General features: G+C 72.1%; 49 protein-coding genes (2 of these 49 cut by a window edge). 21 read left to right on the forward strand and 28 right to left on the reverse strand.

All coding sequences use genetic code 11. The features are described 5' to 3' along the window. Positions 1-354, forward strand: the final stretch of a protein-coding gene (locus KSO97_RS10075; protein WP_232678445.1) for an adenylate/guanylate cyclase domain-containing protein. The gene continues 1,206 nt to the left of window position 1, outside the view; only the last 354 of its 1,560 coding nucleotides appear in the window; its start codon lies beyond the left edge, outside the window; the stop codon is at positions 352-354. A gap of 142 nt (positions 355-496) precedes the next feature. Here the strand turns inward: KSO97_RS10075 and KSO97_RS10080 are convergent, their stop codons facing one another. Further along, the gene (locus KSO97_RS10080) at positions 497-1,450 is read right to left on the reverse strand and encodes a hypothetical protein (RefSeq protein WP_232678447.1); all 954 of its coding nucleotides are present in this window, start codon (positions 1,448-1,450) and stop codon (positions 497-499) included. A gap of 196 nt (positions 1,451-1,646) precedes the next feature. Between KSO97_RS10080 and KSO97_RS10085 the strand changes: the two genes are divergently transcribed. Next, positions 1,647-2,576, forward strand: a complete 930-nt coding sequence (locus tag KSO97_RS10085) for a LysR family transcriptional regulator (RefSeq protein ID WP_232678449.1) — start codon at positions 1,647-1,649, stop codon at positions 2,574-2,576. Between the two features lie 56 nt (positions 2,577-2,632). On the opposite strand, the gene tpx is transcribed toward KSO97_RS10085, so the two are convergent. From tpx to KSO97_RS10110, 5 genes are all read right to left on the reverse strand, one after another. Further along, positions 2,633-3,124, reverse strand: a complete 492-nt coding sequence (gene tpx / locus KSO97_RS10090) for a thiol peroxidase (RefSeq protein WP_232678451.1) — start codon at positions 3,122-3,124, stop codon at positions 2,633-2,635. Positions 3,125-3,169: 45 nt separating this feature from the next. Further along, positions 3,170-4,456, reverse strand: a complete 1,287-nt coding sequence (locus KSO97_RS10095) for a lytic transglycosylase domain-containing protein (protein ID WP_232678453.1) — start codon at positions 4,454-4,456, stop codon at positions 3,170-3,172. Positions 4,457-4,492: 36 nt separating this feature from the next. Then, complete coding sequence (locus KSO97_RS10100) at positions 4,493-5,659, reverse strand: hypothetical protein (protein WP_232678455.1); 1,167 nt, start codon at positions 5,657-5,659, stop codon at positions 4,493-4,495. A 56-nt stretch (positions 5,660-5,715) separates the two neighbouring features. Continuing rightward, positions 5,716-6,951 carry an acyl-CoA desaturase gene (locus KSO97_RS10105; protein ID WP_232678457.1) on the reverse strand — a complete coding sequence of 412 codons (1,236 nt, stop codon included), beginning with the start codon at positions 6,949-6,951 and terminating at the stop codon, positions 5,716-5,718. Between the two features lie 62 nt (positions 6,952-7,013). After that, positions 7,014-8,162 (reverse strand): ferredoxin reductase, encoded by a 1,149-nt coding sequence (locus tag KSO97_RS10110; RefSeq protein ID WP_232678459.1) that lies wholly within the window; start codon positions 8,160-8,162, stop codon positions 7,014-7,016. Positions 8,163-8,263: 101 nt separating this feature from the next. Here KSO97_RS10110 and KSO97_RS10115 point away from each other — a divergent pair, with 101 nt between their 5' ends. Together KSO97_RS10115 and KSO97_RS10120 are read left to right on the forward strand one after the other, a co-directional pair. Further along, complete coding sequence (locus tag KSO97_RS10115; RefSeq protein ID WP_232678461.1) at positions 8,264-9,472, forward strand: helix-turn-helix domain-containing protein; 1,209 nt, start codon at positions 8,264-8,266, stop codon at positions 9,470-9,472. A 61-nt stretch (positions 9,473-9,533) separates the two neighbouring features. Beyond that, positions 9,534-10,496 (forward strand): SGNH/GDSL hydrolase family protein, encoded by a 963-nt coding sequence (locus KSO97_RS10120; protein ID WP_232678462.1) that lies wholly within the window; start codon positions 9,534-9,536, stop codon positions 10,494-10,496. An 83-nt stretch (positions 10,497-10,579) separates the two neighbouring features. On the opposite strand, the gene KSO97_RS10125 is transcribed toward KSO97_RS10120, so the two are convergent. Further along, the gene (locus KSO97_RS10125; protein WP_232678464.1) at positions 10,580-12,109 is read right to left on the reverse strand and encodes an amidohydrolase; all 1,530 of its coding nucleotides are present in this window, start codon (positions 12,107-12,109) and stop codon (positions 10,580-10,582) included. 36 nt (positions 12,110-12,145) lie between these two features. Between KSO97_RS10125 and KSO97_RS10130 the strand changes: the two genes are divergently transcribed. Beyond that, positions 12,146-12,871: a hypothetical protein gene (locus KSO97_RS10130; RefSeq protein ID WP_232678466.1), complete on the forward strand. Its 726-nt coding sequence runs from the start codon at positions 12,146-12,148 to the stop codon at positions 12,869-12,871. Positions 12,872-13,061: 190 nt separating this feature from the next. Here the strand turns inward: KSO97_RS10130 and KSO97_RS10135 are convergent, their stop codons facing one another. Further along, positions 13,062-14,588 (reverse strand): serine/threonine-protein kinase, encoded by a 1,527-nt coding sequence (locus KSO97_RS10135; protein WP_232678585.1) that lies wholly within the window; start codon positions 14,586-14,588, stop codon positions 13,062-13,064. 87 nt (positions 14,589-14,675) lie between these two features. On the opposite strand from KSO97_RS10135, the gene KSO97_RS10140 reads away from it, so the two are divergent. The 5 genes from KSO97_RS10140 to KSO97_RS10160 all read left to right on the forward strand — a co-directional run bounded on the left by KSO97_RS10140 (position 14,676) and on the right by KSO97_RS10160 (position 20,648). Next, positions 14,676-15,230: an RNA polymerase sigma factor gene (locus KSO97_RS10140; RefSeq protein ID WP_232678468.1), complete on the forward strand. Its 555-nt coding sequence runs from the start codon at positions 14,676-14,678 to the stop codon at positions 15,228-15,230. Continuing rightward, positions 15,227-16,708, forward strand: coding sequence for a M1 family metallopeptidase (locus KSO97_RS10145; protein ID WP_232678470.1), 1,482 nt, complete (start codon positions 15,227-15,229; stop codon positions 16,706-16,708). Before KSO97_RS10140 ends, KSO97_RS10145 begins: the two co-directional genes overlap by 4 nt. Before the next feature lie 355 nt (positions 16,709-17,063). Then, a complete protein-coding gene (locus KSO97_RS10150; RefSeq protein WP_232678472.1) occupies positions 17,064-18,086 on the forward strand; it encodes an NAD-dependent epimerase/dehydratase family protein in 1,023 nt (340 codons plus the stop codon). A gap of 55 nt (positions 18,087-18,141) precedes the next feature. After that, positions 18,142-19,632 carry an acetyl-CoA carboxylase carboxyltransferase subunit alpha/beta gene (locus KSO97_RS10155; protein ID WP_232678474.1) on the forward strand — a complete coding sequence of 497 codons (1,491 nt, stop codon included), beginning with the start codon at positions 18,142-18,144 and terminating at the stop codon, positions 19,630-19,632. Positions 19,633-19,835: 203 nt separating this feature from the next. After that, the gene (locus KSO97_RS10160; RefSeq protein ID WP_232678475.1) at positions 19,836-20,648 is read left to right on the forward strand and encodes an SDR family oxidoreductase; all 813 of its coding nucleotides are present in this window, start codon (positions 19,836-19,838) and stop codon (positions 20,646-20,648) included. Between the two features lie 204 nt (positions 20,649-20,852). Here KSO97_RS10160 and KSO97_RS10165 read toward each other — a convergent pair whose 3' ends face one another. From KSO97_RS10165 to pdhA, 3 genes are all read right to left on the reverse strand, one after another. Further along, positions 20,853-22,259: a dihydrolipoamide acetyltransferase family protein gene (locus tag KSO97_RS10165; RefSeq protein ID WP_232678477.1), complete on the reverse strand. Its 1,407-nt coding sequence runs from the start codon at positions 22,257-22,259 to the stop codon at positions 20,853-20,855. Next, entirely contained in the window at positions 22,259-23,194 is a 936-nt protein-coding gene (locus KSO97_RS10170) for a transketolase C-terminal domain-containing protein (RefSeq protein ID WP_232678587.1), read from the reverse strand. The genes KSO97_RS10165 and KSO97_RS10170 overlap by 1 nt, the downstream gene beginning before the upstream one ends. Positions 23,195-23,316: 122 nt before the next feature. Continuing rightward, the gene (gene pdhA, locus KSO97_RS10175) at positions 23,317-24,483 is read right to left on the reverse strand and encodes a pyruvate dehydrogenase (acetyl-transferring) E1 component subunit alpha (protein WP_374198492.1); all 1,167 of its coding nucleotides are present in this window, start codon (positions 24,481-24,483) and stop codon (positions 23,317-23,319) included. A gap of 260 nt (positions 24,484-24,743) precedes the next feature. Between pdhA and KSO97_RS10180 the strand changes: the two genes are divergently transcribed. The 3 genes from KSO97_RS10180 to KSO97_RS10190 all read left to right on the forward strand — a co-directional run bounded on the left by KSO97_RS10180 (position 24,744) and on the right by KSO97_RS10190 (position 28,569). After that, complete coding sequence (locus KSO97_RS10180; RefSeq protein ID WP_232678479.1) at positions 24,744-25,196, forward strand: SRPBCC family protein; 453 nt, start codon at positions 24,744-24,746, stop codon at positions 25,194-25,196. Between the two features lie 83 nt (positions 25,197-25,279). Beyond that, entirely contained in the window at positions 25,280-26,773 is a 1,494-nt protein-coding gene (locus KSO97_RS10185) for an MFS transporter (protein ID WP_232678481.1), read from the forward strand. A gap of 122 nt (positions 26,774-26,895) precedes the next feature. Next, a complete protein-coding gene (locus KSO97_RS10190; RefSeq protein ID WP_232678483.1) occupies positions 26,896-28,569 on the forward strand; it encodes an MFS transporter in 1,674 nt (557 codons plus the stop codon). Positions 28,570-28,657: 88 nt separating this feature from the next. On the opposite strand, the gene KSO97_RS10195 is transcribed toward KSO97_RS10190, so the two are convergent. The 12 genes from KSO97_RS10195 to KSO97_RS10250 all read right to left on the reverse strand — a co-directional run bounded on the left by KSO97_RS10195 (position 28,658) and on the right by KSO97_RS10250 (position 43,568). Next, positions 28,658-29,617 (reverse strand): glutathione S-transferase family protein, encoded by a 960-nt coding sequence (locus KSO97_RS10195; protein ID WP_232678485.1) that lies wholly within the window; start codon positions 29,615-29,617, stop codon positions 28,658-28,660. A gap of 40 nt (positions 29,618-29,657) precedes the next feature. After that, positions 29,658-30,476: a DUF2510 domain-containing protein gene (locus KSO97_RS10200; RefSeq protein WP_232678487.1), complete on the reverse strand. Its 819-nt coding sequence runs from the start codon at positions 30,474-30,476 to the stop codon at positions 29,658-29,660. Between the two features lie 34 nt (positions 30,477-30,510). Continuing rightward, the gene (locus tag KSO97_RS10205) at positions 30,511-31,074 is read right to left on the reverse strand and encodes a hypothetical protein (RefSeq protein WP_232678489.1); all 564 of its coding nucleotides are present in this window, start codon (positions 31,072-31,074) and stop codon (positions 30,511-30,513) included. 36 nt (positions 31,075-31,110) lie between these two features. Further along, positions 31,111-32,121 (reverse strand): putative zinc-binding metallopeptidase, encoded by a 1,011-nt coding sequence (locus tag KSO97_RS10210; RefSeq protein ID WP_232678491.1) that lies wholly within the window; start codon positions 32,119-32,121, stop codon positions 31,111-31,113. A 163-nt stretch (positions 32,122-32,284) separates the two neighbouring features. Next, a complete protein-coding gene (locus KSO97_RS10215) occupies positions 32,285-33,184 on the reverse strand; it encodes a DUF2510 domain-containing protein (protein WP_232678493.1) in 900 nt (299 codons plus the stop codon). Beyond that, positions 33,181-33,732, reverse strand: coding sequence for a hypothetical protein (locus KSO97_RS10220; RefSeq protein ID WP_232678495.1), 552 nt, complete (start codon positions 33,730-33,732; stop codon positions 33,181-33,183). Before KSO97_RS10220 ends, KSO97_RS10215 begins: the two co-directional genes overlap by 4 nt. Continuing rightward, positions 33,729-34,607: a transglutaminase family protein gene (locus tag KSO97_RS10225; RefSeq protein WP_232678497.1), complete on the reverse strand. Its 879-nt coding sequence runs from the start codon at positions 34,605-34,607 to the stop codon at positions 33,729-33,731. The genes KSO97_RS10220 and KSO97_RS10225 overlap by 4 nt, the downstream gene beginning before the upstream one ends. Then, a complete protein-coding gene (locus KSO97_RS10230) occupies positions 34,604-37,192 on the reverse strand; it encodes a circularly permuted type 2 ATP-grasp protein (RefSeq protein ID WP_232678499.1) in 2,589 nt (862 codons plus the stop codon). The genes KSO97_RS10225 and KSO97_RS10230 overlap by 4 nt, the downstream gene beginning before the upstream one ends. 1 nt (position 37,193) lies before the next feature. Beyond that, a complete protein-coding gene (locus tag KSO97_RS10235; protein WP_232678501.1) occupies positions 37,194-40,655 on the reverse strand; it encodes a DUF2126 domain-containing protein in 3,462 nt (1,153 codons plus the stop codon). Between the two features lie 217 nt (positions 40,656-40,872). Further along, positions 40,873-41,946: a histidinol-phosphate transaminase gene (gene hisC / locus KSO97_RS10240; RefSeq protein WP_232678503.1), complete on the reverse strand. Its 1,074-nt coding sequence runs from the start codon at positions 41,944-41,946 to the stop codon at positions 40,873-40,875. 4 nt (positions 41,947-41,950) lie between these two features. After that, entirely contained in the window at positions 41,951-42,544 is a 594-nt protein-coding gene (locus KSO97_RS10245; RefSeq protein ID WP_232678505.1) for a VanZ family protein, read from the reverse strand. Positions 42,545-42,659: 115 nt separating this feature from the next. Next, positions 42,660-43,568, reverse strand: coding sequence for a dimethylarginine dimethylaminohydrolase family protein (locus tag KSO97_RS10250; RefSeq protein WP_232678507.1), 909 nt, complete (start codon positions 43,566-43,568; stop codon positions 42,660-42,662). A 78-nt stretch (positions 43,569-43,646) separates the two neighbouring features. On the opposite strand from KSO97_RS10250, the gene KSO97_RS10255 reads away from it, so the two are divergent. The 7 genes from KSO97_RS10255 (at position 43,647) to KSO97_RS10285 (ending at position 49,332) form a co-directional block, all read left to right on the forward strand. Then, positions 43,647-44,336 (forward strand): GntR family transcriptional regulator, encoded by a 690-nt coding sequence (locus tag KSO97_RS10255; protein WP_232678509.1) that lies wholly within the window; start codon positions 43,647-43,649, stop codon positions 44,334-44,336. A gap of 64 nt (positions 44,337-44,400) precedes the next feature. Next, a complete protein-coding gene (locus KSO97_RS10260; protein ID WP_232678511.1) occupies positions 44,401-44,790 on the forward strand; it encodes a phage holin family protein in 390 nt (129 codons plus the stop codon). A gap of 23 nt (positions 44,791-44,813) precedes the next feature. Continuing rightward, a complete protein-coding gene (locus tag KSO97_RS10265) occupies positions 44,814-45,314 on the forward strand; it encodes a low molecular weight protein-tyrosine-phosphatase (RefSeq protein WP_232678513.1) in 501 nt (166 codons plus the stop codon). Positions 45,315-45,323: 9 nt separating this feature from the next. Beyond that, entirely contained in the window at positions 45,324-46,196 is an 873-nt protein-coding gene (locus tag KSO97_RS10270) for a fructosamine kinase family protein (protein ID WP_232678514.1), read from the forward strand. Positions 46,197-46,476: 280 nt separating this feature from the next. Continuing rightward, positions 46,477-47,175: a response regulator transcription factor gene (locus KSO97_RS10275; protein WP_232678516.1), complete on the forward strand. Its 699-nt coding sequence runs from the start codon at positions 46,477-46,479 to the stop codon at positions 47,173-47,175. Continuing rightward, positions 47,172-48,743: a HAMP domain-containing sensor histidine kinase gene (locus KSO97_RS10280; protein ID WP_232678518.1), complete on the forward strand. Its 1,572-nt coding sequence runs from the start codon at positions 47,172-47,174 to the stop codon at positions 48,741-48,743. Before KSO97_RS10275 ends, KSO97_RS10280 begins: the two co-directional genes overlap by 4 nt. Beyond that, the gene (locus KSO97_RS10285; protein ID WP_232678520.1) at positions 48,736-49,332 is read left to right on the forward strand and encodes a hypothetical protein; all 597 of its coding nucleotides are present in this window, start codon (positions 48,736-48,738) and stop codon (positions 49,330-49,332) included. The genes KSO97_RS10280 and KSO97_RS10285 overlap by 8 nt, the downstream gene beginning before the upstream one ends. Positions 49,333-49,430: 98 nt before the next feature. Here KSO97_RS10285 and KSO97_RS10290 read toward each other — a convergent pair whose 3' ends face one another. Genes KSO97_RS10290 through KSO97_RS10305 form a run of 4 tightly spaced genes read right to left on the reverse strand, consistent with a single transcriptional unit; the run spans position 49,431 to position 55,758 of the window. Then, entirely contained in the window at positions 49,431-50,780 is a 1,350-nt protein-coding gene (locus tag KSO97_RS10290) for an anthranilate synthase component I family protein (RefSeq protein WP_232678522.1), read from the reverse strand. Next, a complete protein-coding gene (locus tag KSO97_RS10295) occupies positions 50,780-51,346 on the reverse strand; it encodes an aminodeoxychorismate/anthranilate synthase component II (RefSeq protein WP_232678524.1) in 567 nt (188 codons plus the stop codon). The genes KSO97_RS10290 and KSO97_RS10295 overlap by 1 nt, the downstream gene beginning before the upstream one ends. Positions 51,347-51,380: 34 nt before the next feature. After that, positions 51,381-53,306, reverse strand: coding sequence for an anthranilate synthase family protein (locus tag KSO97_RS10300; protein ID WP_232678526.1), 1,926 nt, complete (start codon positions 53,304-53,306; stop codon positions 51,381-51,383). A gap of 43 nt (positions 53,307-53,349) precedes the next feature. Beyond that, positions 53,350-55,758 (reverse strand): sensor histidine kinase, encoded by a 2,409-nt coding sequence (locus KSO97_RS10305; RefSeq protein WP_232678528.1) that lies wholly within the window; start codon positions 55,756-55,758, stop codon positions 53,350-53,352. 125 nt (positions 55,759-55,883) lie between these two features. Between KSO97_RS10305 and KSO97_RS10310 the strand changes: the two genes are divergently transcribed. Continuing rightward, positions 55,884-56,564: a response regulator transcription factor gene (locus KSO97_RS10310; RefSeq protein ID WP_232678530.1), complete on the forward strand. Its 681-nt coding sequence runs from the start codon at positions 55,884-55,886 to the stop codon at positions 56,562-56,564. Between the two features lie 32 nt (positions 56,565-56,596). Here KSO97_RS10310 and KSO97_RS10315 read toward each other — a convergent pair whose 3' ends face one another. Beyond that, positions 56,597-57,671, reverse strand: the 3' end of a protein-coding gene (locus KSO97_RS10315; RefSeq protein WP_232678531.1) for a LuxR C-terminal-related transcriptional regulator. Its footprint extends 1,460 nt past the window's final position; the window shows 1,075 of its 2,535 coding nt (coding positions 1,461-2,535); its start codon lies off the right edge, out of view; its stop codon occupies positions 56,597-56,599.

The following is a 57,671-nucleotide window of genomic DNA, read 5'->3' on the forward strand; positions in this document are numbered from 1 at the left end:
ATCGAACAGCCCGACCACGCCTCGGCCGCGCTCGCCGCTGCGCGTGAGATGGCACGACGTCTCGCCGAGGAGGTGCCCGAGGTCGGCGTCGGGATCGGCGTGGCGACCGGCGAGGTGGTCGCCGGGAACGTCGGCCACCAGAGCCGATTCGAGTACACCGTGATCGGCGACGCGGTGAACTCCGCCGCACGTCTGACCGACCTCGCCAAGGACGTGCCCGGCGGGATCCTCGCCGCGGCGGCCGCCGTCGAGGCGTCGACCGACGGTGAGCGCGCCCGCTGGCAGCCCGACGCCGACGTCGTCCTCCGCGGGCGCGCGCAGGCGACGTCGACCTACCGGCTCGCCGACGGGTGAAATGAGACCTTCCGTCTCACCGGGTTTCGAGACGCTCGCTGCGCTCGCTCCTCAACCACCGGGGGACGGCTGGCGCTCGCTCCTCAACCACCGGGGGACGGCTGGCGCTCGCTTCTCACCCACCGGGTGGGATCCCTGCGGTTCAGCGGAGCAGCGAGCCGTCCAGGACGCCGGCCACGGTGCGGGGCGCGACGACGAGCCAGGCGGCCACCACGCCCGCGGTCAGCACCCCGGCGAGCGTGTCGGCTCCCATCGACGCCGCGCCGGTCGCAACGGTGCCGACCGGGAACGTCAGTGCCCACCAGCCGAGGTTGAACCGCGGTCGAGCGCGGAGGACGAGCCCCGCCGCGACGGCGAGCCACAGCAGGGCGAGCGCGAGCACCGGCGGCCCGTAGGCCTGGGCGAGAGCGCGCGAGCCCCCGACGTCGGCCAGGTGGTCGAGCGCGGTGATCGACTGGCCGAGAGGACCGAGCACGATCAGCCACGACACCATCACCGCCGGCTCGCCCCATCCGTGCCGACGCACCCGGGCCGCGAGCAGCGCCAGCACACGTGCGGTGAGCGCGAGGCTCGTGACGAGGAACATGTAGCAGCAGGCGAGCAGCGCGGTCCGCATGCCACCATCGGGGAGGGCCTGCACGAGCGGCGCGCCCGTGGTCGCGCTGACGGTCGGCGGTACGACGGCGAGCAGCCACCATGGTCCGACCTGCGTCAGCGGCGTGCGGCGCGTCGACCAGGTGGTGCCGAGTGCGGTGGCCAGACCGAGCGCGGTGCCGAGCGTCCAGAGCACGGCATGCAGCAGCAGCGGCGTGCCGTGCGGGCCCTGGGTGGCCAACCCGGCGGCTCCGAGGCTCATCGCGGCCATCGACGCCGCGCCGTAGCCGTGGGCGAGCACGGGGTGCCCGCCGTACCACCGTCCGTCGATACGGATGCCGACCAGCACCAGCCCGCCCGCGACCGCAGCCACCACCCAGACCGACAGGGCGACCGTGGGCGCGGCGTCGGCCACCAGCAGGGCGACCATCGAGGTGCCCATCACGACGCTGAACCAGATCGGCGGGACGACGAGGGGCGTCGCGACCAGTCCGGGGGCCACCGGGCGAGATAGCAAACGGGATTTGGTCGGTGAATCGGTCGATTCCAGGCGATCCACCAGCGAATTCACGTTCGGTATCCCCGCCGCGGCCGTTCGTGGGTGGGTGGTGATGACGGGCATGTGACCACGGTGCTCGCACCGCGACCTCGGGAGTAGAGCTCTCGTCCCTGTGTACCCACAGGGATAGCCTGTGACCGTGCCTCCGACCCGCTTCTCGGACCGACCCGCCGAGCTGCCCGATCTCGGCTCGCTGCGCCTGCTCACCGACGTCGCCCGGCTGGGCAGCATCGGTGCGGCAGGACGCCGTGCCGGCATCTCGCAGCAGGCTGCGTCGGAGCGCCTGCGCACCCTCGAGGCACTGACCGGCCTCCCGCTCCTGGCGCGTGCGGCGCGCGGGTCGACCCTGACCGAGGCCGGCCGGCTGCTGGTGGAGTGGTCGGCTCCGCTGCTCGATCACGCCGACGACCTGGTGGCGGCGGTCCGGACGCTGCGCGAGGACCGCTCCCGCGAACTGCACGTCCAGGCGAGCATGACGATCGCCGAGCACCTCCTGCCCCGGTGGCTGGTGCGCCTCCGGCAGGAACGCGGGATCGCGGCGACCTTCCGCGCCGCCAACACCGCCGGCGTGCTGGACGCCGTCCGCGCCGGGGAGGCCGACCTCGGGTTCATCGAGGGCCCCGGCGACGTGTCGGGGCTGGCCACCCGGGTGATCGGCCACGACGAGCTCGTCCTCGTCGCGGCGCCGGACGATGCCTGGGCACGACGCCGAACGCCGCTCACGCCGTCGGAGATCGGCGGGCGCGCACTGACGAGCCGCGAACCCGGGTCGGGTACGCGTTCGGTGTGGGAGCGGGCGCTGCGCGCCGCCGGCGTCGCGCCGTCCGCACCCGACTCGGAGGCGACGACGACGGCTGCGGTGCTCGCCACCGTGGCCGCAGGTGCGCCACCGGCGTTCGTCAGCGCCCGGGTCGCGACGCGCGACGTCGAGGTCGGACTGCTGGTGCGGGTGGCCGTGGCGGGGTTGGACCTGCGCCGTGCCTTCACCGCCGTCTGGGTGGGCAGCAGCCGGCCTCCGGCCGGCGCCGTCCGCGACCTGCTCGGAATCGTGCAGGAGACGACGACCTGAGACGACCCTTTCGAGCGGCGTAGCGCGTCCGGCTCCGAACGCGCTACGCCTCCGGGTCAGGAGAGAGCGGCGACCGCGGCGTCGTAGTCGGGCTCGGTGGCGATCTCGGGTACGAGCTGGCTGTGCAGCACGGTGCCGTCGGCGTCGATCACGACGACCGAGCGGGCGAAGAGACCCTCGAACTTGCCGTCGAGCATCCGAACGCCGTAGTCGTCACCGAAGCTGGAGCGGAAGCCCGAGGCAGCAACGGCGTTCTCGATGCCCTCGGCGCCGCAGAAGCGGGCCTGGGCGAACGGCAGGTCGGCCGAGACGTTGACGACCTGGGTGTTGTCGAGGCCGGCGGCGAGCTCGTTGAACTTGCGCACGCTGGCACCGCACACGCCGGTGTCGATGCTCGGGAAGATGTTGAGGACGGTGCGGACGCCGTCGGTGCGGGAGACCGCACTGAAGTCGGAGCCGATCAGGTCGAAGCCCGGAGCCGGCGCGCCTGCTGCCGGGAGCTCGCCGACCGTGGACACCGGGTTACCGCCGAGGGTGATGGAAGCCATGACCCATTCTTAGCAGCGCGTGGTGAGCGTGCGGTGCGGCGCCCGTCAGGTGGCCGGGCCGGCCGAGGCCGTCGCGGTCGCCGCGGGCGCGGGAGCCGGGCTGGGCGACGTCGAACCCGGGGCGCCCGTGGCGGGCTGGGTCGGGGTCGGCGCGGACGGGGCGGGGGGCTCGGTCGGCTCCGCCGTCTCCACCAGCGTGTACTCCACGAGGCACTGGTCGTACTCGTCGTCGGCGACGTCGGGGTCGTCGACCAGCTCGAGCGAGACGCAGTAGTCCGCTGCCTCCTCGGGAGTGAGTGAGGTGGGCTCGGGCTCGATCGGCGTCTCGCCACCGGGCTCCGGATCGGGCTCCGGATCGGGCTTCGGCCGATGCGGCCTCGCGTCCGGACGGCCCTCGCGCGACGGCCCGAGGGCTGCCCGGTTCCCGCCGTCCTGACGGCGCGGCTCGGCGGGCTGCGACGCCGCGGGGCGCGCTCCGCCCGTGGTGATCGCGCCGGCCTGGATCACCGGCACCGGCAGGCCGACCCGGACGAAGGGGTCCCCCGCCAGATAGGCGTCGGCGACGGCGAGTACCAGGTCGACGTAGCTGGCACTGTGGTTGTAGCGGTAGACCGCGCTGCGCCGACCCGTGACGGTGGCGAGGTCGTCGTCGGCCGAGCAGAGGTAGACCCCGGCCGCGACCGCCGCGTCGTCGATGTCGTGCGGGTTCCGGACGCCGTCGCCGTCGCCGTCCACGCCCATCGTGTTCCAGGTGGTGGGGATGAACTGGAGCGGACCCACGGCGCGGTCGAAGCGGTCGTCCCCGTCGAGCTGGCCGCCGTCGGTGTCGCCGATGACGCGGGTGCCTCCCGTCCCGTCGAGCACCGGACCGCGGATCGAGGGTCGGGCCACGCCGTCCTCGCCCAGGGTCGCGCCGCCGAATCGCCCGTGGTCGCTCTCGACTCGCGCGATGGCGGCGATCAGCTGCCACTGCAGACCACACCCGGCGTCGGCTCCGGCGATGACCGCTTCGGTCCGCTGGTAGGCGGCCAACGCGACTGCCGGGATGTCGGAGACGGTCGCCGTGGCGGCGGTACGCGTCGCCGCACCCCGGCTCGCGGTAGCGCGCACCGTGAGAGGTGCTGCGAACCCGGCCGCCGGCCGACTGGTCGGCGACGAGATCGGCGCCCGGTCCGTGGCCTGGTCCGCGCCGTCACCGACGACGCTCTGCGGGGCGGGGGAAGCGCTCTGCTCCGCGCCGAGAGCTACCGACGCGAGGTCGGCTGCGAGCAGGGTGGCCAGGGAGGCCACCGCGAGCACGGCGATGCCCGGACGGGCGCGGAGGGGACGCATCACGTTAATATGACAACATAGATAGACAAACAGTTCCTAATTCGACACGTCGTCGTGATGAGCATCAGGTGAACCGGCGGGGATCGGCTCCTCGACCACGAGGACCTCGCGACCGATGCCGACCCCGCTCCACCCGTCGTCCGCTCCTGCGACGATGCGCGCCGAGCGGCGACTCGGATGCCCGGCGGCGTGGTTCCAACAACCCTTCGACGCGCCCTTCTTCGACATCCCGACCAGATCGCCCAGGCCCAACCGCGGGTTGGACGCCATCACCGAGGCGTTCATCATCTGGTCGACCGACCCGACATGGGCGAGCCCGACGGTGTGGCCGAGCTCGTGGGTGAAGACCTGCGTCCAAGTCGGCTTGCCGCTCGCGTCGGGGACGACGGCGGGCGCGAGGTTGTCGCGATCGGTGGAGTCGAGCGCGACCTCGGCGACGTAGATCTCCTGCTTGCTCCCGCTCGGCCCCCACGAGCGGTAGGTGGCCGCGCCCGCGACACGGCCCGCCAGGATCGGCGTCTGCTGCGGGGTCGACCACCCGATCACCAGGTCGGCACTGCGGCCCACCCGGCCCTGCATCGGCACGTCGGAGGTGGTGCCGGCGTAGCGGAAGGCGAGACCGGTGGCGCGGCGGATCTGCTCCACCGCGACGTCGAGCAGGGCCTTGGCGCCGTTGAAGCCGCCCCGTGGGTTGTACCGCCACCGGATCGGCCGACACGGATTCCAGCGCGCGTGCTGGTCGTAGAACCGGTACGCCTTCGCCGATCCGACCGGCTCGTAGCCGGGCACGACGTCGAGACGCGAGGCGCGCGACCATCCGCGGTGTCCCTTCACCTTCGGTGCCCGCACCCGCAGGCGATGGCTGGCGTACCAGCCCGTCGGCGCGGTCAGGGAGAAGGCGCGCTTGCGATTGGTGCGGGCCTTGTCGACGGCGACCCAGCGACCGCCGGGCACGGCGCGCTCCAGGATCACCCGACGTCGGGCGGGCGCCGGCGCCCGCCCGGTGAGCTTCACCGGCGTCGTCACACGGACGGTCTTCGGTGCGAGCGCGCCGCTCCGGGCGGCGAGCTGCCACTGCGGCTCCTGCGCCGGTGCCCGCGACGGCGTCACCAGCAGACCGATCAGGAGCACCAGCGACGTCAGCAGGACGGCGGCCGGGAGATGGCGGGCACGTCCGTGCCGCCCGACGAGGAGGTCGTGCATGACCTCACCGTCTCCGCCGCGAGGCGTCACGAAACCCGGTGAGACAACCGCCTACCTCAGGCAGCGGCGGCCTGACGGCGAGCGAGCTGCTCGAGGCGGGCCTGAGCGGCGCGACGGATCTTCGGCCCGCCGGTCGACATGCCGTAGAGCAGCTTGAGCTGCTGAGGCAGGTTGCGCGGGGTCGTGGTGGCCAGCCATCCGTTGGGCAGCGAGAGCCGCACGACCTTGTGCCAGGCCGAGTAGACCTGCTGCGGCATCGGCGCGGTGTGGTAGTTCAGGCCGTACTTCTCGAAGACCTCGCGCACCTGCGGGGCGACCTCGACGTAGCGGTTGCTCGGCAGGTCGGGGAAGAGGTGGTGCTCGATCTGGTGGCTGAGATTGCCCGACATCAGGTGGAGCAGCTTGCCGCCGGAGATGTTGGCCGAGCCGAGCATCTGACGCAGGTACCAGTCACCGCGCGACTCGTCGTCCGGGATCGACTTCCTCTCGAACGTCTCCACCCCCTCGGGGAAGTGACCGCACATGATCACCGAGTGCGACCACACGTTGCGGACGACGTTCGCGATGAAGTTGGCTGCCAGCACCTGCGGTGCCGCGCCGAACGGCAGGGCCAGACCGGGGTGGACGAGGTAGTCCTTGGTGGCCTGCTTGCGGATCTTGCCGAGCGTCTTCTTCAGGCTGCGGGTGAACTCGGGGCTGCGCTTCTCCTTGGGCACCCGCAGGTTGCGGCCGAGCTCGAGGTCGTAGGCGGCGATGCCGTACTCGAAGAAGCAGGCGTTGATGAAGTTCCAGAGCGGCTGCACCAGGTACATCGGGTGCCAGCGCTGGTCCTCGTCGACGCGCATGATGCCGTAGCCGAGGTCGTTGTCCTTGCCGATGATGTTCGTGTACGTGTGGTGCAGCTCGTTGTGGCTGTGCTTCCAGCCCTCGGCGGTCGAGGCGTTGTCCCACTCCCAGGTCGTGGAGTGGATCTTCGGATCGCGCATCCAGTCCCACTGACCGTGCATGACGTTGTGCCCGATCTCCATGTTCTCCAGGATCTTGGCGATGCTGAGGCCGATCGTGCCGGCGATCCAGGCGGGCGGGAACGCACTGGCCAGCAGGACGGCGCGCGAGCCGAGCTCGAGCTTGCGCTGCACGTCGACGACGGTGCGAATGTAGGCGGCGTCGGACTCGCCGCGGCTGTCGAGCACGCTCTGGCGGATCTCGTCGAGCTCCTTGCCCAGCAGCTCGATGTCGGAGGTCGAGAGGTGGGCGATCGGGCTGACGGGCTGCTTGGTGATGACGGTCATCGTGGTTCTCCTCGTACTCGGTCGACTAGCGGGGCTTCGAGACGCTCGCTGGCGCTCGCTCCTCAGCCACCGACGTCGATCGTGCAGTCGCCGGCCGCGGCGCTGACGCAGGTCTGGATCGGGATGCCGCCCGGCCCGGTCTCACCGGGGACGGCGATGGTGAGCGCACCGTTGCGCAGGTCGCGCACGGCACCGGCGGTCATCGGCACCACACAGCCGAAGCAGACGCCCATCCGGCAACCGCTCGGCATGAGCACGCCGGCCGCCTCGCCGGCGTCGAGGATCGGCGTCGTGCCGCCTGCGTCGACGACGGTTCCGTCGGCGAAGGCGACCGTGCCGCCCTCGGCGTCCTCGAGACCGCTGAGCACCGGCGGGCGGAACCGCTCGACATGCAGCGGCAGGCCCGCGGCGGCACAGAACTCCTCGAGCGCATCGAGGAGTCCCGCGGGGCCGCAGGCGTAGGTGGTGCGCTCGACCAGATCGGGCACGAGCTGCTCGAGCTCGGTGACGGCGAGCATGCCGTCGACGTCGGTGTGGCGCTCGATCAGCGTGATCAGGCCGCGCTCGGCGTACTCGCGCAGCTCGCGGCCGAAGATGACGTCGTCGTGGGTGAGCGCGGAGTGCAGGAGCACGATGTCCGCGCGCACCGGCGTCGCCCGGTTGAACAGGTTGCGCAGCATCCCGACGACCGGCGTGATGCCGGAGCCGCCGGTGACCATGAGCAGCTTCGCCGGCTCGGGCGTGGTCCATGTCTGCGGTGGCAGCACGAAGTCGCCCTGCGCCTGGTCCAGCTGCACGACCTGGCCGACGCGAGCGCGGTGCACCAGGTGCCCGGAGACGACGCCGCCGGGGATCGCCTTGACCGTGATGCTGATGTAGCCGTCGCGGCGCGGGCCGTGCGTGAGGGAGTAGGTGCGCCACAGGCGGATCCCGTCCACCTCGACGCCGACGCGGACGTACTGCCCGGGCTGGTGACCGCGCCAGTCCTTGCCCGGCTCGAGCACGATCGTCGCCGAGTGCGCCGTCTCCGGCCGCACCTCGACGATCCGACCGCGCAACGGGGCACCGGCTCGCAGCGGCGCGAAGACGTCGAGGACGTCGTCGAGGTCGAGCGGGGTGACGGCGGCGTCGGCGACGCGGCGCAGTCGATCGCGCCACGTGGTGCCGGCCGCGGCCGGCGTGGCGACCCGCGGGAGAGAGATGCTGCTCATGACACCCACTGTGCTCCGCCGAACGGCACAAAGTCCTACGTGATGGACGTGAATCGTCTGGCATTCTTTGTTCGCACAAGACAAAGAAAGGGGGCACCGCGTTGCGTCGAGAACTCCGTCGTACCGCCGAGCACCGCGTCCGGCTGCCCCTGGCCGCCGCCGACGACATCCGCGCCGCTCTCCCCGACATCGCCGACGACGTGGTCGCCGCGATCATCGAGGAGGTGCCGAGCTACTCCGACGCGTTCGCCGGCCCCATGGGCGACACCATCCGCAGCGCGGTGCAGATCGCGCTCGGCGGCTTCCTCTCCCTGGCGAGCGGCCGCAGCGGCATGCACCACGGCACGCCCACCGCCCCCGCCGTCGAGGGCGCCTACCAGCTGGGGCGTGGCGAGGCGCGCAGCGCGCGGAGCACCGACGCGCTTCTCTCGGCATACCGCATCGGCGCGCGGGTCTCGTGGCGGGCGATGTCGGCGCGAGGCCTGCACGTGGGGCTCGACGCCGAGACGCTGGCAGCCTTCGCGGGCCTGGTCTTCGCCTACATCGACGAACTGTCGGCGGCCAGCGTCGCCGGGCACACCGACGAGCTCGAGACCACCGGCCGGGTGCGACAGCGGCACCTGGAGCGTCTGGCGCGGCACCTGCTGGCCGGCGACGAACTCGCGGCCCGCGACGAGGCAGCTATGACCGAGTGGCCGATGCCGCGCACGCTGACCGCCGTCCTCGTGCCGGAGTCGCAGGTCCGGCCCGTGCTCGGCGCCCTGCCGCCGCGAACCCTGCAGACGGCGGAGGCGGTCGGACTCGAGGACGACGTCCTGCTGCTGGTGCCGGACGCGCATGATCGGGGCCGCTCGGGGCTTCTCGCCACGCTGCGGGGGCGCGGTGCCGTCGCAGGCCCGCCTCGACCCTGGGCCGAGGTCGGCACCTCGTTCGACCGCGCCCTGCGCGCGCGCCGTGCCGGGCTCGAGGGCGACACCGAGCAGCACCTGCCCGAGCTCGTGGTCGGCGCCGACGCGGCAGCCCTGGCCGACCTGCGCCGCGACGTCCTGGCGCCGCTGGCGGATCTGCGTCCGGCTGCGCGGGAGAAGCTGATCGACACCCTCCGGGCCTGGCTGCTGCACCAGGGCCGCCGTGACGACGTCGCCGCTGCGCTGTTCGTGCACCCCCAGACGGTGCGCTACCGGATGACCCAGCTGCGGGAGGCCTACGGCGACCGTCTCGAGCACCGGGAGACGGTGCCCCCCCTCACCATCGCCCTCGCCTTCACCCCGCCCCACGGCGACCCCGGCCCGGCACGGCCGCCGGGGTAGTACGGCTCACCGACCCCGCGCGGATGTGGCGTGCTCGGAGCGCTCTCGTACGATGCGAGGCATGGCCCGCACCACTCGACTCGGCGTCGTGCGCGCACTCGTGGTGCCGGTGGCCGTCGCAGCGCTCGCCGCCGGCTTGGCCGCGTGCGACTCCTCCTCGGGCAGCGAGCCCGACGCGCGGGGGACGTCGTCGGCGTCCCCGGACGACGACGACTCCGGGTCGGCCGCTCCCGACGCTTCGGGGGAGATCACGACCTATGTGGCGATGGGCGACTCCTACACCGCCGCCCCCCTGTTCCCGCTGACCGACGACGAGCAGATCGACAACTGCCTGCGCTCACGCAAGAACTACCCCTCGCTGGTGGCGCGCGAGCTCGGGATCAAGGTCGTCGACGTCAGCTGCTCCGGCGCCTCGACGACCAGCATGTTCGCCGAGCAGAAGTTCACCTCCGAGATCCGGCCGCCGCAGCTCGACGCGCTCTCGCCCGAGACCGACCTGGTGACCCTCGGCATCGGCGCGAACGACTCCAGCTTCTTCTCCAAGATGATCTTCGACTGCCTGGCCATCGCCGAGAGCGACCCCGCCGGATCGCCGTGCCGCGAGCAGAACACCAACGCACGCGGCAAGGACAAGCTCGAGCGCGAACTCGTCGCGATCGAGCGCAACGTCACCCGGGTCGTCCGCGCGATCGGCAAGCGGGCACCCAACGCGCGGATCCTCTTCGTGGGCTACCCCCAGCTGCTGCCCGACGAGGGATCGTGCCGCGCCAAGCTGCCGCTGGCCGAGGGCGACTACCCCTACACCCTCGAGCTGAACCAGCAGCTCGTCGAAGCGGTCCGCGACGGCGGTGCCCGCGCCGGCGCCGAGTACGTCGACCTCTGGACGGCGAGCAGCGGACACGACATCTGCTCCCGTCAGCCCTGGGTGGCCGGCGTGCGCGGGGACCCGAAGCGCGCCATGGGCCTGCACCCCTACCCGGCCGAGCAGCGCGCCGTCGCGGACCTGATCCTCGAGATGGTCTGACCGCCGCCGGCGAACGGCGATCCGCTCACCGGGCCTCGACAGGCTCGACCACCGGTCATCGAGCCTGCCGAGATGCGGCGAGGTCACAGTGCCCGGTGCACCACCCGACCCGCGACGACGGTGAGCGCGACGGGGATGGCCCGTAGCGCCGCGGCCGCGTCGGCGGTCTCGGCGTGCGGAGCCAGCGGGTCGGCGTCGAGCAGGACGACGTCACCGCGCGAGCCGACGCCGACACCCGGTTGCTCGTCGACCGAGGCCGCGAGCGCCTCCGTCGGCGTGAGGGCCTGCTCGGGGTGCCAGGCGGGGCGGTCGTCGGCGCTGCGGTGGACGGCGGCGGCCATGGCGAGCCACGGGTCGAGCGGTGCGACCGGGGCATCGGACCCCAGCACCAGACGGACACCGGCGTCGAGAAGCGAGCGGAACGCGAAGGTCCGCTGGCCGCGCCCGGGCCAGATCGACTCGGCGAGGTCGCGGTCGTCGAGCAGATGCGCGGGCTGCACACTGGCTCGCAGGCCGAGACGGGCGAGCCGGACGGCGTCGTCGAGGCCGATCAGCTGGGCGTGCTCGATGGAACCCCGAGCACCCGTCGCGGCGTAGGCGTCCAAGGCGGCGCCGACCGCCGCGTCGCCGATCGCGTGCGTGGCCACCTCCAGACCCGACATGTGGGCGCGGGCGTGGTGCGCCTGCAACTCGTGCGGCGCCAGGTTGGCGGCGCCGCAGGGGTGCTCGAGCGAGCCCGCGTCGGCGTAGGGCTCGCAGCACCACGCCGTCCGGGTGTTGAGCGAGCCGTCGCTGATGATCTTCAGCGGCCCCATCACCAGGCGGTCGACCAGTCCCGGGTCGTCGGCGAGCGGGTCGCCGGTGCGGAGTCCGGCGCCGATCACCTCCTCCAACCGATCGGCGTAGGTGGCGACCCGTACTCGCAGCAGGTCGCAGCCGGCGTGCCACCGCTCGACCCAGTCGTCGGTGCCCCCGGAGAACTCGAGCTCGACGAGCCCGACCACGCCCATCGACGCCGCGTGCTCGAGCGTGGCGCGGTACGCAGCGGGCGTGGTGTCGGCGTCGCCGGTGAGCCGGGTGAGCCGTTCGTAGGCGGCGAACCACTCGTTCTCCCGGACGACGTCCTGGCGCGCCCCGAGACCCAGTGCGGCGAGCGCGGCGCTGTTGAGCCAGGCGTGGTGGCCGTCGCCCGCGATCAGCACCACCGGCGTCACGCCCGAGACGGCGTCCAGCTCGGCGACGTCGACCTCGCGCGGCCAGACGGCTGGCCGGTGCCCCCACCCGATCACGGGGCGACCGGGCTCTGCCGCCACTCGCTCGCCGACGAGCTGCGTCAACGCTTCGGGAGACTGCATCCCCGCGGTGTCGAGCCGCGAACGCGAGAGCGTCCACTGGCCCAGATGGGTGTGCTGATCCCACAACCCCGGGATCAGCCAGCGCCCCGCGGCATCGACCTCCTCGACGACGCCACCCGCGACGGCGGAGGCCGCGGTCTGGAGACGCTCACCGACGGCGGTCACGACGCCGTCGCGGATCAGGACGTCGACGGGGGCGTCTCGCGGCTCGGCGCCGAGCGGCACGAGGCGCGCCCCGCGCAGCAACAGGTGGCTCACCGTGCCGACGGTACGGGTGCTTCCTACGATGGCGTCGTGCGCATCCGGGTCCTGCTGCTGTGGCTGCTGCTCGCAGCCCTCGGCGCGGGCGCGGGGGCGGGGGTCGCGGTGCTCGCCGAGCCCGGCACCAGCACCGCACGCGGACTCGACGCGCCGAGCGCCGCGGCGCTGCCGGGCTGGCAGGAACCCCTGCCGCCGCCGATCGCCGACATCGACTACCCGACCCTGGCCCCGGTGACGACCTTCGACAGGCTGCGCATCGGGGGCGGCGTCGCCCAGACCTGGCGCATCGTGCGACCGCGTGGCTGGACGTCGTACTGCTACGTGCGGGAGGCGGAGGTACCCACGCCCGACGACGAGCTGCGCTCCTGCACCGAGGTGCGCTTCCGGCCACCCGGCGAGCCGATCACCGGCGGGTACAGCCTGCGCGTGAAGGTGATCGCCGACCACATCGCTCCGGTGACCGAGGCCGATCGCAAACTCACCGATCTCCTCGCCTCGCCGGACCTGAGCGGGGTGGAGGTCGTCGACCGGGTGGACGCCGAGCCGACCGGCGTCCGCGAGGCCGTGCGACGCGGCACGCTGCTCGTCACGCTGCGCACCGGTGAGAACCGGCTGCGCCACAACTACTTCCAGTGGTTCGCCGCGCCCGGCTCGTCGTCGGCAACGCTGGAGATGTCGGTCGCCGGGCGTCTGGAGGATGCTCCCGCGCTGCTCGGGCTCTTCGACGCCTTCGCCGCGCGGGTCACGGCCGTCGACTGACGGCCTCGCTCTCCGGTGGTCGAGCTCGCCGAGACCCCCATCTCGACAAGCTCGATGACCGACCTCCCGGTGTTCGAGCTCGCCGAGACCCCTATCTCGACAAGCTCGATGACCGACCTCCCGGTGGTCGAGCCTGTCGAGACCCCCATCTCGGCAGGCTCGATGACCGCTCGACCGCTGACCGAAGGCGTCAGCTACCGGGCTCGAACCGCGCCGAGTCGACGACGTCGAACGCCGTCGCGCGGTCGGGGGCGCGCACCTGCGTCCACAGCACCCTCCCGGAGTCGATCCGGGCGACCCGATCGATGACCACGGTGTTGCGCTCGCACGCCGTCGCGACGACGGTGCGGGTGCGATCGGCCAGGCTCCCCGCGAGCACCGGGGCGGCGCGGTCCGCGCAGTCGGCGTGGCGGGGCAGTCTCATCGGAAGGTCGGTGAGCGGCAGGATGCCGAGGAAGACCCCGTCCCGACGGCCCGCGGACCAGCCGTCGGACACCCCCACCGAGAGCGCCGGGTACTCGCCCTCGACGGCGACGGCACCGAGGTCCGGCGTCCACGGCTCGTCGGCGACGACGGTCCACTCCTCCGGTACCTGCACGCTGATCACGCCGCCGGCCCCGTCGGCGTCGCTGGAGACGACGCGGGCGCTCTCCGCGATCCGCAGCCCGGCCCATCCGCCCGCGGCACCGAGTACGAGCGCGATCGCGCCGCCGGCGGTGACCACCCGGCGCGACCACGGGCGACGCGGACGGCGAGACCCACGGCCCTCCTCGCCGCTCCCGGTGTCGTCGGAGCGCGGAGGCGGATCGGGAAGGGGCGAGGGTCGTGCTCCGGCGTGGGTCAGATGCGGGTCGAGCGGCACCCAGCTGTCCAGGAGACTCCCGTCGGCCCGCGTCGTCGGCCCCCCGACCGCCTCGAGCGCGTCGCCGAGCACGGTGGCGAACTCCGTCACCGACGCCCACCGCCGGCGGGGGTCGCGCGCCAGCGCCCGGCGGACGGCGTCCTGGGCGGCGAGCGGGACGTCGTCGCCCAGCGCCGGCATCTCCGTCGGTGACGCCGCGGCCATCAGGCTCGCGTAGGTCCAGGGCGTGCGGCCGGTGAGCAGCAGGTAGGCGAGCACGCCGAGGGAGTACTGGTCGGCGGCGGCGCCGGGGCTGTCGCCGGCGGCCTGCTCGGGTGCGACGAACGCGGGCGTGCCGGCGACCATCGTCAGTCGCGAGGACATGTCGAGGGAACGGCCGAGCCCGAGGTCGCCGAGCATGACGCGCACGGGGAGACCGGAACCGGCCTCGGCCGTGCGGAAGAGCACGTTGGCGGGCTTGACGTCGCGGTGCAGCACCCCGGCGTCGTGCAGCGCCTGCAGCCCTGCACCGACCTGGCGCAGCACCTCCGCCGCGTGCGCGATCGAGAGCGGTTCGGTGGACAGCCGCTCGGCGAGCGTGCCCTGGTCGGCGAACGACATCACCAGGTACGGGCGACCGTCGGTCAGCTCGCCGGTGTCGTAGACGCTCACGACGTGCGGGGACTCCACGCGCCGCAGGTACCGGCCCTCCTCGGCGAACCGGGCGCGCACCTGGTGGTCATCGGACCAGTTCTCGGCCAGCACCTTGATCGCGACGGCGCCGTCGAGCTGCTCGTCGTAGGCGAGCCAGACGGTGGCGAAACCACCGCTGCCGATACGGCGGCGCACGGTGTAGCGACCGATCCGCTCCGGCATGGACACGCCCCCATCGTGTCCCATGGTGTGACCGGCGAGGCGTACGGGCAGGCTGGACCCGTGATCGACGCGCCCAGAACCGACTCGATGACCCCCGATGACATCGACGACCTCGCCCGCCGAGCCCAGGACGGCGACACCGCGGCGCTCGACACCCTGCTGTCCACGCTGCGTCCCCGCATCCTCAGCGCCTGCCGCGGCGTCCTGCCCTACTCGGCAGATGCCGAGGACGCCTGCCAGGAGGCGATGCTGAACATCGCCACCAAGATCGGCAGCTGGCACCGCAACGGGCGCTTCACCACCTGGATGCACGCCGTCGCGGTGAACTCCGCGCGCTCGACCTATCGCCGTCTGCGCAAGCAGGCGACCACCGTCGACCCGCTCGAGCACGGCCCGGTGCTCGATCGACCCGACCCGCGCACCACCAGCGTGATCGCCGGGACCCGGCTCGACCTGCTGGAGGCGATGGAGACCATCGAGCGCGACCACCCGCAGTACGTCGAGCCGTTGCTGCTGCGCGACGTCTACGGGCTGCCCTACGACGAGATCGCCACCCTGGTCGGAGCTCCGCTCGGCACCGTCAAGGCCCAGATCCACCACGGCCGCAAGCTCGCTCGGCCACTGCTGCGCGGTGAGGAGTGACCCGACTGCGCAGCGCCGTCACGGCGCCCGTCGTCGCGTTGGCCGCGGGATGCTCGGCCGGTCCGGACGACGAGCCGAGCGAACCACGGACGCCCAGCGGTCCGGAGGTCGCGGCCGCCACTCCGACGCCTGCGGGCGGCGAGCCCGTGGCGGACGACCCGGCCTACGACGTGGCGCTCAGCGAGCCGACCGAGGACTCCTACTACCCCGAGGTCGGCGACCCCGGCGTCGACGCCCTGCACTACGGCCTCGACCTCGTCTGGCAGCCGCGTGCCGAGAGGCTCCTCGGTGACCAGACCCTCGTCTTCCGTGCCACCTCGGACGCCCCCCGGGTTCAGCTGGATCTCTCCGACGCGCTGACCGTGCGCAGCGCACGCCTCGACGGCGTCGAGGTGCCGGTGCGCCATCGCGGCAAGGACCTCGCGGTGCTCGCCCCCGTCGCCGCCGATCAGCGCTACCGCCTCGACCTGACGTATGCGGGAACGCCCGAGCCGGTGCCCGCGCCGAGCACCCGCAGCGACGTCGAGGAGCTCGGCTTCACCATCGACGAGCACCAGCAGGCGTGGACGATGCAGGAGCCCTACGGTGCGTTCACCTGGTACGCCGTCAACGACCAGCCTTCCGACAAGGCGCTCTACGACTTCACCCTCACCACGGCCTCGCCCTGGCTCGGCGTCGCCAACGGACGCCTGGTCGCAGACTCCGGCGACGACGCCGGCCCGACCCGCACCACGCGGTGGCACCTGGCCACCCCCGCGGCCTCCTACCTCGTCACGGTCGCCTTCGGCGACTACGACCTGGCCCTGGAGACCGGGCCGCGCGGGCTGCCGATCGCCTACCTGACACCGCGCGGCGAGGACTCCTTCGACACCGGCCTGCGCTCGGCGCCGGCGGTGCTGGGGTGGCTGGAGGAGCGGCTGGGGCCCTACCCCTTCGACTCGCTCGGCTTCGTCGTCGTCGACTCCACCAGCGCCATGGAGACCCAGACGATGGTGACCCTGGGCGCCACCGACTACGCGACCTCCCCGGCGACGGTGCTGCACGAGATCGCGCACCACTGGTACGGCAACCAGGTCACTCCGTCGGACTGGCGCGATCTCTGGATGAACGAGGGCATGGCCACCTACCTGCAGCTGATGTGGGAGGCCGAGCAGAGCGGTGAGCCGGTGGACGTCGCGATCACGCGGGTCGCGGACTACGAGGCCCAGACCCGCCGCGACGCGGGTCCGCCGGGCGCCTACGACCGCGACCAGTTCGCGGCCGGCAACGTCTACTACGGCGGCGCGCTGCTGTGGCACGCCGTCCGGCGCGAACTCGGCGACCGGCTGTTCTGGCGCATCGCGCGGGCGTGGCCTCGCGCCCACGACGACGTCTCGACCGATCGCGAGACGCTGATCGCGTTCTGGTCGCGCGAGGCGGGGCGCCCGTTGCGCCCGCTCTTCACGCGATGGTTGACGAGTCCGACGACGCCACGCTGACCACCTCGACCCCGGTCATCGAGCCTGTCGAGATGCGGCGGGGGTCTCGACAAGCTCGACCACCGAGGAGACCGGTCATCGAACCCGCCCGTCCGGTCATCGAGCCCGTCGAGATGCGGCGAGGGTCTCGACAAGCTCGACCACCGAGGAGACCGGTCATCGAACCCGCCCGTCCGGTCATCGAGCCTGTCGAGATGCGGCGGGGGTCTCGACAAGCTCGACCACCGAGGAGACCGGTCATCGAGCCCGTCGAGATGCCGCGCGGGTCTCGACAAGCTCGACCACCGGCCGGCCCGACTGCGCCGACAGCGAACGGGCCTTGCCCGGGCCGGACGACGAGGGCGACGGTGGTGTCATGCGACTCCTGATCCTCGGCGGCACCGTCTTCCTCTCCCGGGCGACGGCGGAGCGGGCGACCGCGGCGGGTCACGACGTCGTCTGTGCGAGCCGAGGGGCCACCGGGTCCGTACCCGACGGTGCACGCCACGTCGTCTGGGACCGCTCCGAGGTGGGTCCGGCTCCCGTCGAGGAGGTGCGAGCGCTCCTCGGCGAGGTGGACGCCGTGATCGACGTCGCCCGGCATCCCGGTCGCGTCGCGAGGGCCGTCGCGGCCTGGCCCGAGGCGCACTGGGTCTTCGTCTCGACGGTGTCGGTCTACGCCGACCATGCGGTGCCCGGCGGGCGCCCCGACACGACGGCGGAGCTGCCACCCGAGACCGACGACGCCGCCGACCTCGCCGAGCCCGACACCTACGGTGCGATGAAGGTCGCCTGCGAGCAGGCCGTGCGCGCGGGGGCGGCGTCCACGGCGATCGTCCGGCCGGGGCTCATCGTCGGCCCCGGCGATCCGTCGGGTCGGTTCTCCTACTGGCCCGAACGCCTCGCCACGGCTCTCGGCGACAGCGCCGAGGTGCTGTGCGGCAGCGACCCGGAGGCCCCGACCCAGTGGGTCGACGTCGACGACCTGGCGGCGTGGCTGGTGCTCTTGGCCGCCGACCGCACGACCGGCACCTTCGACGCCATCGGGGAGCCGATCACCCGCTCGACCTTCATCGACGGCGTGGCGCGCGGTGTCGGAGGTGCACCGCGACCGGTCTGGGCGCCCTCGGAGTGGCTCACCGGGCAGGGCGTGGAGTTCTGGGCCGGGGAGGACGCACTCCCGATGTGGCTGGATGGACCTGAGTACGCGGGGTTCCTCGCCCGCGACCACCGCCCCGCCGCGGACGCCGGACTGCGGTGTCGCCCCCTGGCGGAGACGGCGCACGCCACCGGGGAGTGGTTGCGCCGCCATCCCGTCGGCGCTCCGGACCCCGCCGCGCGCACGGGCATCTCGCGCCAGCGCGAGGCCGCCCTCCTCACGGCTCTGGCACCCGGCTGAGGTCCGCGGCCGGGAGCCGGCGGCGCGGCGCGCGAGCGCCGATAGGGTCCGGCGCATGACGAGGCCGAGCGCACGCGATCTCATCGAGCTGGTGCTGGACGGCGAGTCGTGGCGCTCCTGGGACGTGGCCCCGGTGCGGCCGCCGGTCGGCGCGGGCCTGTCCGAGGAGTACGCGGCCGAGCTGGCGGCGGCGGAGCGCAAGAGCGGCGTCGACGAGTCGGTGATCACCGGCGAGGGCACGCTCTCGGGACGCCGCGTCGCCGTCCTGCTCGGCGAGTTCGGCTTCCTGGCGGGCTCGATCGGTCGCGCCTCGGCCGACCGCATCATCGCCGGCGTCCAGCGGGCCACCGCCGAGGGCCTGCCGCTGCTGGCGGCGCCGGTGAGCGGCGGCACCCGCATGCAGGAGGGCACCCCGGCATTCGTGCAGATGGTGCGGATCTCCGAGGCGGTCGCCGCCCACAAGGCCGCCGGACTGCCCTACCTCGTCTACCTCCGCCACCCCACGACCGGTGGCGTGATGGCCTCGTGGGGCTCGCTCGGCCACGTCACGGTCGCCGAACCCGGCGCGCTCGTCGGCTTCCTCGGCCCGCGGGTCTACTCCGCGCTCTACGGCAAGGACTTCCCCGAGGGGATCCAGACCTCGGAGAACCTCTACGCCCAGGGCATCATCGACGGCGTCGTGGCACCGGAGGACGTGCGCGACATCCTGGACCGGGCGCTCGCCGTCATCCTCGCGCCGCGGTCGGGCGTCCCCGCGCTCGCGGCCGACGACGACGGCGCGGTGCCCGACGTCGACACCTGGGACGCCGTCACCCGCTCACGCCGTCCGGATCGGCCGGGCGTGCGTCGCCTGCTCAAGTACGCCGCGACCGACGTCGTCCCGCTCAACGGCACCGGTCAGGGCGAGCAGGATCCCGGTCTGCTCATCGCACTCGCGCGGTTCGGGCAGGCACCGTGCGTGTTCCTCGGCCAGGACCGACGCGGCCAGACCAGCGAGCACCCGATGGGACCTCAAGCACTGCGCGAGGCCCGCCGCGGATTCCGGTTGGCCTCCGAGCTGGGGTTGCCGTTGCTGACCGTGATCGACACCCAGGGCGCAGCACTCTCCCCGGAGGCCGAGAACGGCGGCCTGGCGGGCGAGATCGCACGGTGCCTGGCCGAGCTCGTCACCCTGCCGGCGCCCACCCTGTGCCTGATGCTCGGCGAGGGCAACGGCGGCGGGGCGCTCGCACTGCTCCCGGCCGACCGCGTCGTCGCAGCACAGCACGCCTGGCTCTCACCCCTGCCACCCGAAGGCGCCTCGGCGATCGTCTACCGCGATCTCGACCACGCCGCCGAGATGGCCCGCCGTCAGCAGGTCCGCGCGATCGACCTGCACCGGCTCGGTGTCGTCGACCGGATCGTGCCCGAGCTGCCGGACGCCGCCGACGAGCCCGAGGCGTTCTGCCAACGCCTCGGCGGGGTGCTCGAGCACGAGCTCAGCGCGCTGCTGCGCCGCGGCGCCGGTGCGCCGTCGGACCGGGCGGCTCGGTACGCCGGACACTGACCGCCGTCCCCCTGCTGGTCGCCCGGTGCCGGTTGCGCGGGGTTGGCGGTGAGTCTGAGACGGTCCGACCCAGCCAGAGCATCCCGCACTCACCGCCCACCGCGGCGCCCACGGTGCAGCGGTGAGTCTGGGACGGTCGTGCGCCAGCAAACCGTGCCGCACTCACCGCTCCCCGGACCCACGAGATCTGACAGATTGACACCATGAAGACCTACGTCGTCAGCGGATCCGCCAGCGGCATCGGGGCGGCGACGGCCGACCTGCTGCGCGGCCAGGGCCACACCGTGATCACCCTCGACCGCCACGACGCCGACGTCGTCGCCGACCTGGCCACCCCGCAGGGGCGCGACGCCGCGGTGGCCGGCGTGCGTGCCCTGACCGACGTCGTCCACGGCCCCGTGCCCGCCGCGGGCATCGGCGGCTCCACCGGCACCGATCCGTCGCTGGTGATGTCGGTCAACTTCTTCGGCGCCGTCGCGCTGGCCCGGGGCCTGCAGGGGGAACTGGCGGCCGCCGCCGACCGCGACGGGGGCGCGGGCGTGGTGTTCCTGGCGTCCAACTCGATCACCGGGATGCCGGGCTGGACGGTCGGCCCGGCCGCAGCATGCCTGCGCGAGGACGAGGACGAGGCCCGCCGCCTGGCGTCCGAGGTCGAGGCGGTGATGGTCTACCCGGCGTCCAAGGCAGCGCTCGCGTGGTGGGCACGCCGCGAGGGCATCAAGCCCGAATGGATCGGCGCGGGCATCCGCCTCAACTCCGTCGCCCCCGGCAAGGTCACCACCGCGATGACCGCCGAGATGGCGGCCGACCCGGTGTTCGGTCCGCTCGGCGACTCCTACCCGACGGCGATCGGACGCGACGGACGCCCGGAGGAGATCGCTGCCCCGATCGCGTTCCTGCTGTCCGACGCCGCCTCGCTCATCGTCGGCGCCTGTCTCTTCATCGACGGCGGCACCGACGCGATCCTGCACCCGATCGCACCCGAGGGCTGGGAGGTCGGCCCCGTCGAGGTGTAGGTCCTCGGCCCGCCCCGACAGCCCCTCTCCGCGCGATCTCCTCGTGGTGCGTCCGAGAAGTTCTGAAACGGTGGGCGTGCTCCCGGTGGGTGCAGCGCAAGGCGCCGGCGCGCGGCCATACCAGGTTGTCTTGCAAGCGTCGGCAACGCCGCGGGGTGCGTGCCGGGGGTGCGCGAAGCGCATCAGAACTTCCCGGACGTGCCACTAGAACAACAGGGCGGACGTCGGATCGGCGAGCACGCCGGCGACGTCGGCGAGGTAGCGCGAGCCCGCCTCGCCGTCGATGTGGCGGTGGTCGAAGGAGAGGCTCAGCGTCATCACGTCGCGGACGGCGAGGCGCTCCTCCCCGTGCTCGGTGACGACCCACGGCTGGCGTGAGATCGCGCCCGCGCAGAGGATCGCCGACTCACCGGGGTTGATGATCGGCGTACCACCGTCGATGCCGAAGACGCCGATGTTGGTGATCGTGAACGTGCCGCCGCTCATCGCCGACGGCGGAGTGCGGCCCTCGCGCGCGGACGCCGTCAGGTCGGCGAAGGCGCGGGCGAGTTCGACCACGCCGAGCCGGTCGGCGTCGCGCACGTTCGGGACGACGAGCCCGCGCGGCGTCGCGGCCGCGATACCGAGGTTCACCCGGTGCCGGACCGCGACCTCCTGTGCCGCGTCGTCCCACCAGGAGTTGATGATCGGCGTGCGGCGCATCGCGCGCATCGACGCCACCGCGACCACGAGCAGCGGGGAGACCTTGAGGTCGGCGAACTCGCGGCGCTGCTGCCACCGCGCGACCAGCTCGGTCGTGGCGCTGACATCGACCGTCGTCCAGATCGAGACGTGGGGGGCGGTGAAGGCCGAGGACACCATCGCCGCCGCCATCGCCTTGCGCACGCCCTTGACCGGTTCGCGGGTCTCCTCCGCCGCTGACGCGTCAGCACGAGCCGACAGGTCAGCGGGAGCGAGGACGTCCTCGCGGGTCACGAGGCCACCCGGCCCGGTGCCGACGAGGTCCCGCAGGTCGATGCCACGCTCCTTCGCGAGCTTGCGCACCGGCGGCTTGGCCAGGGACGGACTCCGGTCGAGCCCGTCGGCGACCTCGCGGGGTCTCGAGACGCTCGCTGGCGCTCGCTCCTCGACCACCGGAGAGACGACCGGCGCTCGCTCCTCGACCACCGGAGAGACGACCGGCGCTCGCTCCTCGACCACCGAGGAGACCGCCACGAGAGGGACGACCGGCGCGGACGTGCGGCGCGGACGTCGCGTCGTGCCGCCCTCGGCCTTGGCGCGACCGACCAGGATCTCGCCCTCGGCGCCTCCGGTCGCGGCCGGGTTGGAGAGGTCCATCGGCGAGTCGGACGCCGGCGGGACGGACGCGTCAGCCCCGACCTCCGACACGGTGATGATCGGAGTGCCGACCTCCACGGTCTGACCCTCGCCGACCAGCAGCGCGGTCACCTCGCCGGCGTACGGCGAGGGCAGCTCGACCAGCGATTTCGCGGTCTCGATCTCGACCACGACGTCGTTGACGGCGATCACGTCGCCGATCTTGACCTTCCAGGTGACGATCTCGGCCTCGGTGAGGCCCTCGCCGACGTCGGGCAGCAGGTAGTGAGGCATCAGAACGCCAGCGATCGGTCGACGGCGTCGAGCACACGGTCCAGATCGGGCAGGAACGCCTCCTCCATCCGCGAGGCGGGATAGGGGGTGTCGAACCCACCGACCCGCAACACCGGCGCCTCGAGGGAGTAGAAGCACTCCTCGGTGGTCCGCGCGGCGACCTCGGCGCCGATGCCGAGGTTCACGTGGGCCTCGTGGACGACGATCGCCCGGCCGCTGCGGCGCACGGAGGCGTAGACCGGCTCGAGGTCGAGCGGGGAGAGCGTGCGCAGGTCGATGACCTCGAGCTGGTGACCCTCCGCGGACGCCGCCTCGGCTGCACGCAGCGCCGTGCGCACGGTCGGGCCGTAGGCGAGCACCGTCGCCGTGACCGCGCCGTCGACCGGACGCACGACGCGAGAGGCGAAGAGCGGGCCCGGCGCGGCATCGAGTGCGACCTCGGCCTTGCCCGAGTGGTACTGGCGCTTCGGCTCGAGGAAGACGACGGGGTCGTCGCACTCGATGGCCTGACGCACCATCCAGTACCCGTCGGCGGGGTCGGAGCAGGTGACGACCTTGAGGCCGGGGGTGTGGGCGAACTGCGCCTCGGGCGACTCGCTGTGGTGCTCGACCGCACCGATGCCACCGCCGTAGGGGATGCGGATCACCATCGGCATCGGCGTCCTGCCCTGGCTGCGGTACCGCATCTTCGCGACCTGACAGACGATCTGGTCGTAGGCGGGGTAGACGAAGCCGTCGAACTGGATCTCGACGACGGGCCGGTACCCGCGCATCGCCAGCCCGACGGCGGTGCCGACGATGCCGGCCTCGGCGAGCGGGGTGTCGATGACGCGGTCGGCACCGAAGTCGGTGAGCAGTCCGTCGGTGATCCGGAAGACGCCGCCGAGCGTGCCGACGTCCTCGCCCATCACCACGACCTTCGGGTCGTGGGTCATCGCGTCGTGAAGGCCGAGGTTCAGCGCCTTGGCGAGGGTGAGGGTTTTCGAGACGCCCACCGGGCTCCGGTCATCGAGCTCCTCGAGATGCCCGGACCCGACCACCGAGACACCGGCGGACATCAGGCGTCCTCGAACGAGGCGTGGTAGTCGGCGAACGCGTCGCGCTGCGCGACCAGCTCAGCCGGCGGCTCCGCATAGACGTGGTCGAAGATGCGCAGCGGATCGGGGTCGGGCATCGCCTTGCAGCCTTCGCGCAGCTCGTGCCCCAGCTCGTCTGCCTCGGCCGCGACGTCGTCGAAGAACCGCTGGTCGGCACCGACGGTCCGGCGCAGGTAGGTCTCCACGCGCGCCAACGGGTCGCGTGCCCGCCAGTGCTCGACCTCGGCGGAACTCCGGTAGCGCGTCGGGTCGTCGGTCGTGGTGTGCGCGCCCATCCGATAGGTGTAGGCCTCGATCAGGAAGGGACCCTGGCCTTCGCGCGCGGCTTGCAGGGCGCGCTGGGTGACGGCATAGGTGGCGAGGACGTCGTTGCCGTCCACGCGCACGCCGGGGAACCCGAACCCGGCCGCGCGCTGGTAGAGCGGCACCCGGGTCTGACGGATCACCGGCTCGGAGATCGCCCACTGGTTGTTCTGGCAGAAGAAGACCACGGGCGCGTTGTAGGAGGCGGCGAAGACGAACGCCTCGCTGACGTCGCCCTGACTGCTCGCGCCGTCACCGAAGTGCGCGACCACCGCGGTGTCGACGTCGGCATCGCCGGTGCCCACCACGCCGTCACACTGGGCGCCCATCGCGTAGCCGACGGCGTGCAGCGTCTGGGCGCCGATCACGACGGTGTACTGGCCGAAGTTGTGCTCGTGAGGGTCCCATCCGCCGTGGTCGACGCCGCGCCATAGGGAGAGGATCTGGAGCGGGTCGACGCCGCGCACCCAGGCGACGGCGTGCTCACGGTAGGTCGGGAACACGAAGTCCTGCGGGCGGAGGGCGTGCGCCGCACCGATCTGGGCGGCCTCCTGGCCGAGCAGCTGCGCCCAGAGCCCGAGCTCGCCGTGGCGCTGCAGGGCCGTCGCCTCCACGTCGAGGCGACGGGTCAGGGCCATGTCGCGGTAGAGCGCGCGCACCTGCTCGGCCGAGAAGTCCGCGTCGTAGAGGGGATGGTGGCGGCGCTCGCCGTCGGGAGTGAGCAGCTGCACCATGTCGGGGCCGCCGTCGGCGTGGCCCTCGGCCGGCGGCGCGGTGTCCTGCCGGTGGTGTTCGGGGTGACGCTCGGGGTGGATCGTGACCATCGACTGCTCCTCCTGGTTCGACCGGAGTGCGGGATCGCCGTCTCCGGTACTGCCTGGTGCTGCCGCTCCCGTCGGAGCGGAGCCGAGGCGGTGCGTCGTCCGCGAGGGTGTGCGGAGGTGTGACGCGGGCCACATCGGCGTGCGTGAGTTCACGGTAACCCCACCTGTCACACGCCGTCGAATCACCTCGGTGGCCCGAATTTCGGGGTCCCGACTGTCGGGTGTCCTGCTATCTACTACCGCCCGGTAGCGTCCACGCCATGGCTGATCGCACGTCGAAGAATCGCAGCGCGTCCACCACGATCTCCGCACCGTCGTCGACGGTGTTCGCGATCCTGGCCGACCCGCGTCAGCACAGCCGGATCGACGGCTCCGGCACCGTGCGCGGCTCCATCTCCGGGCCCGCGCGCCTCGCGTTGGGGTCGGAGTTCGGCGTCGACATGCAGATGGGCGCGAAGTACAAGATCACCAACCGGGTGGTCGAGTTCGACGAGGACCGGCTCATCGCGTGGCGGCACCGCGGTCAGCACCGGTGGCGCTACGAGCTCGAGCCCGCCGACGACGGCGGAACGCGCGTCACCGAGACCTGGGACCTCTCCCGCTATCCGGGCGTGCTGCGCATCGCCTTGGGCACACTGATGGGCGCGAAGACCCAGCAGGCCATCGAGCAGACGCTGGCCAAGCTCAAGCAGGCCGCGGAGGCCGACGCCTGACCCGAGCCGTGTGCCCGACGACGTACTCGCGGACCTCGACGAATCCGACCTGATCGGCCCCCGTCGCGTGTCATAGTGCCGCCGTGCCGAACCGGGTTCTCACGCACTACCCACCGCTGGCCGCCCGCACTCGGGCGCTCGCCGTCGTCGTCCTGGTGACGATCACGCTGTACTACGCGCTCTACGTCAAGGGGTCGGTGGCACCCCAGATCATCGACGAGTTCGACATGTCGCTGGCGTTCTACGTCAGCGTCTCGATCATCGGCAACCTGCTCGGCGCGTTCGCGGCGTTGGCCAGCGGCGTCACCGATCGCCTCGGCCGGACTCGACTGGTGATGCTGGGCACCGGCGCCGCTGCGGCGCTGACCCTCGTCGGCATACCGAACGCCTGGAGCAAGCAGACGTTCCTCGTGCTCGACGTCGCGCAGACGGCGATCCTCGGCGCCGTCCTCGTGGCGACGCCGGCGCTGATCCGCGACTTCGCACCTCAGCTCAACCGCGCGACCGCCATGTGCACCTTCAATCTCGGGCCGATCCTCGGCAGCCTGATGGTGAGCAGCATCGCGAGCCACACCCTCGATGCCCACCCGGCATGGCGCTTCCAGTTCTACGTCTGCGGTGCCGTGGTGACAGCGGCGTTCGCACTGGCGTCCGTCGGCTTGCGCGAGCCCTCGCCCGAGCTGCGGGCGCAGCTCGTGGTGTCCGGCCGCGACCCGGACGCCGTCGACGCCCAGGCCGAGGCGCTGGTGAACAGGCCCGCCGCGCGAGGCGACTGGCGTCAGCTGATGACGCCCCGACTGATCATCCCGGTGATCGCGATCAGCCTCTTCCTCTCCTTCTACTTCACCCGCCTCGCCTACTGGGTCATCTACTTCATCACGACCTACGGCTTCACCCCAGCCGAGGCCAACGGCATCAGCAACTGGTGGTGGGCGACCAGCGCGATCACCCTCACGTGGGTCGGGCTGCTCTCGGACCGCCTCGGCGTGCGTAAGCCGCTCATGCTGGTCGGCGCGGTCGTCTCGGCGTCCGCGCTGGCGGTCTTCGGATCGCGCGCTGGCGACATGGCCACGACCTACGACGACTTCGTGCTCGTGATCGTCCCGGCCGCCCTCGGCGGCGTCATGTGCTTCGGCATGTGGTTGACGGCGTTCAGCGAGGCGATCGAGCGGATCAACCCCGCACTCGTGGCGACCGGGATGGGCATCTACGGCTGGATCGTGCGCCTCACCGCCGCCTCGGCACTGGTGTCGGTGCTGTTCGTGGTCGACGCCGCCGACGTCCTGGTCGATCACGGCGCACGAGTGCAGGAGCTGTCCACGACCTATGCCGCGCAGATCGAGGTCATCCAGCACGGCAACGCCGCGGAGTCGCAGGCGGCCCAGGACGAGATCCCCGAGGCCGACCTCGACTATCTCGTCGAGTACCTCCCCCAGGTGCTCGAGGCGGCCGCCGAGGGTCCCGGCCAGTGGCAGGAATGGTGGCGGATCTGCCTGGTGCTGCAGCTCGGCTTCATCCCCGCGATCTGGCTCCTGCCCGGCCCCTGGCGTCCACGCCGGCGACGCGTCGGCGTCTGAGACGAGTCGATCGACTCACCAGGCCTCGAGACGGCGGTCGAGGTGCGCGCGCACCAGCGAGGGCCCATCGACCACCGGTTGGGAATCGGCGACGGTCTGCCGCGGCTCCTATAGTCGGGGCCATGGCCGGCCGGGAGATGACCCATTTCCCCGCGCCCGCAACCCGGCGTCGGCTCCTGGTCACCGTCGGGCTCGTCGTCGCAGCCACCTCCTACGCGGGATTCGTCAAGGCCTCGGCCGCGCCCCGGGTGATCACCGACTTCGAGATGGGCCTGACCCCCTACGCCATCGCCACTGCGATCGGGCTTCTGCTCGGCGCCGTCGGAGCGATGCTGGCCGCGCGCACCGACCTCGCCGGGCGCACGCGTCTGCTGACCGTCAGCACCGGCCTCGTCGCGGTCGTCACGGCTCTGGGCCTGCCGGCCTCCTTCAACCAGACGGCGTTCCTGGCAGCAGACGCCGCGCAGAGCGGACTGCTCGGCGCCGTCTGGGTGTGCGCACTCGCCCTCGCTCGCGACTACTCGCCGCTGAGCCACCGCGCCAGCGCCATGGGCGCGGTGGTGATGTCGGTGTGCCTGGGTGGGCTCGCCGCCGCCTCGGTCTCGGGACGGCTGCTCGGCGCCGACGCGGACTGGCAGACGCAGTACTACCTCGCCGGTGCCGCCGTCGCCCTGGCCACCGCGGCGGCCGCGTTCGGCCTGCGCGACGTCGCGCCCGAGTTGCGCCGCCAGACCGTGCGCACGGACGAGGACCGCCAGAACGCCGAGTCGCGCACGGCCTTCGACGGCATCGGCCTCTGGGCTGACGACACCCCCGGCTCGTGGCGCGACCTGATGACGCCGTCGCTGCTGGTGCCCATGGTGGCCTTCGGGCTGTTCTCCTTCATCACGGTGACGGCGACGACGTACGGGGTGCTTTTCTTCGTCACCGCGCACGGTTTCGTGCCGCAGCAGGCCGACGGTCTCGGCGGGTGGTGGTGGATCGGCGGCGCCGGCGGCGCCGTCCTCGTGGTGCTCCTCGCGAACCGCCTCGGCCCACGCAAGCCCGCCCTGCTCGGGGCGGTCGTGATCTCCGCGTTCGGTCTCGTGCCGTTCCTGATGCGATCCAGCGACCCCTCGACCCCCTACGACGACTTCGTCTGGGTACTCATCCCGGCGGCCATCGGGATGGCGGCCACCTACGCCCTCTGGCTCACCCTGTTCACCGAGGCGGTCGAGGAGATCGACCCCGAACTCGTCGGTACCGGGCTCGCCGTCTGCTCCATGATCGGCCGAGTCGCCGCTGTGGTCGCCGTGATCTCCGTGCTGGGCGCGGTCCGCAGCGTCGGCACGCTGGTCGACCACGGCCCCGAGGTGAACCGTCTCGTGGCGACCTACTCCCAGCAGATCGAGCACATCCGCGACGGCAGCGAGGGCGAGCGTGCGCGTGCGCGTGCCCAGATCGCTCCGGCCGACCTTCAGTACCTCGTCGACCATCTCGCAGCGGTCTACCTCGCCGTCGACGACACCGCCCAGCAGTGGCGCGACTGGTGGCGGCTGTGTCTGCTCATGCAGCTGTGCCTGATCCCGTCGCTGTGGCTGCTCCCCGGCCCGTGGAGGCGAGCGCCACTGCGGTCGGAGGCGACGTCTCTCGGCTCGCGCGTCCGTCCCCAGGCGACCGTCGTGCCGGAGGAGCAGTGGCAGGAGGTCGTCCGGCGCGACCGGGAGGACCAGGACGAGCACGTCGAGCCGGACGGGCGTCGCGGACGCCGTCCTCGATCGCTCGAGGCACGCCTGCGGTCTCTGCAGGACGACTGACCTACCGGCGCGGGGTTGCGAGACGCCCGCCGGGCTCGCTCCTCGACGTCCGCGGGGTGCGCTGCGTTCGCTGTCGCTCGACTCGACGTCAGTCGCGACCGTGGGGGGCCCGCCACCCGGCCAGATCGGGGCCCTGCGGCACGATGCCGGTCGGATTGATGTCGGTGTGCACCACGTAGTAGTGCTGCTTGATCTGCTCGAAGTCGACCGTGTCGCCGAAGCCGGGCGTCTGGAAGAGGTCGCGGGCGTAGCCCCACAGGGCCGGCATCTCGGTCAGTTTCTGGCGGTTGCACTTGAAGTGACCGTGGTAGACGGGGTCGAAGCGCACCAGCGTCGTGAAGAGCCGGACGTCGGCCTCGGTGATGGCATCCCCCATCAGGTAGCGCCGCGTCGAGAGCCGCTCCTCGAGCCAGTCCAACGCCGTCCAGAGCCGTTCGTAGGCGGCGTCGTAGGACTCCTGCGAACCGGCGAAACCGCAGCGGTAGACGCCGTTGTTGACCTCGGTGTAGATGCGCTGCATGACCTCCTCCATCTCCTCACGGAGATCGGCCGGCCACAGGTCGGGTGCGTCCTCGCGGTGGAACTCACGCCACTCGAAGAAGAAGTCGTGGGTGATCCACGGGAAGTCGTTGGTGACGACCTTCCCGGTCGATACCTCCACGATCGCCGGCACCGTGATGCCCCGGGGATAGTCGGCGAACCGGGCGAAGTAGGCCTCCTGCAGCCGCTCGATGCCCAGCACCGGGTCGCGGCCGTCGGGGTCGAGGTCGAAGGTCCACGAACGCTTGTCGTGGGTGGGGCCCGGCGTGCCGAGCGAGATGACGTCCTGCAGGCCGAGCAGCTCACGCACGATGATCGACCGGTTGGCCCAGGGGCAGGCTCGGGCGGCGATCAGCCGGTAGCGGCCTGCCTCGACGGGCCACACCTCGGCCACCGGACCGTGCTCGGGACGGCGCGCCCCTTCGGTGATCCGGTCGGAGATGTAGTGGGTGTCCCGGTCGAAGCCCTTGCCCTTGGACGTGTAGGTCGGCGTCAGGTCCTCGCTCATGTCGTCCAACCTACGGGGCGGTGCAGGAGGGACGCCGCGGTCAGTCGCTGAATCCGTCCACGAGCCACTCGTCGTCGACCAGGATCAGTTCGATGGTGCCGGTCTCGTTGTCGTCGGCGTCGTCGCAGTCGGTGACCTCGTAGTCGACCTCCGCCTCGTCACCGTCCTCCTCGACCTTGGTCGCGACGAAGTCGCAGTCCTCGACGCCCTCGCTGCCGATGTACTCCTCACCGCCGGCGTCCTCGCACTCCTCCAGGCTCGCGCCGCTCAACGCGGAGAAGTCCTCGCTCATCATCGTGAGCGCGCGGCAGTCGTTGTCCTGCACGCGTTCGAAGTACTGCTCCGCTGCCCGCTCAGGCCCCGAGCCGCCGCGACCGAGCGCCAGGACGAGCACGATCGCGACGACGAGCAGCACGACGCCGCCTCCGACAGCACCGATCACCAGACCGCGGGGCGACCTCCTCTGAGGCGTGGGCGGATACGAGCTCCCGGCGGTCGCGTAGCCGACCGGCGGATACCCCGGCGGGGTGGCGGGCGCGGCGCCCGGCACGGCGGCAGTGGGAGCGGCCGACGTGGGTGGCGCTCCCGGCGGACCGGTGACGCCGGCCACCATCGTCGGGGCGTCGTGCACGCCCGGCACCGGTGGCACGGACGGCGTCGGCCGATCACTCGGCGGCATGGAGTCGGCCGGGGCGACGCCGGTCTCCTCGACCGATTCCCGCCCGGAGTCGGAGGCGGGCTCGACCGTGGGGGTCGACTCGGCGGCGAGCGGCGCGACGTGCTCGGTCCACCGCGTGCCGTCCCACCAACGCTGCTGGCCCTGCCCGTCGGGGTACCAGCCGGGAGGTGTCGAACTCATCGGGTTCTCCTCGCTGCGACGGCGGGCCGCGCCGTCACTCGTCGTAGTACGCGTCGTAGCCGGTGAACACGTCGCTCACCCGCCAGCCTCCGGCGCCCTCGACCATCACGACCACGTCGTCGCCCGTGCCGCTGTCGCACCCGGCCAGAGCGTAGGGGACGGCGCGGCGCGGGTCATCTGGTGCGAGCTCGTTCTCCACGCGCAGCCGCTCGACGTCGCCGACCGCGATGCGACAGCCCTCCAGCGGCGGACCGGGCAGTGCCCGGAGGTAGTCGCGCGCGGTGTCGGCCTCGCAGGCGGCGACGCTGAGGCCACTGAGACCGCGCACCTCCTGGGTCAGCAACGAGACCGCCTCGCAGTCGCCGTCGCGCAGCAGTTCGAGGTAGTCGCGCGCGACGTCGGCCGCGCTCTCGCCGCGTACGAACCAGACGAGCGCGCCCAGCACCGTCCCCCCGACGAGGCCGAGGATCGCCAGACCCGCCACGACCCGTTGCATCAGCTGGCCGCGCCGCGGACGCCGTGGCACCTCGCGGTCGGCTCCACGAAGCTCCCAGGCACCGGGTTCGTCGTCGTCGCGCCGGCCGTCGTTCGCACTCATGCGCGCATTCCACCAGACCGTGGCACGCCGTCGGGCTCAGCGGGCGGCAGCGCGACCGACCACGTCGGCGACGAACTGCAGCTTGTCGAGCACCGGCGGCGGGATCACGAACGGGTAGAGATCGTCCTTGCCCATGCTCCGGTTGATCTGGTTCAACGCCACCGACAGCGGCACCCACACACCGGTGACCAGATCGCGGAACTGCGAGAAGTCGGCGAGCCCGCCGATGGTGAGCAGACCGAACTCCCGCGCGGTCTCGATGGTGTCGACGATGTGCAGGTAGTGCGCGAACGTCTCGGCGAAGTCCTCGAACGGATGCATCGTGGCGTAGGTCGAGATGTAGGACTTCGGCCAGTCCGGCGGCGCGCCCTCGGCATAGTGCCGGTCGATCGCCTCCTGGTAGTCCGCGGTCTCGTCGCCGAAGAGCTCCCGCGCCCGGGCGACCAGGTCCTCGTCGCGCACCCACTGCCACTGGGCGTAGTGCCCGAACTCGTGCCGGAAGTGCCCCAACATCGTGCGGTAGGGCTCGGCGAGCTTGGCGCGCACCTGCTCGCGATGCGCGTCGTCGCTCTCGGCGAGGTCGATGGTGATGATGCCGTCGGCATGACCGATGACGACGTTCTCGTCGACGCTGGAGAGAAGGTCGAAGGCCAGGCCCTCGACGGCGTCGCCGCCCTGCACCGGGTCCTTGCCGACGATGCGCACGCCGAGGGTGTCGAGCTCCACGAGCAGGTGTCGCTTGGCCTGTTCGGCGGCCGGGAAGTTGACCAGACCGACCAGGTCGTCGTCGTTCGGACGGGTTCGGGTCAGGTCGCAGCTCGAGCACTGTCCGCCCTCGACCGGCGCGAGCCAGGTGCATCCGGAGACGGCCAGGTTGGCGCAGACGTGCCAGATCAGACCAGCCGCGTCGACGTAGCGCCCCGTCGCATCGACGGGCACGATGGCGCGCTCGGCGCGCGCGTAGCCCAGCGCGCTCCCGCACGAGACGCAGAGTGAGTTCTCGGCATAGAGCGGGTTGTCGCAGACCCGGCAGCGGAAGGAGCGCACTCCGAGAGGGTGGCACAGACCGCTCCACCCATCGGTGGGCGTCGCCGTTCACCTCACCCGGTCGCCGAGCCCGCCCAGACGTGGCGCCCCGGTCGCCGAGCTCGTCGAGACCTCACGAGGGGGTCTCGACGAGCTCGACCACCGACGAGCTCGGCAGATGACCTCAGGAGGTCGGGAAGTCCGTCGGCAGATCGGTGAGGAAGTCCGTCGGGAAGTCCGACATGAAGTCACTGGGGAAGTCCGTCGGCAGATCGGTGAGGAAGTCCGTCGGGAAGTCCGACATGAAGTCGCTCGGGAAGTCCGTCGGCAGATCGGTGGGCAGGTCGGTGGGCAGGTCGCTCGGCAGACCGTCGGGCATCAGGCCGCCGAGCATGTCGCCGAAACCGAAGCCGTCGATCAGCCAGGCGCCGTCCTCCTTGACGAGCTGGTAGTCCACCGTGAGGCCGTCCATGCCCTCGGGCATGCCGGCACCCTCGAGGTCCTCGAACGCGTCGCCGAAGGAGACGGTGACCGGAACGGTCGCGCTGTCGCCGTCGATCTCGGCCTTGCCGATCTCGTAGTCGATGTCGTCGGGGTCGATCCCGAGCTCCTTGGCCATGTCCTCGGACATGGTCTCCTCCGACCCGCAGTCGGCACCCATCTGGTCCTTGAACTTGTCGGTGACCAGGTTGAGCGCTGCGTCGCAGTCGCCATCCTTGCCGGCGTCGATGAAGTTCTCCACCGTCTTCACCGGGTCGCTCGACGAGGGCTTGTCGTCACTGCCTCCGCCGAGCACCAGCAGGAGCACCACGACGACGGCCACGATCGCGACGAGGCCACCGACCAGGCCGATGACCAGGCCGGTCTTCTTCTTCGCAGGCTCCGGGGCACCCAGCGGTGCGCCGGCCGACGGCATCACGGTGGTCGGCTCCGCACCCGCGGGCGCAGCACCAGCGGCCGGGTCGGTCGGACCCTGGCCGGGCTCGGCCCAGGCGCTGCCGTCCCACCAGCGCTGACCACCCTGACCGTCGGGGTACCAGCCTGCGGGGGCCTGGCCGCCGCCGTTCGTGCCGTTGTCGCTCATGAGGTCTCCTTGGGACTGGCGCTCGCGGACGGCGCGTGGGGGGATGCCGCCAGGAGGTCCAGTGCGTCAGCGATGACGCGGCGCTCTCTCGCGGTGACGGCGTCAGCGTAGTAGGCCACCAGGTTGCCCGAGAAGAGCCTCGGGACCAGCGCGGAACCGGCACCGAACGCGCTCGCGACGGCGCTCGTGCCGACCAGGGCGGAGGCCGGGTCGTCGTAGACCAGCACCGCGAAGGCAGGGCGACGTCCCGGAGGGGCCACGAGGCCGAGCAGGCCGGCCGACGCGACCGCCTCCACCTGGAGCCCCTCGCGATCGGTGGAGGTGACCGGGGCCGCTTCCAGGCTCGTCAGCGCCGAGGCGGCCTGCTGGGCGGTCGCGGCCTGAGGGGCGGTCGGGCTGAGCACCTCGACGGACTCCGGGAGCAGGCTGAGGTTGAGCGCGGCCTGACCGCCGTCGTCGGGAACGGGCGGTTCGCCACCGCACGCCGTGAGGGTGGCGAGCCCCAGCACCCCGCACAGCACAGCCGGGACGACGAGTGCGCGCCTCATCGATCCACCGGTGCGACGTCGACGGCGACACGCATGGTCGAGCGCTTGGCCTCGGTGAAGATGACTCCCTTGAGCGGTGGCACGTCCCCATAGTCGCGCCCCCAGGCGACGGTGACATAACGGTCGTTCAACCACTGGTCGTTGGTCGGGTCGAGAGCGAGCCAGGTGCCATCGCCCAGCCAGACCTCGATCCAGGCGTGCGAGGCGTCGGCGCCGACGACCCGCTCCTTGCCCGGTGGTGGGTCGGTGGCGAGGTACCCGCTGACGTACCGGGCGGCGAGGTGATGGGTGCGCAGGCAGGCCAGCATCAGGTGGGCGAAGTCCTGGCAGACGCCGGCGCGACGCTCGAGGATGTGCCCGACCGTCGACGTCACCGTGGTCGCGGTGCGGTCGTACTCGAAGTCGGCGTGGACCCGGTGCATCAGATCGGTCACGGCCTCGCCGATCTCCAGACCCGGTCGCAGCGACGTCGCCGCGTACTCGCGCGCTGCTGCCACGTGCTCGACCTGCGCGGAGGCCAGCGCGAAGTCGGTGGCCCGCCAGACGTCGGAGGCCGTCGCCCCCATCAGCGGCCGCAAGGTCTCCCACGGCCTGGCCAGCACCTCGGGGTCGTGCACCGGGGTCAGGACGTCGACGGTGCCGCGCCCCTGCACCACCAGCTCCTCGTGCGGGCTGGTGACCTGGAAGTAGGTCACGTGGTTGCCGTAGTAGTCGAGGTCGCTCGAGTGGTCGACCGGCGTCGGGTCGGTCGAGACGACGTACCCGTCGACCTCCTGCCACGGCAGCGTGCGCGGCACCAGGTGGGCGACGCCGAGGCTGTCGCTGACCGGCGCGTCGTAGGTGTAGGTGGTGGTGTGCTGCAGCTCGTACCTCACGCACGCACCTCCCCCGGAGTCGCCGACGTGGCGCCGGGTGCCACCGGCGAGCCGACGAAGGACTCCACGATCGGCATCGCGAAGAGCGCTCGCGGCGCCGGCCCCGTCGTCAGGTGCAGCTCGGCGATCGCCTCGGCCAGTCGGGTGAGCTGGGTGATCACCGTGGCCAGGAAGGCCTGCAGGTTGGGTCGGCCGACGCCGCCGATCGCGACCAGGGTGGCGATGTCGGTCTGCTCGAGCTGCTCGCGCAGGTCGGTGAGCAGCCGCTCTGGCCGGGTCGACCCGGTCGACGCCGGCAGGGCGGCCAGGTGGAGGGCCATCTCCCCGAGCGCGAAGGCCAGCGAGCGCGGGTTGTCGACGTCGGTGAGCAGCAACTCCAGGGCGCCGCCCGGGCGGACGTAGCCGCGGTAGCGCCGTCGGTGCGTCACGGCGCTCTCGGCGGCCTGCAGCACCGCGTTCAACACCTCGCGGTCGACGTCGAGTCCGCGGCGCTCGGTCGTCGTCGCGTCGAGCAGGTAGCCGAGCTGGAGACCACGTTCGAGGTAGCGACCGACGCCGATCATGTGCCAGCCCGCGTCACGGATCATGCTCGCCGTGACGCCCTGCAACGAGAGGATGCCGGTCAGCATCCGGCCCGCGGACTCCGCGATCTGGTGGCTGTGGCTGCTCAGCTCGAGGGCTCGCGCCGCCCGATCGGTGGCGCCGAAGGCGCGCCAGGTATCGAGCGAGAGCTGGTCGCGGACGCCGGCCAGCGCATCGCGCAGCCCGTCGATCGCGTGGTAGGCCGAACCGGCGCGGGTGCGATCGAGCAGGACCGATCGGAACTCCGCGTCGAGGTCCTCCACCCCGGGGCCGGCGAGGCGGTGGATCGCGTCGAGCATGACCTCCAGACCCGCGCCACCGGTCGAGCGCGGGCGGGTGCGGAAATCCTCGGCCAACACGTGCGCGGCGAGAACGACGCGCAACAGGTCCTCGGCACGCTCGGCGTAGCGGCCGAACCAGAACATGTCCTCGAGGATGCGCGGCACGGTTCCGGTGCTGGCGCGCACGTTGACCATCGGCATGACGTCGGACAGGCCCTGGTCGGGCTGGGCGGGGTCGGCCTTGAGCACCCACACGTCCTTGCTGCTGACGCTGCGCGCGCCGTCGAGCACACTGACCAGCCCACCGACGAGGGGACGGTAGGCCGAGCCGTACCGCAGGGTGAACGTGCGCAGCGTGAGCGGCGCCGGGGCCGCCTGCGTCGGCTGCACCGAACGCGACGCCGGCCCGCCGGGCCCGAGTCCCCACGTCGGCGCCTGCGAGAGCGGCAGCATCTCCTGGGCGACGTAGCGCCACGGCGTCGCGCTGACACGCTCGATCGCCGCCGACGGCGCCAACTCGTTGACGTCGTCCACGCTCCCGTCGATCGTGCGGAACGACAGCGGGCGACCGCCGTCCGAGCCGTGGTCGGCGAGCCGCTCGAGCACCTCCTCGAGGCTGTCGGGTTCACCGCACCACCAGGTCGGCAACGAGCCGAGCCGCAGCGGTTCACCCAGGAGCGCCTCGCACATCGACCCCATGAAGGGCAGCAGCGCCGGATTCTCCAGGACACCGGCGCCCAGGCCGTTCACGACCCGCACCCGTCCACGACGGACGGCCTCCGCGAGTCCCGCGACGCCGAGCTGGGAGTCGCCGCGCAGCTCCAGTGGGTCGCTCCACGCGGCGTCCACCCGGCGCAGGATGACGTCGACCCGCTCGAGCCGACCGAAGACGCGCATCTGCACCCAGCCCTCGCGCACGACGAGATCGCTGCCCTGCACGAGCGGGAAGCCCAGCGCCTGGGCCAGGAACGCCTGGTCGTAGGCGGTCTCCGAGTGCGACCCCGGGGAGAGGACGACGACGCGCGGATCGGCGAGCTCCTCGGGCCCCGACTGCAGCAGCGCCGAGCGCAGGGCGGAGAAGAACGGCTCCATCCGGTGCATCCCGGCCTCGCGATAGATCTCGGGGATCACACGCGAGATCACACGCCGGTTCTCCATCGCGTAGCCCAGCCCGGACGGCGCCTGGGTGCGGTCGGCGAGCACCGTCCACTCGCCGTGACGGTCGCGTCCGAGGTCGGTGGCCGCGAGGACGAGCGGCCGCGGATCGTTCGCCGAGCTCCGTGCCATCACCCGGGTGAAGCCCGGGTGGGCGTAGACGACCGCGGGGGGCAGCACGCCCTCGGAGATCAACCGCTGCGCGCCGTAGAGGTCGGTGAGGATCGCGTTCAGGAGCTCGCCTCGCTGGGCCAGGCCGACCTCGAGCGGCGCCCACGAGGCCGCGTCGATGACCAGCGGCATCGGATCCAGGCGCCACGGCTGCGACCGGGTACCGGGTCGGGCGTAGGTGACGCCGTCGTCGGCCAGGGTGCGGACGATCTCGTCGTCGACGCGACGCAGGTCGTGGGAGGTCAGGCTGACGGCGAGCTCGGCCATCGGCTTCCACGGCGCGCGCAGTGCTCCGTCCGGACCGACGACCTCGTCGTAACGCTGGGTCTCATCGAGGGCGGTGCCACCCAGCACGGGCTGGGTGATCGACGCCGCGTACTCGCGGAAGACGCTCACCTCAGACGGGCCCCCTCGATCCGGTCCCGGGCTGCGACACCCGCCGCAGGTCGAGGGTGTGCGGATAGTCCGAGGAGGCCGCACGACGCGCGGACTCGCGCATGGCGGCGACGTCGAGACGCCCGGGGGTGTGACCGCGGGTCTCGAAGCGGCTGGCCCTGCGGGCCTCGGCCTCCTGCGCGTTCACCGGCGGCGTGTCGTAGGAGCGACCGCCCGGGTGCACGACGTGATAGGTCGCGCCGCCCAAGCTGGTGGCGGAGGCGACGTCGACGACGTCGAAGTGCAGCGGCGCGTGCACCTCGATGCTGGGATGCAGCGCCGACCACGGCTGCCACGCCCGGTAGCGCACCCCGGCGTAGAAGCCGGAGCCGTCGCGGGTCGGAGTGAGCGGCACCGGGACACCCTGACATGTCAGGAGGTGGCGCGCCGGGTCGATCCCGAGGACCGACACCTGCAGCCGCTCGACCGAGCTGTCGACGTAGCGAGCGGTGCCGCCGGCGGTGGCCTCCTCCCCCAGCACGTGCCAGGGCTCGATCGCCTGACGCAGCTCGAGGGTCCAGCGGCCTCCACCGGAGGACCCGTCGTCGCCGGTGGTCGAGCGGTCCCCGGTGGTCGAGCGGTCCCCGGTGGTCGAGCGGTCCCCGGTGGTCGAGCCTGTCGAGACCCCGATCCGTGGGAACCGGAACTCGGTGAACGGGGCGAACCAGTCCTCCTCGAACGCCAGTCCGTGGGACCGCAGATCCGCGACGACGGCGGCGATGTCGGCGCTCGCGCCCTCGGGGAGCAGGTGGTCCTCGTGCAGCCGCGTGCCCCATCGCACGAGCGGTTCGCGGTAGGGACGCTCCCAGAACATGGCCACCAGGCTGCGCACCAGCAGGGCCTGCACGAGCGCCATCTGGGGATGCGGCGGCATCTCGAACCCGCGCAGCTCGAGCAGGCCGAGCCGGCCTCGCGAGGAGTCCGGGCTGTACAGCTTGTCGATACAGAACTCCGCGCGGTGGGTGTTCCCGGTGAGGTCGGTGAGCAAGTGCCGCAGGGCGCGGTCGATCAGCCACGGCGCGGGCTCGCCGCCGGCGGCCGCATCTCGACGGGCAGGTTGACCGGGCTCCTCGGTGGTCGAGCTCGTCGAGACCCCCCGGATCCGCTCGCTCAGACGATCGATCTCGGCGAGCGCGATCTCCATCTCGTAGACGGCCTCGGGGCGACCCTCGTCGAAGCGCGGTGCCTGGCTGGTGGGGCCGATGAAGCGGCCCGAGAACAGGTAGCTCAGCGCCGGGTGCCGCTGCCAGTAGGTGACCAGGCTGGCGAGCAGGTCGGGACGGCGCAGCAGCGGGCTATCGATCGGCTGCCGACCGCCGAGGGTCAGGTGGTTGCCGCCGCCCGTGCCGGTGTGCAGGCCGTCGAGGTCGAACTTCTCCGTCGTCAACCGGGCCTGCCGGGCTTCTTCGTAGAGCCGCGTCGTGAGGTCGCGCTGCTCTGCCCAGCCGGCGGTCGGCTGCACGTTGACCTCGATGACCCCGGGGTCGGGGGTGACGACGAGCTGGGTCAGCCGCGGGTCGGGCGGCGGGCCGTAGCCCTCCAGCACGACCGGGCATCCGATCTTGCGCGCCGCCACCTCGACCAGGAGGAGCAGGCTCGCGTAGTGCTCGAGGCGGTCGGTCGGCGGGAGGAACACGTGCACGTGACCGTCGCGGCCCTCGACGGCGAGTGCGGTGGTGGCCTCACCGTCGGGGTCGACGATCTCGACCACCGGCACGCCGGCCTCCAACGCGGGTCCTGCCTCGAGGTAGGAGCTCTCGCCGGCGAACTCCGGGTCGACCCAGGAGATCGCGTCGAGCGGGAGTCGCAAGCCGACGGCGCTCGTCCCCGGCGTCAGCACCAGCCGGCCCCGGCGGAACCGCCAGGCAGGGCTACGCCACGGGTCGCCGTCCGCGAGCGGGACGGCGATGGGCAGCACCCAGCCGCTGGGGGTGTCGATCTCCGCATCCAGGACGCCGAGCCCCTGGGCGTCGAGCCGCTCGGCGCCCTCCTCGGGGCGCTCGCCGAGCGGTTGGCGCACCTGGGAGGAGAGCGCCGCCAGGGGGTCCTCGAAGGCCGGCTGGAGATGCTCGGCGGGCAGACCCAGCACGCTGGTGACCCGGCGTGCCAGCGCTTCGGCGTCGGCGGCCGCATCCCGATCCTCTGCGGCGGGGCTCCACGGGTCCGCCAGCAGGTCGGGGTCGCGCCACAGCGGCACGCCGTCGGTGCGCCACTGCAGCGCGATGTTCCACCGCGGCAGCGGCTCGCCGGGATACCACTTGCCCTGTCCGCGATGGACGACGCCGCCGCCGGCGTACGCCGTCCTGAGGCGCTCGGCGAGCACGCTCGCACGCTCGCGCTTCTCCGCGCCGTCGGCGTCGCTGTTCCACTGCGCCGTGCTGGCGCCCGGATCGGTCCCCAGGGCGACGAAGGTGGGCTCGCCGCCCATCGTCAGTCGGACGTCGCCGGTCTCGAGCCGATCGTCGACCGCGACACCGAGTGCGTCGATGCGGGACCACTGCTCGTCGGTGTAGGGCTGGGTGACGCGCGGGTCCTCGTGCACGCGGGTGACCTCGTTGTGGAAGGCGAAGGTCACCTCCACCGGCTCGGTCGCGCCCTCGATCGGGGCGGCGCTGCTGGGGTGCGGTGTCGCGCTGAGCGGGATGTGCCCCTCGCCTGCGAACAGCGCCGACGTCGGGTCCATGCCCACCCACCCGGCGCCGGGCAGGTAGACCTCGGCCCACGCGTGCAGGTCGGTGAAGTCCTCGCTCGGGCCGTCAGGGCCGTCCAGCGCGGCGGTGTCGGACGTGAGCTGCACGAGGTAGCCCGAGACGAACCGCGCGGCGAGACCGTACTGACGCAACAGGCTGACCAGCAGCCACGCGCTGTCGCGGCACGAACCGATCCGGCGTCCGAGCGTCTCGTCAGGGGTCTGCACCCCCGGCTCCATCCGCACCGAGTAGGCGATCTCGTCGTGCACGGCGCTGTTGAGCGCGGCGAGGAACTGAACGGTCGGGGTGGGTCGATCGGCGTCCGACTGGGGCAGCCCACGCCGGAAGGCGTCGGCGCGCGCGGCGTCCTCGACCGGACGCAGGTAGGGCGCCAGGTCAGCCGCCAGGTGCTCCTCGTAGGTGAACGGGAAGGTCTCGGCGTACTCCTCGATGAAGAAGTCGAACGGATTGATCACCATCAGGTCCGCGACCAGGCCGACCGTGATGTCGAGCGTCGTCACCTTCTCCGGGAACACCAGCCGCGCCATCCAGTTGCCGAACGGATCCTGCTGCCAGTTCACGAAGTGGTTCTTCGGTTCGACCGTGAGCGAGTACGCCTCGATCGGCGTTCGCGTGTGCGGCGCCGGCCGCAACCGCACCACGTGCGGCCCGACCGCGACCGGATGCGCGAACGTGTACGTCGTGCGGTGCTCGAGGGCGACCTTGATCGACATGGGGCGAGCATGCCTCGGTTGGGTTGCGCGTTGGTAACGCGCGTCGCGGAGTTTCACCGGGTACCCGGTGAAACTCCGCGACGATCGGGCGAAACTCCCGCCCCACGAACCGGCAATCGGCGTGTCGCGGGAGGTTCACCCGGTCGATGCCGGATGCCGAGGAGAATCCCCGGCTACCCGGTGTTTCTCCTCCGAGGCCGACTCCCGCGAGCCACCCTCACCCGCGCAGAAACTCCCCAGCGACGGCGATCAGCCGGTCGTTGCCCTCGACCTCGCCGATCGAGACGCGCACTCCCTCGCCCGCGAAGGGGCGCACCGTGATGCCGGCAGCCTCCGCAGCGACGGCGAAGGAGGCCGTCCGCTCTCCGAGCTCGAACCAGACGAAGTTGCCCTGGGCCTCGGGGACAGACCAGCCCTGGTCGCGCAGGGCCTCGACCACCCGGGCGCGCTCGACGACCAGTTCCTCCACACGCTCCAGCAGCTCGGCCTCGGCAGCGAGCGAGGCGACGGCGGCCGCCTGCGCCACCGCGGAGACCCCGAAGGGCAACGAGACGGCGCGCAGCGCTCCCGCGATCGGCTCGCCTGCGATCGCGTAGCCGACCCGGAAGCCCGCCAGACCGTAGGCCTTGGAGAAGGTGCGGAAGACGACGACGTTCGGGTGGGATCGGTAGGTCGCGATGCCGTCGACCGCGTCGTCCATGCGCACGAACTCCACGTACGCCTCGTCGACGACGACGAGGACGTGCGGCGGCACGGCGTCGAGGAAGGCGTCCAGTTCGGCCTGGGTGACAGCGGGGCCCGTCGGGTTGTTCGGCGTGCAGACCATCACGACCTTGGTGCGGTCGGTGATCGCGGCGAGCATCGCGGCGAGGTCGTGGCGACCATCGGTCGTGACCGGAACGGGGACGCTCGTGGCGGCAGCCGTGGTGATGGCGATGGGGTAGGCCTCGAAGGATCGCCAGGCGTGCACGACCTCGTCGCCGGGCTCGCAGAACGCGGCGAGCACCTGGTAGATCAGGGCGACGCTGCCGGTCGCGGTCGCCAGGTGCCCGGCCGGGACGCCGAGCCTCGCCGCGAGGGCGTCGTAGAGCGCCGAACTCCCCATGTCGGGGTAGCGGTTCATCGTCTCGACGGCGCGTGTGGCCGCCTCGATCACGCCGGGCAGCGGCGGGTAGGGATTCTCGTTGCTCGACAGCTTGAACGTCGTCGTCCCCGGCGCAGCAGCCGGCGGCTTGCCCGGCACGTAGGGCGGGATCGCCAGAACGTTGGGGCGCGGGTGGGGGTGCGACATGCGCTCAGGTTAGGACGTCGCGCGAACCTCGCCGGGACGGCCTCCACACCCCACCTCGCCAGGGCCGCAGCGCGACGGCGAGGAGCAGGCCGATGCCGATCCCGAGCGCCGCGCCGGTGGCGTTGTCGACCATGTCGGTGATGTCGCACGCGCGATCGAGCCGGGCCAGGACCAGCTGGGTGTACTCGATGCCGACGGCGTAGCCGGCGAGCGTCACCCACCCCAGCGGCAGCGCGAGCGCGAGCCAACGAGGCCATCGCGCGAGAGCGAGCACGAGCAGAGCCCCGGACGGCATGAAGATCAGCGTGTTGAGCAGCCGCTGGGTGCCCGAGAAGATCCAGAAGCCGTCGGGCGCCGGCCCGCCGAGATCCCACGAGCAGTGGTCGAGGCGGTACTCCTCCGAGACCCAGCCCGGTGGCCCGTCGAACGGGATCAGCGTCACCAGCGCGATCACCACGAGCGACCACAGCAGGCCCGCCGCCCCGACCGCGGCCACCCAGCCGAGTCGACGGCGCAACGCCCAGGCCAGTGGCACAGCCGCCATCGCGGCGAGCACGACGCCGAGCAGCATCACCTCGACGCCGCCGACCGGGAACACCGCACCGAGGCTACCGCTGGGGATACCAAACGTGTTTCAGCAGGCATTTCCCTCGATCTCGGCTTGATTACCTACCAAAACCCGTTTGGTATCCCCCACAACCGACGAGACGACGTCAGGCGAGCTCGACCAGGCCGCCGGGAACGACGTCGAGGTCGCGGCCCAGGGCGACGTCGACGGGGTTGGTCAGGCAGCGGATCGAACCGCCGCCCTTGTGGAACTCCCCCACGTCGACGACGCGCACCGTGAAGCCCCACTCCTCCAGCTGCCGACGCACGCGCTCGGGGCAGGCCGGCATCACGACGGTCCGGCCGACCACCACGGAGTTCGCGCAGAACGTCGTCAGCGCCTCCTCCTCGGTGAGCACGATCGGCTCGGGCACGAGGTCGAGCAGCGCGGCGGCCGACGTGGCGTCCAGTGCGTCGGGGCAGACCAATGCGCGGCGCGCGTCGAGGGGGCAGAAGGCCAGATCGAGGTGGTACATCCCGGGGTGGGCGATCTTCAGCCCCTGCACCCGGACGCCGAGCTCGGCGGCGACGTGCTTGAGCGCCAGCTCCTCGGTGCGAGGGCCGTAGCCGACGACGAGCGACCCGCGCCAGGCGAAGGCGTCGCCGGCCTCCAGGTGCGGGCCGACGCCGTCGCGCCCGACCACCGACGTCGCCCAACCGTGCTCACGCAACCAGCGCTCTGCCGAGCGGGTCTCCATCCGGCGCTCGGCGTAGCGCATGTGGGAGAGGACGGCGCGGCGATCGCCGTCGGCGTCGAGCACCCCGAGGCCGAGGTTCATCGCGTAGACCATGTCGGGCGCGTCGCGACGCTGGGGGAGGACGTCGACGCGGGCGCCGCACTCACGCAGCACGCGCACCAGCTCGTGCCACTGCCGGAAGGCGAGTGCGGCGTCGGGCTGGACTTCGACGTCCATGAACGGGTTGATCGCGTACTCGACGCGGAAGGCGGTGGGTTCGACCGCCAGGTAGTGACGTCCCCAGACGAGTTCGCTCTCCATCACCTCTGCCACCTCCATCGCCGGTCCGCATGATTGTCGGACAATCCGACAATACGGGATGCGACCCCCATCGGCGAACACCGGCACAATGTGAGGGTGAGTGACGCCGCTGGCACGTTCGCCTCGCTGTCGGTCGAGATGACGTCGACGGTCGAGCGGACCGCCGCCGAGCTCCGACGGGCGATCTTCGACGGCGAGCTCGAGAGCGGCACGCCGCTGCGCGAGATCGCGCTCGCCGACTCCCTCGGGGTCGCCCGATCCACCGTGCGCGAAGCGCTGGGGCAACTCGTCGCCGACGGGCTGGCCGTGCGCGAGACGCACCGCGGCGTGAGCGTCGCGATCCCGGCCGCCGACTCGGTGCGCGACGTGTGCCGGGCGCGCTGGGTGCTCGAGGGGGCGGGCGTTCTCGCCTGGTGCGAGGCGGACGACACGGCGCGGGACGCCGTCCGCACCTCGCTGCGCGTCTACACCGACGCCGTCCGGGCCGACGCCTCGTACGAGTCGCTCAACGCTCTGCACCTGGCCTTCCACGTCTCGCTCGTCGGCCTGACGTCGAGCCCGCGTCTGGTCGCCGCGGCCGAGTCGCTGGTCCGCGAGCTCCGCCTCGCGTTGGCCCAGGTCGAGCGTCTGCGACGCAACGCCCACGACGAGGCCGACTCCCACGCAGCCCTCGTCGACCTGCTCGACGCGGGCCGGATCCAGGGCCCCGACGGGGCGCACGAGTTCCTCCGTCGTCACCTGGCCGACGCGGAGCACGAGATCGTCGAGGCACTGGGCCTGACCTGAGCGGCCGCACCTGCCCGCCGACTCACCACCCCACCCGGTATCGCCGAGGCGGCACACTGGGCGCATGCGCATCCTGCTCCGCACCCTGACCACCGCCGTCGGCGTCGCCGCGGCCGCCTGGCTCTTCACCGGCATCGGCTTCGACGGCCCCAGCCGCGGGTGGGAGGAAGTACAGGAGAAGATCGTCCCGCTGCTGGTGGTCTCGCTGATCCTCAGCATCGTGACGTCGTTCGTGAAGCCGATCCTGACGATCGTCTCGATCCCGCTGATCGTGCTCACGCTCGGCTTCTTCCTGCTGGTGATCAACGCGCTGATGCTCAAGCTCGCGGCGGCGCTCTCCGATCCGTTCGGCACCGGATTCTTCGTCGAGGGCTTCTGGACGGCGGTGGGCGGCGCGATCGTGATCACCGTGGTGACCTGGATCGTCGACGCGGCATTCGGCACCGACACGTGAGTCGCGATCAGCCGGGTCGCGACGTGGCGCTTCCGCCGGCGCGGTCGACCGATCGCTACCGGATCGCGATGGTCTGCCTGGGCAACATCTGCCGCTCGCCGATGGCGCACGTCGTCCTCGCCGACCGCATCGCGGCGGCCGGGCTCGGCGACCCGCGCCGCGTCGAGGTCGTCAGCTGCGGAACCGGCGACTGGCACGTCGGCGACCCGATGGACCCTCGCGCGGCCAGCACCCTGCGCGACGCCGGCTACGACCCGAGCTCCCACCGAGCCCGGCACTTCGACGACGGCTGGCTGGCCGAGTGCGACGTCCTCTTCGCGATGGACGAGCAGAACCTGGCCGACATCGGCGGCCGCTCGGACCGCGTGATGCTCTTCCGCGACCTCGACCCGACCGAACCGGGCGGCATCGTGCCCGACCCGTACTACGGTGGCGAGGATGGATTCACGGAGGTGTTGGCGATGGTCGAGCGCACGAGCGACGCCATCGTCGCCGCCCTCCCAGCAGCTCTCGGTCGGGACTGACCCGACTCGATGAGCCGGCACTCCGTCATCGCCCGCCGCGCCGAGTCGTTGCTCGACGCGGCGGTGGTGGCGACGGCACCTGTTGCCGGTGGCGACATCTGCACCGCTACCAAGCTGCGCCTCTCCGACGGTTCCACCGCCCTGTTCAAGACGCTCAGCCCCGCGCCCGCGGGCTTCTTCGAGCGTGAGGCGGCGGGACTGCGCTGGCTGGGCGAGGCGAGTGGGGGCGTCGACGTGCCCGAGGTGCTCGCCGTCGCGGCCGACTGCCTGATCCTGCGATGGATCGAACCGGGCCGCGCCGGCGACGACGACGCCGCCGCCTTCGGCCGCGCCCTCGCCGCCACCCACGCGTCCGGCGCACCCGGGTTCGGCGGGTTCGACGGCTCCGGTGCCGACGGCTTCATCGGCACCCTTCCGTTGCCGCAACGTCCGACGCCGACCTGGGCGGAGTTCTTCGCCGTCCGGCGCGTGCTGCCCTACGCCAAGCTCGCCCGCGACCGCGGTGCCCTCGAACCGGCCGAGTCTGCCGCCATCGACCAGCTGATCGGTCGCCTCACGATCCTCCTGCCCGAGGAGCCACCCGCCCGGCTGCACGGCGATCTGTGGAACGGCAACGTCGTGTGGGACGCCACCGGCACCGCCTGGGTGATCGACCCCGCCGCCTACGGTGGGCACCGCGAGATGGACCTCGCGATGCTGAGCCTCTTCGGCCTTCCCCATCTTCCGCGCGTGATCGAGGGGTACCAGGACGTCGCCCCTCTCGCCGACGGTTGGGAGGACCGCCTCGCGCTCCACCAGCTCTTCCCCCTCCTCGCGCACGCCTGCCTCTTCGGTGGCGGCTCCGGCGCCCGCGCTGCGGCCGCAGCGCAGCGCTACCTCTGAGCGCACACCGACGGTGGTCGAGTGCAGGTCGCGCCGGCGACCTGACTCGAGACCGGGTGAGTGGGACGCGGAGCCGATCCCGGTCATCGAGCTTGTCGAGATGCGACGGGCGGTCATCGAGCTTGTCGAGATGCGGCGGGTCTCGACAAGCTCGACCACCGGTACACAAGCTCGACCACCGGTGCACAAACTCGACCACCGGACGACGAGCGCAACCGCCCGCACCACCATGCGGTCGATCTCTCAGCGCGGCCTCAGCCCTCGGTGGCACAGTGGGAGGGTGACCACCGCTGCCAAGCCCCGCGTGCTCGTCGTCGACGACGACCGCGCGGTCCGTGAGTCGCTGCGGCGCTCGCTGGAGTTCAACGGCTACGACGTGCACCTGGCCGGTGACGGCGCCGAGGCGCTGGCGGGCATCGCCGGCGTCGATCCGGACGTCGTCGTGATGGACGTGATGATGCCGCGACTCGACGGCCTGGAGACCACCAAGGCGCTGCGCAGCGCGGGTAACGACATCCCGATCATCGTGCTCACCGCACGCGACGCCGTCGGTGACCGCGTCGAGGGTCTCGACGCCGGCGCCGACGACTACCTGACCAAGCCGTTCGCCCTGCCCGAGCTGCTGGCCCGGCTGCGCGCCCTGTTGCGCCGTGTCGTCCCCGCCGAGTCCGACGCCGAGGAGCTGCTGGAGTTCGCCGGCCTCTCGATGAACACCTCCACCCGTGAGGTGCTGCGCGAGGGCCGTTCCATCGAGCTGACCCGCACCGAGTTCACCCTGCTCGAGATGTTCCTGCGCCGACCCCGTCGGGTGCTCGACCGCTCCTTCATCCTGGAGGAGGTGTGGGGCTACGACTTCCCGACGACCGCGAACTCGCTCGAGGTCTACGTCGGGTACCTGCGGCGCAAGACCGAGGCCGAGGGAGAGCCGCGCCTGATCCACACCGTGCGCGGGGTCGGGTACGTGCTCAAGGAGTCATGAGCACCCGACCCTCCGACCTCGACCACTCGGCCGCAGCCGGCGACCCCGACGACGCATCGCGCGGCGCGGCCGCCACGGCTCCGACGTGGACGCCGATGGGTCTCACCACGGCATCCGACCACCCCGATCCCGCCGAGCAGCCCGGACGCGACGACGGGTGGGACCCCGAGCGCGACCCGCACCCCGAGGACGTCATCGGCACCCGGTGGCACTACCGGCGCTCGCTGGCCTCGCGGCTCCTTCTCCTCACCACCATCGCGGTCGGCCTCTCGGTCGCCTTCGTCGCCGTCGGCGCCTACGTGACGGCGCGCGCCCAGCTCTCCGCGCAACTCGACGACAGCCTCCGCGACCGCGCTGCCGCGACGGCGCAGGCGATCGCGACCAACCAGAGCGAGTCGTTCATCCCGCTGTGGCTGGGGCCTGCGACCGACACCCGGGTGTTCTTCCTCAGCGCGGAGGCGAACCTCGGCATCTACGACCGCGGCGCGCCGCTCGCCGTCGGCACCCCCGAGATCGACGTCGCCACCGGCAAGACCGAGGAGTCGCTGCGCACCATCCGCGACGCCACCGGGGAGTACCGCGTGATCGCCTTCCCCATCGGCGACGTCGGCGCGCTGATCATCGCCGAGTCACTCGACCAGCAGCACAAGGTGCTGACCCGTCTCGGCTTCGTCAGCCTGGCATTCGGCCTGATCGGCGTGCTGGGCGCCGGCATCGCCGGCTGGGCCGTCACGCGCAACGGCCTGCGGCCGGTGCGACGTCTGACCGCCTCGGTCGAGGAGATCGCCCAGACCCAGGACCTCACCACCGCGCTGCCGATCGAGGGCGACGACGAGGTCGCCCGCCTGGCCGCGGCGTTCAACCAGATGCTGCTCGCGCTCGATGCCTCGCGTGAGCACCAGCGCCGTCTGGTCGCCGACGCCGGCCACGAGCTCCGCACACCGCTGACCTCGCTGCGCACCAACGTCGACCTGCTGCTGCAGTCCGACGGCGCGGCCGCCGGCGCGCCGTCGCTGGACCCCCAGGCGCGACGCGAGCTCCTCGACGACATCGCCGCGCAGACCGACGAGCTCACCACGCTGATCGGCGACCTCACCGAGCTGGCGCGCGACGAGCCGATCGCGCCGGTCGTCGGCGAGGTCGACCTGAGCGAGATCGTCGACGTCGCCGTCGCGCGGGTGAGACGGCGTGCACCCGAGACGACCTTCGACGTCGGCTGTGAGCACTGGTACGTCGTCGGCGAGGCGCCCGCGCTGGAGCGCGCCGTCACCAATCTGCTCGACAACGCGGCCAAGTGGGGCCCTGCCGGGGGCACGATCACGGTGCGGTTGGGTGGGGGTGTGCTGACCATCGACGACGACGGCCCGGGCATCGCGCCCGGCGAGCGCGAGCGGGTCTTCGACCGCTTCTGGCGCGCCGAGGACGCCCGCACCATGCCCGGCTCGGGGCTGGGTCTCTCCATCGTGCGGCAGGTCGCCGAGCGGCACTCCGGCGCCGTGCGCGCCGACGCCTCGCCGTCCGGCGGCGCTCGCCTGCAGATGCTGCTCCCGGGGCGTTCTGATGCCTAGGCGTCGCCGCTCGGCCCTGATCGGCACCGGCCTGCTCGCCGTCGTGCTCGCGGCGTCGGGCTGCTCCGGCGACGACGGCGGCTCCGACGACGCACCGCTGGGCGAGCGGCCGTCTCTTCCGACCGAGGCCCCCGCCCTGTGGAACCCTTGCGACGGCTTGGACGCCAACGCCGTCGAGGAGGCGTTCGACACCAGCTTCGACGAGAGCACCGGCACCGACAGCGCTCCCGAGTGCACCTTCCGCCCGAGCAGCGGGGCCGCCGAGAACTCCCCGGTCGTCGACGTCAACTACCAGCTCTTCGCTGGGAGTCTCGCGGAGATGATCGGCACCTTCGGTGAGCCCACCGAGGGCACCAGCATCGAGGTGACCGCCCCCGACGTGCCGCAGGCCGACGATGCCCGACTCGTCGTCTCCATCGACGAGGAGACGCTGTTCGTGTCGGGGTTCGTGCAGAACGGCCAGCTCGTGCAGCTGGTCAACGTCGTGGACCCGGGCCCGTTCGACCGCGCGCGCGACGTCGCCGCCGTCAAGCAGATGCTCGGCGACCTCGCCGCTCACGCGGCCGGCTCCGAGGTCGCCGACGACTGACGGCCGCGGTGGTCCTGTCGAGGAGCACCGGGCGGAACGAGCGGGACTCCCGTCCGAGCCACGCGGTCCGTCCCACGCGGTCTCGCCGGCGCGCGCCCTCACCCAGCGTCGGTGGGTGAGAATCCGGACGTCGCCGTCCCCGGCTGCGGGTGGGCCCGCAACGCGGCGAGCAGCCGCTCCGCCTTCCACCCGGCTTCGGCCCACTCGTCCTCGACGTCGGAGTGCACGGTGATCCCGCCCCCCGTGCCGAGCCGGTAGCGACCGTCGCCGAGCGTCGTCAGCGAGCGGATCACGACCCCGAGATCGGCGCGGCCGTCGGCGGCGATCCACCCGAACGCGCCTGCATAGACCCCTCGCGGGGTCTCCTCGACGGCATCGATGATCTCCATCGTGCGGCGCTTGGGCGCACCGGTCATCGACCCCGCCGGGAACAGCGCCTGCAACGCGGCGACGGTGTCGACGTCGTCGCGGAGCCTGCCGGTGACGGTGGAGACCAACTGGTGCACCGAGGCGTAGGACTCCACCTCCATCAGGCCCGGCACCTGCACCGTGCCGACGTCGCACACCTGCGCGAGGTCGTGCCGCAGCAGGTCGACGATCATCAGGTTCTCGGCGCGGAATCGCGGGTCGGTCGCGAGTTCGCGGCGACGGGCAGCGTCACGCACGGGATCGGCGTCGCGCGGCGTGGTGCCTTTGATCGGCTTGGCCTCCAACCGGCGGTCCGCCGTGACCAGCGCGTAGCGCTCCGGGCTCGAGCTGAGCAGCCATGCCCGCGCGTCGTCGACGTCGTGCTGCAGGAATCCGGCGTACGGGGCGGGGTTGAGCGCCCGCAGCCGTTCGTAGACCGCGAGGGGGTCGGCGTCACCCTCGTGCTCGAGCCTCACCGTCAGATTGGTCTCGTAGGTGTCGCCGCCCCGCAACCGCTCCTGGACGGCGTCGAACGCGGCGCGGTAGTCGGCCGGCGCCCGTCCGGTTTTCTCGGCCGGCCGAGAAAGCCGGACATTGGACGAGGAAACTTCGTACGCCAAGGTCCTGTTCTCTCGGCTGGCCGAGAAAACTTCCACTCGGCTCGGCCGCATCCAGACGGCGTCCGGGAGCCCGTCACCGCCGAGAGCCGCACCGGGGCGGGCCGGGAGGTCGGTGCGGGCGGCGTAGCCGAAGTACCCGAACCACTGGTCGGACGGCGCCCCCGCGGCCAACTCCTCACGCAGCACGGCGAACACGTCGTCGCCGACGACTTCGGAGCGACCGCCGACGTGACGGGTGACCTCCCGGCGGTCGGCGCGGTAGCTGAGCGAGACGTCGTCGTCGTCGAGCCAGCCGACGATCGACCGCTCGCCTGACCAGCCACGCGCACCGCCGCCGTCGAGCCAGAAGCACCGGCGGCGGGAGGCGACGATGTCGCGCACCCACGCCACACCGCTGCCACGTGTCGGAGAGCCACTCATCAGGCGCCGTCCAGGAAGTTCGCGATCAGGGCCGCGCCGTGCTCCGACAGCACCGACTCCGGGTGGAACTGCACCGCTTCGAGCGGCAGGGTGCGGTGCCGCAGGCCCATGACCACACCGTCCTCGGCCCGGGCCGTGACCTCCAGCTCCGCGGGCACGTCGACGACGGCGAGGGAGTGATAGCGCACCGCGGCGAACCCGTCTGGCACGCCGGAGAACACTCCCCGCCCGTCGTGATCGATGCGGGCGACCTCGCCGTGCGCCGGCCGTACCCGCTCCACCGCGCCGCCGAAGGCGAGCGCGAGGCCCTGCAATCCCAGGCAGACCCCGAGCACGGGTCGCACCGCGGCACGCAGCACCTCCCGCCCGACGGCGAAGTCATGCGGGTCGGCGGGGTGGCCCGGGCCGGGCGAGAGGACGACGTACTCGTGGCGCAGCACGTCGTCGACGACGACCTCGTCGTGCTGCACCCAGCGCGGCAGCGCGCCGGTCACGCCCGCGATCAGGTGCACCAGGCTCCCGGTGTAGGAGTCGTGGTGGTCGACGACGACGACGTCAGGCGGCATGCGCGGCGATCTCGGCAGCCTCAACCACCGGTGCTCACCGCACCAGCAGGTCGGCGACGAGGTCGTGGAGCAGGTCGTAGCCGCGCTCGGTGAGGATCGACTCGGCGTGGAACTGGATGCCCCGGTAGTGCGGACCGCGCAGGTGGTGGATGTCGCCGGTGTCGGGGTCGACGTCGAGGCTGACCCCGTCGGGCAGGTCGGAAATGGCACCGGGGGCGACGCGTCCGACGAAGGTGTTGTAGAAGCCGACCCGCTCGATGCGACCGTCGTAGGGCACCGGCGACTGGGTGCCCTGGAAGACGATGTCCTTGTAGGCCAAGCCGATGCCGAGCTGGTGGCAGAGCGCCTGATGGCCGAGACAGACGGCGAGGAACGGCTGCCCGCGCTCGAGCAACCGGGCGACGGCGGAGCGTAGGTGGGCCATCTTCGGATCCGCGTCGTCGCGCGGGTCGCCCGGCCCCGGGCCGACGATCACCAGGTCGGCATCGTCGAGGCAGCCCGGCACGTAGTCCTCGTGGCGGATCACCGAGGAGGTCATGCCGAGGACGCCGAGCACGTGACGCAACATGTTGACAAAGTCGTCCTCGCCGTCGAGCACGATCGCGTGCTGCCCGGCCAGGCGCGGGTCGGGGTCGGCGCCGGCCTGGTCGGTCAACCAGAACGAGGAGAGCCGGCGGTTGCGCTGGTTGAGGGCGATCAGGACGTCCTCGTCGGTCACCAGGTCGGCGACGTCGACGCTCGAGACCGGCGCGGGCGGCACCAGGCCGAACGCGCTGAGGATGCCGCCGGCCTTGGCGTGGGTCTCGGCGACCTCGTAGGCGGGGTCGGAGTCGCGCACCAGGGTCGCGCCCGCCGTCACGGTGAGGTTGCCGTCGAGGTCGACGTCGGCGGTGCGGATCACGATCGGGCTGTCGACGACGTGGCCTCCCTGGCCGTCGCGGCCGAAGAGCGCCAGCGCGGCGGCGTAGTAGCGGCGCCCGACGGTCTCGTACTTCTCGATCAGACGGCAGGCGTTCTCCACCGGACTGCCGGTGACCGTCGCGGCGAACATCGTGTCGCGCAGCACCTCGCGCGGGTCGCGGCCGGTACGGCCGGCCAGGAGGTACTCGGTGTGCACGAGGCGGCTCATCGGCTTGAGGAACGGGCCGAGCACCTGGCCGCCCTCGGTGCAGATGTCGCACATCATCTTCAGCTCCTCATCGACGACCATGAAGAGCTCGTAGATCTCCTTCTCGTCGTGCAGGAAGTCGACCAGCTCGCGCTTGAGCTCCTCTCCGCCCCCCGTCGTCGCGGTCGGCAGCCGGAACGTGCCGCTGATCGGGTTCATCCGCACGTCGCCGTCGTGCACCGAGACGTGCCGCTCGGGGCTCGCGCCGATCAGGTACCGGTCGCCGGTGAAGAAGATGTAGGTCCAGTAGGCGCCCCGCTCGCGCTCGAGCAACCGCCGGAAGACGGCGAGCGCCGGGGCCACGCCCCAGTCGGCGACCTGCGCGCGGTAGTGCCGGCCGATGACGAGGTTGGCGCCCTCGCCCTGGCCGATCTCGTCGCGGATGATCGAATCGACGAGCCGGCCGTACTCCTCGTCGTCGGTCTCGAACCCGCCGCGGTCGGCGAAGGCGACGTCGACGGCGTCGATCGCCTCGATCACCTCCGCCACGCCGTACTCCAGCTCACTCTCGATCTCGACGACCACGAGCGGGGTGCCGTCGTCGTGGGCCCGGAACCCGCGTTCGCGCACCTGGTGGAAGGGCACGGCCACGAGACGGTCGGCGATGTGCCCGTCGGCGGGTACCCCCTCCTCGAGCGGGATGTCGAGCAGCGACGTCAGCACCTCGCGGCGTCCGCCGATCAGCCCGACCGAGTCACGCTCGCCCTTGCGGGTCGAGCGCCGGATGATCGCCCACGCCTCGTGCCCCTGGAGCGCATCGATGGCGTCACGGGCGGAGGGCTTGGCGGACATGGGCCAAGATTAGTGGCGCGCGAAGTCAGGTCTCGACGGGGTTTCAGGCCCGGGACCGTCGTTCGTCACGGTGGGTGGCGCGGTCGGGACCGATCACACCCGCGCTCTGCGCCGTACTCTCAGCCGCCGATTGGGCGCGCAGCTCGGGCTCGATCGCACTACCGGGCCAGTGCACCTCGACCACGCTCTGCTTGGCATATCTGCGCAGGTGGATCGCCCACCCGGGCGGTGCGCGGTCGATCAGGCCGGGGCTGTCAGCCATCTCGGGAGGGCCGACGACGAGCAGCTGCCCGCCTCCTGCCCCGCTGGGGTACAGGCCGATGGTCAGCGGCATCCCTGGGCCGAGGGCCTCGACGGCCCTGCAGACGAGCGCGCCCAACCACGCCGCGCCCGCGACGTCGGGGGCATCGCGCTCCCCGGTCCGGAGTGCCAACTCGACACCCGCAGCCCGGGCTTCCGCCGAGGCACGGGTGAACCACACGCCCAGGTGAACCAGCTCAGGACTCAACAGCAGCAGTTGGCGCAGGTGGCGCTCCTCCGCCGCGCAGTCCCGCCGGAGCTCGATCTGCGTCGGCGGAGTCCGACCCTGACTGATGGCCTCCAAGAGTTCGGCGGACCGCTCGAGTCCTGCCACCTTCCACCGTGCGAGCGCCTGCTGTGAAGCCGTGCGCACCGCTGCCTGCTCGCGGAGGATCGCGGTCGTTCGTGCGTCGTCGCCGGCGCGCGCTCCGATGGTGTCGAAGGCATCGCGGAACCGACTGAGCCCCAGCACGAACAGGTAGCAGACGCCCGATCCGGTCGCGATGCTCCAGGCTGCCGGCGCGCCAGCGAGCAACTGCGACGTGGTCACCAGGGACACGGTGGCCCAGAACACGGCGCTCGCGGCGCGAGCGGCACCCGGGCGGCCGAAGTAGACCAGCAGCACCCACGGCACGCTGGGCACGAGTGCCTGCCAGTCGGCGACGTCCCCGCGGCCGAACTCGGCGCCGGCGAGAGCGAGCAGCCAGACGAGAATCAGGCTGACGATCAGGAGGATCTCCAGGCCGAGCCCCAGCCGCTGCCATCGCCGAACCGCGACGAAGCTGCCGCCGAGGACGGCCAGCAGCACGGGCAACGCCCCCCAGACTGGCTCGTAGACATCGGGCCTCGACATCAACTCGAGGGCGGGCACCATCGCCGTCGCGACGCCAGCCCACAGCCACGCGGCCAAGCCGCGCGCGGTCGCCGCTGCGACCACGAGGTTCGAGCCCTCGCTGGTGGGCTCGGCACGGAGCGAGCCAGGGACGAGCATCGTCACCGTGACCCCCTGACCGGGCCGGGAGGTCACGGTGGCGACGACCCCCACGTCGGCGCAGCGACCTATCAGCGACTCGCGCAGTCCTCGACCGATGCCCAGCTCGGGCTCGAAGCCGACGCCGTCGTCCCGGATCCGCAGGACGGAGGTGCCGTCGGCGTACTCGAGGTCGACGCGCGCGTGCTGGACACCTGCGTGCCGCGCGACGTTCTGGAGCACCTCGGCGGATGCTTCGAGGACCGCCGCAGCAACAGGACGCTCCTGGGCGACGACCCACGCCGCGAACTCCTCCTCCGTCAGACCGATCAGCTCGACCTCGACGGCTGCGCGCTCGCCGAGCTCCCGCCACGAAGGGAGCGGCACATCGACCTCGGACGCAGTCCGGTCGTCGTCGAGGATGCTCGCGATGATCTCCAGATCTGCGGCGCAGCGTGCCTGCACACGTTCGAGGTCGTGCATGACGCGCCCGCCGTTGGCCACAGCCCCCAAGGTGTTGATGACCGTGTCGTGCAACGTGCGCGCAGCCTCGCTCGCGCGGCGTACCGCGGCGCGCTCGGCAGCGGCCCGCCGGAGCGCAGCCTCGGTCTTCTCCTCGTCGCGGTCCGCGCGGGCCAGGAAGCGCTCGATGGCCAGTCGGGCGGCTCCGACTGCGATGGCGATGGCGATGCAGGTCCCCGCCACGTCGAACGCGAGCTGGCCGGCCCAGTCCGGATGGAACACCTGGATCGACCCGCCGCTGAGCACACCGAGGACCCCGCCGGCCGCGAGTGCCAGACGTCGCGTCAGCAGGAAGCCCGCGCCGACCACCAGGAGGTAAGAGATCCAGATCACCGCGAAGCTCTGGTCGGAGTAGCGACCCGGCGCGGCAGCCCAGGCGCAGCCGATCACCGGCGCGCCGACCACGACCAGCCACCGTGGATCGGCAGTAGGCCTGACCACGATCCGCAGGGTGACGGGGAGCGCCACGAGGACAGCCCCGAACAGGAGGATGCCGGCGACTCCCGCGGGCCAGCCGCTCAGGATCCAGAGCGTCACCAGGAGCGCGAAGCCCGCGAAAGCGGGGACCGAGACGGCGCGGCGCAGCGCCGCGCCGAAGGTCGCGCTCGCCCAGCCCGGGGAGCGACCGGCCGACTGCTCGGGGGCCGACCGCGCGCTCATCCGACTCACCGGAGGACACCACGCAATCTCCACCGACCGCGAGCACCGCTCAGGCTCGCGCGAGACGATAGATTGCGCTCCGTCATGCCGATCCCCCACGCGGCCGGTACGAACGAAGGAGAAGGATGCCGACGTCGGGCACGCCGTTGCGTCGGGGCTTCTACCGCGTCGCCATCGTGGAGGATCACGCCCTCCAGCGCGAGCGCACTGAGGAAGTGCTCCACGAACGCGCGGGGGTGCGTGTCGTCGCCCGCTGTGAGCACCTGCCGCAGTTCGTGGCGTGGCTCGAACGTGCGCCACGGGAGGAGCGGCCCCATCTGCTCGTGCTCGACCTCAGCGTCGACCGAGGTCCCGCCGTGGATCCGGAGTTGGTCGCGTCGTTGGTGCGCGGCGGACTCCGCGTGCTGGTGCTCTCCGCGATGGCCTCGCCCGCGCTGGTGCGTCAGGTGATGCGTGCCGGCGTCGCTGGATTCGTCGGGAAACGCGACCCTGCGACCGACCTGGTCGACGCGGTGCACACCGTGTTGTCCGGCGGCGAGTGGATGACACCCGACATGGCCAACGTGATCGTCAACGATCCCGGCCGGCCGGCGCTCAGCGACCAGGAGGAGCGCGCGCTGGTCCTCTACGCCTCCGGCCTCACTCTCGAGGCGGTCGCGGCCGGCATCGGAGTCAAGCGCGACACGGCGAAGAAGTACATCGACGTCGTCAAGCGGAAGTACGCCGAGGCCGGCCGCAGTGTCCGGTCGAAGACCGACCTCTATCGCGCCGCGGTGGCCGACGGCTATCTGGACGACGCGCGCTGACGTCACTGCCCGTCCGGGCCTGTCCCTCCGGGTCACCCGTCCTCGCCCTCCACGAGCATCCCTCGTGCGATCGCCATGTCCACCGCGTCCCATCGGGATGCGACGCCCAGTTTGCGATAGATCGAGCGCACCTGGGTCTTGACGGTGTTCAGGCTGACGACGTTGGCGCGTGCGATCTGCGCCAGCTTGCGACCGAGCGCCAGCTGACGCAGGACATCCAGCTCACGGTCGGTGAGTTCCCGACCAGGAAGGTCGCCTCGGGGCACCTCGATCCGAGGTCGCACAGGCGCACCGAGGAGCGCTCGGCGGTCGCGCTCGGGGAGCCGCGAGGCGGGAACGCTCAACCGGTGCGCCCGGTACAGGTCGGCCCACGAACGGCGGGCCTCCCTGGACGAGCCGGCGGACCGGCTCTCCAATGCCGCTTCCAGCGTCGCGAGCTCGATCTTGCGGCGTACCGAGCCCAGGGCACCCGCCCGTGCCGCCGCCGACCCCACGGCCGCCTCCTCGAGGTGTCCGTCGACGTAGGCCAGCCAGGACCACGCCAGCACCGACTCGGCGGTCTCGCCGATGGGAACAGCACGATCGCGCGCGGAGGCCGGGGACGGCGGAGTGTGGAGTAACGCATCGGCCTCCACCCGCAGCGCGGTCAGGGCCCAGGGAGCCGGGGCGCTCTGCCAGTCCACGGCGTCGTGGAACAGCGTCTGCCATCGCTCGACGTCGGCATCGGGGCCGAGCACCGCGACCGTGGCGGCGAGTGGTTCGGCGAGGTAGGTCCAGTACTCGGTCGGGTCCGCGACGGAGACCGCGACCACGAGGTGCTCGCGCGCCCGCGACGCGTCGCCGTCCTCGAGGGCGAGCCACGCTCGGGCGGCGCGCCACTGGATTCCTGGGACGTCGTCGAGCCAGTGGTCGGGCCACTCGCCCCGAGGCGCCTCGGCCAGGAGTCGCCGCGCGACGTTCAACTCACCGGCGGCCGCCCGCAGGGCAGCCGCTGCGGCGAGCGCCCGCATCCGGCGGGGATGACCGCCCCGACCGTCGCGCTCGGCGACCGACGCGAGGAGCGTCAGGGCGCCGGCGACGTCCCCGTGCGCGGCCCGTGCCAGGGCG

It is taken from the genome of Nocardioides sp. R-C-SC26, assembly GCF_021246465.1.
GTDB lineage: Bacteria > Actinomycetota > Actinomycetes > Propionibacteriales > Nocardioidaceae > Nocardioides.

Coding starts and splice junctions, on each gene's coding strand:
- KSO97_RS10170 (WP_232678587.1), bottom strand. CDS start 23,194: ATGACCCACGACCCGAAGGTCGTGGTGATGGGCGAGGACGTCGGCACG.
- KSO97_RS10205 (WP_232678489.1), bottom strand. CDS start 31,074: ATGAGTGCGAACGACGGCCGGCGCGACGACGACGAACCCGGTGCCTGG.
- KSO97_RS10310 (WP_232678530.1), top strand. CDS start 55,884: ATGCCGACGTCGGGCACGCCGTTGCGTCGGGGCTTCTACCGCGTCGCC.
- KSO97_RS10260 (WP_232678511.1), top strand. CDS start 44,401: ATGCGCATCCTGCTCCGCACCCTGACCACCGCCGTCGGCGTCGCCGCG.
- KSO97_RS10195 (WP_232678485.1), bottom strand. CDS start 29,617: ATGAGCGAGGACCTGACGCCGACCTACACGTCCAAGGGCAAGGGCTTC.
- KSO97_RS10120 (WP_232678462.1), top strand. CDS start 9,534: ATGGCCCGCACCACTCGACTCGGCGTCGTGCGCGCACTCGTGGTGCCG.
- KSO97_RS10165 (WP_232678477.1), bottom strand. CDS start 22,259: ATGCCTCACTACCTGCTGCCCGACGTCGGCGAGGGCCTCACCGAGGCC.
- KSO97_RS10110 (WP_232678459.1), bottom strand. CDS start 8,162: ATGAGCAGCATCTCTCTCCCGCGGGTCGCCACGCCGGCCGCGGCCGGC.
- pdhA (WP_374198492.1), bottom strand. CDS start 24,483: ATGGTCACGATCCACCCCGAGCGTCACCCCGAACACCACCGGCAGGAC.
- KSO97_RS10155 (WP_232678474.1), top strand. CDS start 18,142: ATGACGAGGCCGAGCGCACGCGATCTCATCGAGCTGGTGCTGGACGGC.
- KSO97_RS10095 (WP_232678453.1), bottom strand. CDS start 4,456: ATGCGTCCCCTCCGCGCCCGTCCGGGCATCGCCGTGCTCGCGGTGGCC.
- KSO97_RS10300 (WP_232678526.1), bottom strand. CDS start 53,306: ATGTCCGCCAAGCCCTCCGCCCGTGACGCCATCGATGCGCTCCAGGGG.
- KSO97_RS10150 (WP_232678472.1), top strand. CDS start 17,064: ATGCGACTCCTGATCCTCGGCGGCACCGTCTTCCTCTCCCGGGCGACG.
- KSO97_RS10295 (WP_232678524.1), bottom strand. CDS start 51,346: ATGCCGCCTGACGTCGTCGTCGTCGACCACCACGACTCCTACACCGGG.
- KSO97_RS10250 (WP_232678507.1), bottom strand. CDS start 43,568: ATGGAGGTGGCAGAGGTGATGGAGAGCGAACTCGTCTGGGGACGTCAC.
- KSO97_RS10135 (WP_232678585.1), bottom strand. CDS start 14,588: ATGCCGGAGCGGATCGGTCGCTACACCGTGCGCCGCCGTATCGGCAGC.
- KSO97_RS10200 (WP_232678487.1), bottom strand. CDS start 30,476: ATGAGTTCGACACCTCCCGGCTGGTACCCCGACGGGCAGGGCCAGCAG.
- KSO97_RS10215 (WP_232678493.1), bottom strand. CDS start 33,184: ATGAGCGACAACGGCACGAACGGCGGCGGCCAGGCCCCCGCAGGCTGG.
- KSO97_RS10220 (WP_232678495.1), bottom strand. CDS start 33,732: ATGAGGCGCGCACTCGTCGTCCCGGCTGTGCTGTGCGGGGTGCTGGGG.
- KSO97_RS10180 (WP_232678479.1), top strand. CDS start 24,744: ATGGCTGATCGCACGTCGAAGAATCGCAGCGCGTCCACCACGATCTCC.
- KSO97_RS10290 (WP_232678522.1), bottom strand. CDS start 50,780: ATGAGTGGCTCTCCGACACGTGGCAGCGGTGTGGCGTGGGTGCGCGAC.
- KSO97_RS10280 (WP_232678518.1), top strand. CDS start 47,172: ATGAGCACCCGACCCTCCGACCTCGACCACTCGGCCGCAGCCGGCGAC.
- KSO97_RS10105 (WP_232678457.1), bottom strand. CDS start 6,951: ATGACCGTCATCACCAAGCAGCCCGTCAGCCCGATCGCCCACCTCTCG.
- KSO97_RS10190 (WP_232678483.1), top strand. CDS start 26,896: ATGGCCGGCCGGGAGATGACCCATTTCCCCGCGCCCGCAACCCGGCGT.
- KSO97_RS10140 (WP_232678468.1), top strand. CDS start 14,676: ATGACCCCCGATGACATCGACGACCTCGCCCGCCGAGCCCAGGACGGC.
- hisC (WP_232678503.1), bottom strand. CDS start 41,946: ATGTCGCACCCCCACCCGCGCCCCAACGTTCTGGCGATCCCGCCCTAC.
- KSO97_RS10305 (WP_232678528.1), bottom strand. CDS start 55,758: ATGAGCGCGCGGTCGGCCCCCGAGCAGTCGGCCGGTCGCTCCCCGGGC.
- tpx (WP_232678451.1), bottom strand. CDS start 3,124: ATGGCTTCCATCACCCTCGGCGGTAACCCGGTGTCCACGGTCGGCGAG.
- KSO97_RS10270 (WP_232678514.1), top strand. CDS start 45,324: ATGAGCCGGCACTCCGTCATCGCCCGCCGCGCCGAGTCGTTGCTCGAC.
- KSO97_RS10235 (WP_232678501.1), bottom strand. CDS start 40,655: ATGTCGATCAAGGTCGCCCTCGAGCACCGCACGACGTACACGTTCGCG.
- KSO97_RS10285 (WP_232678520.1), top strand. CDS start 48,736: ATGCCTAGGCGTCGCCGCTCGGCCCTGATCGGCACCGGCCTGCTCGCC.
- KSO97_RS10100 (WP_232678455.1), bottom strand. CDS start 5,659: ATGCACGACCTCCTCGTCGGGCGGCACGGACGTGCCCGCCATCTCCCG.
- KSO97_RS10160 (WP_232678475.1), top strand. CDS start 19,836: ATGAAGACCTACGTCGTCAGCGGATCCGCCAGCGGCATCGGGGCGGCG.